Origin of the sequence: Hymenobacter cavernae (assembly GCF_014641455.1) — a bacterium.
Classification (GTDB): domain Bacteria; phylum Bacteroidota; class Bacteroidia; order Cytophagales; family Hymenobacteraceae; genus Hymenobacter; species Hymenobacter cavernae.
Window position 1 is genome coordinate 1 of sequence record NZ_BMHT01000009.1, and the last position, 57,671, is coordinate 57,671.

A 57,671-nucleotide genomic window follows, 5' to 3' on the forward strand; every position below is an offset into this window, starting at 1 on the left:
GTGTATTTTTTGCGGGTCAGCGGCGAGCCGCTTGGAATGATTTTGTCGGGCATGGGCAGTGGAAGATAAGACTTGCCACTGTCTGTTTTTACTCGACCACCTCATAGCGCCATCTTTCCGGTAGGCAATCGTTAAGGTATGGCGGCCGACACTGAGCACAGAGCTGGTCAGTTTCATCCACTGCCAGCCCACTCCTGTACCTGATATCGACGCCACAGGCAAATGAAAGTATCAAAATCGTTCCCGGTAACGATTTATACAATGATAAGACATCATTACGTTCGTTTCGTTATTGCTACCCTACTAGCTTGTTCCTTGTTCGTCCTTGTGAGCCTGAAACATTCTGCCAGAGAATTGATCCAACTATATAGCGGCTTAAGGAAGCAATAGCAGCAGAGTGGTAGACCTAGGTTATTCTAATTGGCTGACCAAGGACTATGCCTCTGTATAGTTCCTACGCTGCTTGCCAGTCTTAAGTCTTAATTAGGGTACCAGCGGCATTGATAGCTCAGCAACCAGACGGTTAAACCGCGCGGCTTACCTTTGCGGCTCTTATGCTCACCAACAGCGCCGTCTACGGTGGCAATGTTGAGCCTGCCGTTTGCCTATGCCGAAGCTAGTTTCTGTTTGCCTGTTTCTTCTTGCGTATTTTTTGCTGTCAGTCGTAGCTCACGCCCAAAATCAGCAACAACCCGATACTACCCTCATCGTCTACAACGGTCAGCTGACGGGCGCCTACAGCCGTGGCGGCGTTAATCGCACCCTGATTTCTACTACGCAAGCTGTCATGTTTACCCGCGGCAAGCACCTAGGTTTACCCCTGAATGGCAGCTTCATTTATGGCAAACAGGATAGGTTACTGAAGGAGCGGGAGCTGCTGCTGAACGCCACACCGTATTATTATAAAGGACGGTTTCGCGCCTACGCCATCGGCGGCTTCGAGCGTAGCAACCTGCGCGGCATCACCGATCGGGTGCAGCTAGGTGCCGGACCGGGCTGGGCGTTCTACTCCGATACGTTGGGGCGGGAAGTGTCGGTGAGTAACTTGTTTATTCGAGAAAAAACCGACTTTTTGGATGGCACCCAGCAGATAACAGCCCGTAATTCCGTGCGTCTGAAGGTGGCCTACTCTATTAAGATTCTAACGCTTAGCTCCATCACCTTCTACCAGCCGTCGCTGGAAGACTTCAACAACTACCGCTTCAGCAATCTGACGACCCTAGCCCTGAAAGTTACCAAAACGCTGGCCGTCAACTTTTCCTACAACTACACGCACGAGAGCCAGTACAGCGAAGGCAAAGTGCCTGATAATACCAACGTGACGTTGGGCGTGTCGTACGCAACGAAGCGGTAAACCTAGGTACTGCCTGCACAAAAAGAACGTCATGCTTCGACAGGCGGACGCCAGATGAAGCATGACTAGTCGTAGATTAAACCTTGTGCTTTATCCTGCGTCTAACCTCTACTTTTTCACCGCCCTCTACCCTACTCCTGCTTGGAAGACCAGGAAATCTTAGCCAAGTTCGCTGACCCCGCCTCCCGCAACCTAGCCTTCAACCAACTGGTGCGCAAGTACCAGCAGAAGGTGTATTGGCATGTGCGGAAGATGGTTGTAGACCACGACGATGCCGACGACCTCACCCAGGATACGTTCGTAAAAGTGTGGAATCACCTGGGAAATTTTCGGCAGGATGCGTCGCTTTACACCTGGATTTACCGCATTGCTACCAATGAATGCCTGAGCTTTCTGTCTTCCAAGCGGCGCAAGTTCTTCCTGCCGCTCAATGATGTAAGCGAAGAGCTGGCCGCCAAGATGGAAGCCGACCCCAGCCTCGCCGGCGACGAAGTGGAGCTGAAGCTGCAAAAAGCCATTCTGCGCCTGCCCGACAAGCAGCGGTTGGTCTTCAACCTCAAGTACTACGAAGACATGAAGTACGAGGACATGGCCGAGGTGACGGGCACTTCCGTGGGTGCGCTCAAGGCCTCGTATCACCACGCGGTGAAAAAGATTGAGCAATACATTAACGAACCGTCTTAAACCTAGCCGCTTGTGCGGCCTCTAAGGATTATGAATACTCCTTTTCGTTTGGATGATCATCCGCGCCGGCCGCAGCCGCTGGCCCCGCCCCCGGATGGCTACTTCGACCGGCTGCCCACCCAGATTATGGCGCGGGTGCAGCCCGGTGCCAGTCAGGAACCGGCTGCTTTCGGCTGGCTGAAGGCTCTTTCGCTTCCGTTGCGCACTGCGTTGGGTTCGGTGGTTGTGCTCGGTGGCTTCGCCGCTACTTTCCTGCTGAATCAGCCCACCAACACACCGCACCTAGTCCACGCCAACCTAGCCAGCGTGCCCCGCGCCGAGATGGTGCAGTACCTGCTGGCCAGTGATGAGCGAGTGTCCCTCTCCGACCTTTCCGAACTACCTGTTGCTGACCAGGATATGGTACATGAGTACCTGAATGTTTCACCCGCTGAGGTGCAAGCCGCCCTGGACGAGCAGCCCACCGAACCTAGCTATTTGTAGCGTCAGCGCCTGATCATGCTTTTTCCTTTACTACGATGAATTACTTCCTTCGAAATACGCTGATTTTACTGCTCCTGCTAACCGGCACACTCCGCGTGCAGGCGCAACAAAGCGCTGAGCGCCAAGAGCGTATGAACCGCATTGAAAACGCGAAAATTGCTTTCCTAACGGATAAACTGTCGCTCACCCAAGAGCAGGCTCAACGCTTCTGGCCCGTCTACAACGAATTCACCGACAAGCGCCGCGACCTAGGTCAGAAGCAGAAGCAGCTTCGCAGCACGAAGGTTGAGTCGTTGAATGACCAGCAAATCCGCGACTTGCTTAAGCAGAACACCACGTTGCGCCAAAACGAGGTGAACCTGGAAAAAGAGTACTACGACAAGTTCCAGAAGGTGCTTTCGGTGCGGCAAACCGGCCAGCTCTTGGTTGCCGAGCGCGAGTTTACCCGCGAGATTCTCCAGAAGCTAGGTGGTGGCCGGCGTGGAGGCTCGCCGGCTCCGGCTGGCACTGCCAATTAATTATAAAGGCATAATAAGTACGAAAAGAGAGGCTGCAATAGCAGCCTCTCTTTTTTAGTTAAGGCCACTAATACTAGCGTGGGTACAGCCTCAAACCTAAGGCAGACACGAACCTATGCAGCTACTCAGTTACTTAATTACTCTTCGGCATGCATACTTTTGCGGCTTGAATTTGTTTGCCTAGTAATATGCTTACGCCGCGCCAGCTTTTTCTTCGCCACCAGGCCCAAACTTCCGATTTTCCTTTGCTGCTCGAAATTGAGCGGGCCGAAGGTGTGTACATGTACGCGCCCGATGGCCGCCGCTACCTGGATTTGATTTCCGGCATTGGGGTCAGCAACGTGGGGCACCGTCATCCGCGAGTAATACAAGCCATTAAAGACCAGGTTGATAAATACCTGCACCTGATGGTGTACGGCGAATTGGTGCAAGCACCACCCGCCGAATTGGCCGAAGCCTTGCACCAAACGCTACCCGCCCACCTCGACAACGTGTACTTCACTAACTCCGGCGCTGAAGCCGTGGAAGGTGCCCTGAAGCTGGCCAAGCGTCACACCGGCCGCACCGAGCTGATTTCCTGCCACCGCGCTTACCATGGCTCCACCCAGGGCGCTTTGTCGGTCACGGGCTCCGAAAGCTTCAAGCGCAACTACCGCCCACTGCTGCCGGATGTGCGCCACATTGAGTACAACAACTTCGCAGACCTAGGTCTCATTACGGAGCGTACCGCCGCCGTTATCATCGAAACTATCCAGGGCGAAGCCGGCGTGCGGGTGCCCACCAATGGCTACCTGCAAGCCTTACGCAAGCGCTGCCTGCTCACCGGCACGCTCCTAATTCTAGATGAAATTCAGTGTGGCTTTGGGCGCACGGGCACGTTCTGGGCTTTCGAGCAATTCGGCATCTGGCCCGATATCCTGGTGTGTGCCAAGGGCATGGGCGGCGGCATGCCGATTGGGGCCTTCATTTCGTCCCAAGAAATTATGTCGGGCTTCAAGACCAACCCGGTGCTGGGGCATTGCACCACCTTTGGGGGCCATCCGGTGTCGTGCGCGGCGTCGCTGGCCACGCTGCGCGTGATTCAGGAGGAGCAGCTGCTGGCGGGCGTACACGAAAAAGCCGCCCGTTTTCGGCGGCTTCTGCGGCATCCGGCCATTCAGGCCGTGCGCGGGCACGGGCTCCTTATGGCGGTTGAGTTCGATTCGTATGACGTGCTTAAGCCGATCATCGACCGGGCGCTGGAGCACGAAGGCATCCTGACGGATTGGTTCTTGTTCTGCGACAACTCGTTGCGCCTAGCCCCGCCCCTCATCATCACCGATGCCGAGATTGACGAAGCCTGCGCGGCCTTGCTACGCGCCATCACGCACGTAACCGGCGTGGCGGCCTAGGTTTTATTCTGCGTGTTTGTTGTTCTGCTCGTTGCACTCAAACCGCAGAAAGTTCTGGGTTTCTTCTTTGATCTGTTCCCGTGGCAGCCCATCCTTCACGCCCAGCGAGATTTTACGCACCAGCACCCCCACAATTGCCTTGCGAAAACCTAGCCTCTCGGCCATGCCAATGCAGAAATCCATCTCACTGTCGTCGACGATGCCATCGGCCAGCATCATGTCCACCAAGTCAAAGATCTGGTCGAAGCGCTCGGAGTCGTTATCCGGAATGAGCATTTTGACACTGCCAGCATTTGCCACAATGTTGCGAACCTCGGTAGCGCGCATTCCGTTCTTCTTGCCAACGGCCACAATGAAGTTCATTTCCCGTTCGTCGATATGACCATCGGCTTTGGCCAGGGTTGCCAGATTCATCAGGTGACTCTTTACTTTCTTTGTCTGCTCATTTTCGAAAAAACCAAACATACAGGCTATTGCTTAAAGGGGTGGATGGGTGTAGGAAACAAACCTTCCGCCGAAGGCGCAAGACAGAACGGGGGGCGTGTAAGTTAGCGGCTAGGTTGCTCAATTCCAACAGCATCGCATACGTAATGAGCCAAAAAAAAGCCGTTTGTTTTCACCTTTTATGATTGCTTTGGATAATGCCTGCATTTTTTCGGAGGGGATTTCCCAACTTTGCCCCGTCCGCTTCGGGCATTTTCCGCTTATCACATTACCATGAAACGTATAGGAGTCTTTACCAGCGGGGGTGATTCGCCGGGCATGAATGCATGTATCCGGGCGGTGGTGCGTACAGCTGTGTATCACGGCATTGAGGTGTATGGCATCATGCGCGGCTACAGCGGCATGATCAAGGGCGAGTTTGTGAAGCTCGATTCGGCCTCCGTTGCCAACACCGTACAGCGCGGCGGCACGATTCTCAAATCGGCCCGCAGCCAGAAATTCATGACCAAAGAAGGCCGCCAGCAGGCGTTCGACCAATTGGTGAACCACGGCATTGAAGGCCTGGTTGCGATTGGCGGCAACGGCACCTTCACCGGCGCTACCATCTTCGAGCGGGAATTTGGCATTCCCACCGTCGGCGCGCCGGGTACCATCGACAACGACCTCTTCGGCACCGACTATACCATCGGCTACGATACGGCCGTGAACACGGCCTTGGAAGCCATCGACAAGATCCGCGACACAGCCGACTCGCACGACCGCTGCTTTTTCATCGAAGTAATGGGCCGCGACTCGGGCTACATCGCCATTCCGTGCGCCATCGGTGGCGGCGCCGAAATCGTGATGGTGCCGGAAACGCAGATGTCGGAAGAAGCTGTGATTGAGACACTTCGCAACAGCTGGCGCCGGTCCAAAACTTCGTTCATTGTGGTAGTAGCTGAGGGTGAGAAGGAAGGCAACGTGACCCACGTAGCGGCCCGCGTGAAAGAAGCCATTCCGGAGTTGGATGCTCGCGTGACCATCATCGGGCACGTACAGCGCGGCGGCGCCCCCACCGCCTCCGACCGCCTGCTGGCCTCCCAGATCGGCATTGCCGCCGTAGAAGGCCTGATGAACGGCATGCGTAACGTGATGGCCGGCATCATCGACCGCAAGCTTGTCTACACTCCTTTTGAGGATACTATTTATAAGAAGAAGATGCTGAGCCAGAGCTTTATGCGGATGGTGGAAATCTTGAGCGTATAGCTTTTTCAGGCTTTATCGATTTCTAGCTGATAAGCGCACCTCAACAGGTGCGCTTATTTTTTATAGTTTAAAATCGATACTTTGCCACTACTATAAAGCACCTTCATCCTACCACTATTCATGTTTAATTTCTACTGCACAATTAGTTTAGCCACGCTCCTAAGCGCGGCCTTGCCCGCCTTTTCCCAAGATGCCTTTCCTCAGCCACGGGCCGCCTGGCAGCTAGGTTTAGGATCAGCAGGCATGGGAACCGGCGATTATATAGGTTTCAAGGCGCATGTAGAGTACGCGCCGCTATTCGGTCGCTACCTAGGTACGGGCACTCGGCTGGCTTTCGTCGGCGGTAGCCGTGAGTCATACAACTGGCTAAAGAATCCCACTCCTACCAGCAACGGTATCACCGTTCCGTTTGTGATGAGCTACCAGGCTCTCAATGCGGAGCAGGAAGTGTATATCTATCCTTTTGGCAACAATAAGAGAGTGCTGTTTGCGCTGGGTGGCGGCGGTTACCTAGGGTACTCTAATCGGTACGGGGCACCTGAAACCCGCGGTGATTTCACCACAGGAACTCCTACTGTTGTCCTCGACCAGGAGCATGGTGTGCACGTCGGCTATATGTTCTCCCTCAACCTCGACGTAGCAGTTGATGAAAACCGAAACTGGCTGGTTGGCGGCAAAGCATCCTTTCAGAACGACACTTTCGGCAACTCGCTGGCAACGTTGCAGCTGAAGCTAGGTCGACGGTTTTAAGCGGAGGCAGCCCGTTCAGCCAGCAGCTTTGCAATCTGCGCTTCCGCCTCATCCGGGTGCAGCCAGGTATAAGCCGGGTCGCGCCGAAACCACGTAAACTGGCGCTTGGCGTAGTGCCGGGTATTGCGCTTGAGCAGGCGCACGGTTTCGGGCCAATCCTGGAGCCCATCGAGGTAGTCGAACACCTCTTTGTAGCCGACGGTTTGCAGAGCATTGTGGTGGCGGTACGGCACTAGGCTTTCCACTTCGGCCAGCAGCCCTGCCGCTATCATCTGATCGACCCGCTGATCAATGCGCTCATAAAGCTCTTCCCGCTCGCGGGTAAGCACCACTTTCACCACGTCGAATGGTCGGCTAGGTTTGTTCTGCGCAGTATGAAAGCTCGAAAAAGGCTGGCCCGTGCTGCGCGTAACCTCCAGCGCCCGCAGCACCCGTTGCGGATTTTGCCGGTCGATGCGGGCGTACGTCACCGGGTCGCGCTGCGCCAGCTCGGCCACCAACGGCTCCAGACCTAGGCCGGCCAGCTCGCGCTGCAACTCCTCCCGCACCTGTGGGTTAGCTAAGGGCATCTCATCAAGTCCTTCAGTAACGGCTTGCAGGTACAAGCCCGAGCCACCCGTCAGGATGACGACTTGCTGCCGCTGAAATAGCTCCGCCAGCAACGCAAGCGCATCGGCCTCAAAGCGTCCGGCGTTATATTCTTCCTGAATGCTGTGCGAGTCAATAAAATGATGCGGCACGCCCTGCATTTCTTCCGGCGTAGGTTTGGCCGTTCCGATGCTCAGCTCCCGAAAGAACTGCCGCGAATCAGCCGACACAATCTCGGTTTGGAGGTGCTGCGCCAGTCGCACGCACAGCGCTGTTTTGCCTACGGCCGTGGGGCCGGCCACCACCAGCAGCGTTGGCCTGATGCTAGGTACTAACGAATTCATGCGGATACGGGCTGTGCTTTGATAAGCGTGGCGTATAAGGCCAGCAGGTGCTGCTCTTCCTGCTCCCAGTTAAGGTCGAGGCGGGCACGACGGCAATTGACGGCCAGCTGGTGGTAGCGGGCAGGCTCATCGCGAAGCAGCCGGTTGAGGGCTGCCGCAATGGCGGCCGGCGTCAGCGCTACTACTTCGGCCACTTCGTATTGCTCATTGAGGTGGCGGTACTCCGGAAAATCAACGACTATTTGCGGCACACCCGCGTGCAGGTAATCAAAGAACTTGTTTGCCAACGAGTAATAGTAGCTTAACCCCTGATTCTCAAGTAGCATCACGCCCACGGCGGCGCCCCTCGTCACTTCCCGCAACGCATCGGGCATCACATACCCTTTAAATTCCACTTGCCCACTGGCCAGCAAACCTAGGTTTGCCGCCCGCTGGCGCAGCTCGGCCGACAAGTCGCCTTCCCCACAAATCACCAACCGCCCTGCTACTTGCGGCATGGCATCGAGCAGCGCTTCCAGCCCCCGTCCAGCATTCAGCACGCCTTGGTACAGAATGTAGCCGCCTACTGGCGCTGCCAGCGGCGCGGGCGGCAGCTCGCGCCCATTCAGCCGACTGATGTTTCGTATCACCTCAAACGGCCGACCGTAGCGCTGCTCAAACAACCGCGCCAGCGCCGGCCCTACGGTGTACGCCAGGTGAGTACGCGGCACGATAAACCGCTCAACCCTGCGCCACAACCGCTGCACCACGGGCCGATTGACGACCTCCGGCACTTCCGTAAATAGCTCGTGCGCATCGTACACGAAAGGCTGCCGCCCTAGCTTTGCCCGCAGCCACACAGGCAGGGCAGTATCTAGGTCAATGGCGCACCAAACCGCCGCCCGCTGGCCCAATAGAAAGAACAGCAGCCGTAGGTTAAACTCTAGGTAGAACAGCTTCCCTTTGCTGTACCAGCAGTGCAGCCGGTGCTGCCGATACGGCTGCGCAACCAGCGGCAACGAGTGCGGCCAGGCCCGACCGACCAGCAGCACATCGTAGCCATTTCGGGCCAGGCTCCCGCAAATGCGTTGCATCCGCTGGTCATAATTCAAGTCCGTTGTGACGGTGAATAGCAATAAACTCATAAAGAATATTCCTGCTCCATTTTTCTACCGTAAGCTGCCAATAACAAGGCAAGTTGTTTGGGATATTTTCGACAAATTTAGGGGTTAAATCCGGGCACCTGTTCACTTCAAGCAAGGGTTCGTCGCCGTCCTATTGACAATGCCTATTCGCTCTATCCCCTCTACTGCCACAGCCGCTCAGCCTGTGTCTACCTCGCCGGATGTCTTCTATCGGACCCTTTTTGAAGAGGCCTACGATGGCCTGCTCCTCTATGATGAGCATGGGGTACTACTAGATTGCAACCAGACGATCTTGCGCTTTTTGGGTACAACCCGCGCTATGCTGCTGGCCTCCGGCCTGATGGCGTACGCTACTCAGGCGCCCGAAGAGCGCGAGGACCGGTGGTTCTCGGCGCCCATGCTCCACGAAGCCGTTATTCGTACAGCCCGTACGGGTCAGACGTTTGCTAAAAGCTGGCAAGGGCAGCGGAACAAAGCCCAGCTCAGCAGCTGGGCGACGCTGCACCGCGTAACGCTACCAGGCGGCCTCGTCCGGGTGCAGCTCACGCTCCGCGAAACGCCGCCCGTCGTGCAGCAGCCCGAGCCCACGCAGGCGCTTGTGGTAGATCAGAGCCGCCACCAACTGCGCGACATGCTGAGTCATACAAACTTAAGCTATGTATTACTTGACCGCGAAGGCACGATTAAGGATGTAAATGATTATTTTCTCGATTTTACGGAGTACACGCGCCAAGAGGTAATTGATCATAATTACTATGACCTATTTACGCCGCCCGCAGAGCGTGAAATGCGCCACAAGGGCTTTCTGACCCTCATTCAGGAAGAGCAGCTTCAGGATTACTACGAGCGGGCGCTTCTCACCAAGTCGGGTCAGGTGCGCATGGTGTACTGGCACGGTGAATTTGCGCGTGATGCAGCCCAGAAAATTACCGGAGCCTTCATGGTTGGCCGCGACCTGACGGACCGCCATGTTACGGCACGGGCACTGTCGGATAACCGGCACCGCTTGCAAGATTTTTTCGACAATGCGCATGATCTTATTCAGAACCTGAGCATTGACAACCGGTTCCTGTTCGTCAATAAAGCCTGGAAGGAAAAGCTAGGTTACGACGACGATGACCTGCCGCACCTGACGCTTGGCGATGTGGTGCATCCTTATTATAAGGCGAAGCTGCTGTATCAGCTGCGCAACCTCTACAAAGGCGAAAAGGTCAACAAGCTCGAAACGGTTTTCCTGACCAAATCAGGCAAGCCCGTTCACCTGATCGGCAGTATTTCCTGCTCGTGGCAGGATGCCGAGCCGGTGGCAACGCGCGCCATTCTGCACGACATTACGGACCGCATCAAGGCGGAGCGCCTGCAAAAGGTCTACTATAGCATTGCAAACCTAGCTATCAGCTCCAAGGACCTGCACTCCCTGTACGGCGCCATTCACCGCGAGCTGAGCAAGATCATTGAGACGAACAACTTCTACATAGCCCTGTGCGATGAGGAGCGCACGCACTTGCAGTTTGCCTATTTCGTTGACCAAAATTCCCAGGGTGAGCAGAATACCCGGTCGCGACCGTTCTCGTCGGGGCTGTCGGAGTACATTATTCGCACGGGTCGGCCTCAGTTTCTGCTTAAGCCCGAGCTTCAGGAGCTGATTGCCAATGGCACCATCACTGCCTACGGTCTGATGCCGGAAGTGATGCTGTGTTCGCCCCTGAGCATTGGCGAGCGAATCATTGGCGTGATTGCCGTGCAGGATTACCACAAAGCCGACGCCTACGCGGCCGGCGATATTGAGATTCTGCACTTTATCTCCAACCAGGTTGCGTTGGCCATTGAGCGCAAGCGCAATGAGGTGCAGATCAATAAGCAGAACGCCAGGCTGAATGCGATTTTCGAGAGCGGTTCCCACTTAATGTGGTCCGTGGACACACATTCGCGCCTGACTTCGTTCAACCGCAACTACTCGGCTTACTTCCTGCGGCGCAACGGTGTATACCCGGCCCTCAACATCAACTTATGGCAGGCTGACCTAGCCATGATGGAAGAGGAAACGAGGGAGCTTTTTGCCCAGAACTACCGCAAAGCCTTTGAAGGGCACCCGCAGCGCTTTGAGGTGCGCCTGCGTGATGCAAAAGGCCAGGATACCTGGCGCGAAATCTACCTCAACCCTATTTACCTCGATGACGGCTCTTTCGAGGAAATATCGGGTATTGCGCACGACATCACCGAGAAGAAAAGCTCGCAGCTGGAGCTAGCCGCGCAGGAAGAGAAGTTCCGCGCCATTTTCGAGTCGTTCCAGGACGTGTACTACCGCACCGACGAGCAGGGTATCTTGGTGCTGGTCAGCCCGTCAGTTCAAGAGACCCTAGGTTATGCGCCCGAGGAAGTTATCGGCACTTGTATTGCCGACTACTACGTTTACCCGCCGGAGCGGGATGGCTTGTTGACAAGCATCCGCGACCAGGGGGAGGCGCGCAATTTCGAGATAGCCATGCGCCATAAGGACGGGCACGCTGTGAGCATGCTCGTGAATGCGCGTCGTGCTGCCAGTGGCATCGGCGGCACAGAAGGTATCGGTCGTGACATCACAGAGTTCAAAGAAATGCAGGATGCGCTACGGTCGGCCAAAGACGAGGCCGAAGCAGCGCTGGAAGCTAAAACGCAGTTCCTGGCGAATATGAGCCACGAACTGCGCACGCCCATGAACGGCATCATCGGCATGATCGACTTGCTGCACCAGACGGTAGCGTCGGAGGAGCAGGAAGAATACGTGGACACTCTACGCAAGTCGTCGGAAGCCCTACTAGCCATCCTGAACGATATTCTGGATTTGTCGAAAATCCAGGCGGGCAAGCTGCAAGTCAGCGAGTCGGGCATTGATCTGCACTACACGCTCGATAAGATTCACTCGCTGTTTGCCAACCGGGCCAGCCAAAAGAATCTTGACTTTACGTACCACATCACGCCGCATACACCGCGCTTCATCATCACGGATGAGACGCGCCTGCTGCAAATTCTCTCCAATCTTACTTCTAACGCTATCAAGTTCACGGCCCAGGGTTCGGTGAGCGTACAGGTATCGTCGGTGGTAACGGATGGCGAGGAGCACACGCTGCGCTTTGCGGTTCAGGATTCCGGCATCGGCATTTCGGAGGAAAACGAGAAGCTGCTGTTCAATAACTTCACCCAGCTTGATACTACCCCCACGAAGGCTTTTGGTGGCACAGGCCTAGGTCTGGCCATTAGTAAGCAGCTATCCGAGTTGCTTGGCGGTGAGATTGGCGTGTTCTCGCACGAAGGCGAAGGCAGTACGTTCTGGTTTACAATTCGCTGCCGTGTAGCTTCCAACGAGGCCGAAATCGTGCAGGAGCGCGTGGCCTCGCGTGAGCGGACGCCGGAAGTAGTGCGCTTCGAATCGGTTCCGCACGTGCTGCTCGTCGACGACAACCCCATCAACCAGAAAGTGGCGGTGCGGTTGCTCGACAAGCTAGGCTGCAAGAGCGATGTCGCCAACGACGGCTTCGAAGCCATCAGCCGGGCTACCGATCCAAAAATGCACTATGATGTCATCTTCATGGACATTCAGATGCCCGAAATGGATGGCGTGACGGCTATGCAGGAGATCCGACAGCGGCTAGGCGAGAACTGCCCACCGGTGGTAGCCATGACGGCTTACTCTATGAAAGAAGATGCCGAGCGCTTCGTGCAGCAAGGCATGGATGACTACGTGTCGAAGCCGGTTAAAACCCACGATCTGTACACCGTGCTGCGTCGGTGGGCGTTCGTGGATAAGACCATGACGCCCACAGAGATTACCCCGGAAGTGCTACCTGAAGAAGATGCATTACCCACAACCGGGCTAATTGATTTAGACGTGGTAGAGCAGCTGCGCCAGCTAGGTGGTCCTGAATTTGCGGCGCAGCTCTACAGCGACTTTGAAACCGAAGCCGGACAGCTGCTTGAAGAAGCTACTGCATTGGTCAACGCCGGCGACTATCAGCAAATCCTGCCACACTTGCACCAACTGAAAGGCACAGGCTTTACGCTTGGCATCAACTTAGTGGCTGAACAAGCTAAGAGTCTGGAACATGACTTAAAAAAAGGACAAACCCATCATGTTGAGCGGGATTTCCAACTCTTGCTGCGTTACTTTGCGCAGTTCGTTGCCTCTTATTCTTCGCTGATCCATGCTGCTTAGCTTGGCAACGTAACTTTTATTCATTCACTTTACCCAGAATTACAATTCTCTTTTCTATGGCCGATTCCAAGACGATTCTGATTGCGGAGGACAGCTCCGTTATCCTGAACTTGACCAAGAAAATCCTTGAACTTCAGCGCTACCGCATTGTGTCGGCCAAGAACGGCGGCGAAGTTATCAAGCAAGTTGAAAGCCAGCCTATTGACTGTGTTTTGATGGATATCAATATTCCCGTGAAGGATGGCATGGAATGCACGCGCGAGATCCGTCGGCACGCCGATCCTCGCATTGCTCAGTTGCCCATTATTGCCATCACCGGCAACGCCAACAACTACTCTATGGAGCAGTTTAAGGAGGCTGGCGTAACGGACTACCTACCCAAACCGCTCGACTTTGATGCCCTAGTGCGTGTCGTAAAGCAGTACGTGGGGTAACACTTAATTTTGAATGTTAAGTTGTGAATGTTGAATGTTGCAGCCTTAATCTATAATTAGCGTTATACTGTTTAATGCGCCAGTTCAACATTCACAACTCAACACTCAAAATTCCGAAGTGGAAATAACTTTCCTTGGTACCGGCACCTCCCAAGGCGTACCCGTTATTGGGTGTACGTGCGCCGTGTGCCGCTCCCTGGACTACCGTGATAAGCGTTTGCGCGTGTCGGTGCACTTGCAGGTGCAGGACAAGAGCCTCATCATCGATTCAGGCCCCGATTTTCGCCAGCAGGTATTACGTGAGCGAATCGACCATCTGGATGCGCTGCTATTCACGCACGAGCATAAAGACCATACGGCTGGCCTAGATGATATTCGGGCCTACAATTTCCGACAACGCCAGGACATGCCTGTGTATGCTGAGCCGCGTGTTCTGGCTCAGTTGAAGCAAGAATTCTCTTATATTTTCGCAGAAAAGAAATACCCCGGCGTCCCGCAAGTACAGCTCATGCCACTCGAAAGCGATACGGCTAGCTTCTTCGTGCAAGGTGTGGAAGTTCACCCAATTCGGGCGCTACACTACCGCTTGCCGGTGCTAGGCTTTCGTATTGGCGGCTTCACCTACGTGACGGATGCTAACTATCTGTCGCCAGAGGCAATAGAGCGGATGCGTGGCTCAGCAGTTATCGTGCTGAATGCACTCCGCCACGAGCCACACATTTCCCATTTTTCATTATCGGAAGCAGTAAGTATTCTGGAGGACCTAGCTCCGCAGCGTGCTTATCTCACGCATATTAGCCACATGCTAGGTCGCCATCGCGAAGTAGAAGCAACGCTGCCGGATTTCATCCGGCTTGCCTACGATGGGTTGCGCGTGAGGCTGTAAAAGCGTAGCAAGATGCTGCTTTACTTACTTTGTAAAGCCTCAAACACATCTATTCTGACAAATACTCGCTTGTAGAAGCTAATCGAGTGTACCAGTTTGTAGCCAGCTTTCAGAAGTTTGTTGGATGTTTGATTAATCCGGTTTATGGTAGCTAATACCTTTCCTTGCCGGTGATGGAACTCATCGAATTCCACTAAAATTACTTTAACATCTAACTTATCGCGCAGCAAATCTTCAATTACAACGTATTCGGAGCCTTCTATTTCTATTTTTAGCAGGTCGATATGTTGATGATTTAGGCTGCGCATAATATTTCCCAATTTATCTACTGGCGCTTCAATGTAATCGGAAGTATTTTGGAGGTTAGTAATTGAATGACCAGGGTAATTTTCTTTGGACGGAGAATAAAATCTAACTGTTTTCTTTTCATTCCAAACTCCAGTAGCTAGGAACTGGATTGTGTCAAACTGCTGCCGCTTCACTTTATAAATATATTTTCCGTCGCCTCCGCTGGCGTTGAATTCTTGCCCTTTCTCTGCCTTTTCTATCAAAGTATTGAAATGATCTAACGCATAAGGCATTGGATCAAAGATGAATACCTGAGAACCAAACCGAGTAGCTAGCTCAACATCCAGGGATATATCAACTCCGGCTCCTACGCAGTAGCAAATAGAACCAGCATGTAGATAATTATCGGGAACGTAATAACCTTGGAATGTTGAACCTAGGTAAATCAGGCCTTTCAGCGGCACTACATTTTCCTGAGACTTACGCGCAACCAGCTTCTTTACTAGATCTTTTAATACTTGCATGAGAATCGGCTTAATACAGTTTATATAAAATTGAAAGCTTGTGAAGCTGCTGGTGCATTGAAGAAACGAGCACAAGCAATATTAATATATAAATACTAATATACAAATTAAATTTTGTAACAATCAAGTTAGGTCAGCACTTCATGCATAACAACTATTACTTCCTGCGCCAGCTTGCTCCAGAGCTTACGCAAAAGCTAGCCGGCTATAACGTGGTGACGTGTTTTTCTCAGGAGAAGGATGAACTAGTCGTTGGTTTTACTAATGGCGCAGAGGAATTTTGGCTAAAGGCGCAACTTTCGGCTAGTTTTCCGGTGCTAGCAATGCCGGAAACGTTCAACCGGGCTCGGGCCAACTCCGTGGACTTATTACCTAATCTGCTAGGCCGGACGGTGGCTAGCTTTGGCGTTTTCCCCAACGATCGGGTGCTCACAGTTACCTTCACGGATGATGCTACGCTCCTATTTAAGCTCTTTGGACCGCGCCCTAATGCTATTTTCCGTTCGTCGCCCGATGCTCCGGCTGAGTTGTTTCATCAGCGCTATACGAGTGATGCCGAATTGGCTCCTGCTTCTGGCAGCGCCATAACTAACCCAGATCCGCTCAAACGCTACCCGGCCCTTGGCGACCTGCCGCCGCGCTACTTGCGTGCGCAGGGCTACAACCTAGCTTCTGAAGCCCAAAAGGAAGAAATGGTGAAGGCAGTAGTAGCCACGCTGGAAAACCCGGACCACTTCTACCTTATTGCGCTGGATGACCGTACGCGTCTGAGCTTGTTGGCTGCAGGGGAAGTAGAGCAGACTCTGCCGCCGGACCCAATTGCAGCATTGCGCTTGTTTGTGCCCTTGTACCTAGGTCGAAGGGCTTATGAGACAGAGCTGCGGCAGGTGCGCCAGATGCTGGAAAAACGCGCGGAAGAAGCTACCATCAGCGCCAGTCAGGCGCGCACGCGGCTGTACGCGCTGGAACACACGGCTGGTTACCGCCAAACCGCCGACCTGATTATGGCCAATCTGACGCAGATTCCGGCAGGTGCGACGCAGGTGGAAGTATTCGATTTTTACCAGGATCAACCGCGTGTTCTGAAGCTTAAGGCGAACGAGACTCCTCAACGCACCGCTCAAAACCTATATCGTAAAGCTAAAAACCAGAAGATCGAAACGCAGCAGCTTCAGGAACGCGTAGAGCGCCGGGAAGCGGAAGCCTTCTGGTGCCTGGAACGGCTGGAGGAGCTAGCTACGATAACCGACTTACGCGCCTTACGCACTTGGCGCAAAACGCATGATCTTCAGCCTGAAACCAAAGCTAAAGCCGCTACGGAGCTTCCCTTCAAGATTTTTGAAGACAGTGGCTTTACTATCCTGGTAGGCCGCAATGCGCAGAATAATGATCTGCTCACCCAGCGCTACGCCCATAAGGACGACCTGTGGCTGCACGCCAAAGACGTAACCGGCTCGCACGTTGTCATCCGGCACCAAGCGGGCAGGGCAGTGCCAGAACCCGTGGTAGAACGCGCGGCGCAGTTGGCAGCCTGGTATTCGCGCCGGAAAAACGATTCGCTATGCCCCGTGACGGTGACACCGAAGAAATTTGTGCGCAAACCTAAAGGAGCAGTACCCGGTGCTGTTGCAGTAGAGCGCGAGCGGGTGGTCCTGGTGGTGCCAGCAAACCCTTTTGAGCGAATAAGCTAGGTCTGTAGCAGTAGCCAGTAAAACAAAAAAGCCCAACCAGTCGGTTGGGCTTTTTGAAGTGCGCGCGGGGAGATTCGAACTCCCACACCCGGAGGGCACCACCCCCTCAAGATGGCGTGTCTACCAGTTTCACCACGTGCGCAGTTGGGTTTCGCTAGGTATTCTAATAGAAGCTTGTGAGCTTCTCCCTTCGCTGAGGCGGCGAAGTGGGGACAAAAGTAGGTATTGCTAAGTGTCAGTGCAAACTATGCATCTAGTTTTTTTCTGTTTTCTAAGCAAAAGAGGAATCTTGATGCTAGGTTATACCTTAAGGCTCAGGCACTAGCGCTTCATAAAATACTTACTCTGGAAGGAGAAGACTAATGTTTTCCGTTTGTCTTGACAGCTTTAGTGCGTTGAAAAGCTAGGTCTGCACCGAAACTACCTTAGCTGCTAACAACAAAAAGCCGCCTCTCACTTTCGTAAAAGGCGGCTTTTTGTTGTTAGCAGCTAAACTGATTACTCAGCTTGCGCCAGTGGCGAATCCACTACGTGCTCCGATATGAACCACACTTGCATTTCATTCGTGCGCATTACATTGCTCACGATCAGATCGTTGGTACCATCGTCGCCGCTTTCGTCTGCTCTCTTGGCGAAATCGTGACAGTTTTTCAGAATGATCTGGTGCGCTTCGAGCAGGCGCGACACCTGTACAGGCGCTTCTTCCCGGTCACGGGGTGGCCGGGGAATGCTGGTCGATTCGGCGATGTCAGCGGCCATTGCCACGGCAATACCACCTAGAATCTGAATACGTTCTGCAATCTGATCAATCAGCGCGTCTTGCTCTTCGTAGTGCTTGTCGTAGAGCAAATGCAGCTGATAGAACGTTGGGCCAACTACCTGCCAATGGTGCTTCTTGTACATATCGCGCAAAGAGCAGGTGTCAGCCAGCAATAGGTTGAGCATATCTACGCTTTCCTGCCGTACGTTCTCCTCAAGGCCGATTGGCAGACGCTGCGTAACGGTACCGAAACGCTGGAGCGGAGCCGGCGCGCCTTGTTGCTGATTTAGAATAGGTTGAACGCTAACAGCCGGATTGCTTTGTTCAGCGTCGGCGTTCGTTGCTGCTTTGGAAGTTGCTTTTTTCGCAGGTGCTTTGGTTGCGGTTGCCATGATGCCAGTATTATCTATCGATGAGAAGCCTGAGTGAAGCGAATGGTTCACCCAAGAACACACTTCTTTACGCATATGCTAGGTTCAGGTTGAGCCTGCTTTGTACATTTTACCGGCTATTCCAGGTTACCTTCTGCTACTTATCCGAATTCAAGAGAGCCATTGCCCTAGGTTGCTTTGCCAGTTCTCTTCCGCACGATCGAGGGCCTGGCAGCTCTGCTTTTGCTGGCTCTGCTTATTCCTCACTCCTGTTTTTAACACACCATGGCTTTCCCTTTTGCCGGCGACGATAAATCGACTATCGCCCACCTGCTGAGCACGTTGCCGCAGGTCGGGCACCTGGAATGGATTGGCATCCGGCCCGTACGCCGGGCGCCTTTAGTCGCAATGCGCGAAGCAACCGTTGAAACCGACCGCCACATTCAGGGCGACCACGCCAACCCAAAGCCCGGCGGCAAACGTCAAATTACGCTTATTCAGCACGAAGACCTAGCGGCAGTAGCCAGCTACCTAGGTTTGTCGGAGCCCATTGAGCCAGGTCGTTTGCGCCGCAACCTAGCCATTAGCGGCTTAAATCTGCTAGCCTTAAAGAATCGTAAAGTGCAGATTGGCAAAGATGTACAGCTGGAAATTACGGGCGAATGCCACCCCTGTTCGCGCATGGAAGAAGAGCTAGGTCCCGGCGGCTACAATGCCATGCGCGGCCACGGTGGACTTACTGCCCGCATTCTGCACGGCGGCGTGATAAAAGTTGGCGACCCGGTGCGGGTAATAGAATAGGAGTTATGAATGTTGAGTGTTAAGTAACTCAACATTCATAACTCAGCACTTCAAAGCCTATTTTCGGCCTTCCACAATCTCCTTCACGATGTCCGGATCGAGCAAGGTGGTGGTATCACCTAGGTTGTTGGTTTCGCCCTCAGCTACTTTGCGCAGGATGCGGCGCATGATTTTGCCCGAACGGGTTTTGGGCAGCCCCGACACGAACTGAATTTTATCGGGCTTGGCAATACGGCCAATTTCCGCCACAATGGTTTCGATGATGCTAGCTTCCACGCGCGGCGCTTCGGCCGGATCTACCGGGTCTTGGCAGATTACAAAGGCATAAATGCCTTGCCCTTTTACGTCGTGCGGGTAACCCACCACAGCCGATTCGACTACGTGCGAGTTCTGGTTGATGGCGTTTTCAATTTCAGCGGTACCGAAGCGGTGACCGGACACATTAATAACATCATCAACGCGGCCCATGATGCGGTAGAGGCCATTTTCTTCGCGGCGGGCGCCGTCGCCGGTGAAGTAGTAGCCCGGATATACTCCGAAGTAGGTCTGGCGGCAGCGCTCATGGTCGCCGTAGGTCGTGCGGATAATGCCGGGCCACGACTGCTTGATAGCCAGGTAGCCTTCGGCATCGTTGCCTTCAACCTCCTGGCCTTCTTGATTTAACAAGACGGGCTGCACGCCGGGCAGCGGCAAGCCGGCGCGCGCCGGTACGCTCGGTGTAATGCCCGCCAAGGCTGAAATCATGATGCCGGCAGTTTCCGTCTGCCACCACGTATCCACGATGGGGCAGCGGTCCTTGCCGATGTGCGTGTGGTACCAGTGCCAGGCTTCCTCGTTGATGGGCTCCCCTACCGAACCTAGCACGCGCAACGAATCCAGGGAGTACGCCAGCACGTGGTTGATATCGTGCGCCATCAGCGAGCGAATAGCCGTAGGCGACGAATAGAACACGTTCACCCCGTGCTTATCAATTACTTCCCAATAGCGACCGGGGCTCGGGAACGTTGGCACGCCTTCGAACATGAGCGTGGTAGCACCCGCCAGCAGCGGACCGTAGAGCAGGTAGCTGTGTCCTGTTACCCAGCCGATGTCGGCTGTGCACCAGTAGACATCGTTCTCATTGACCTGAAACACGTTACGGTACGTGTAATCCGTCCAGACCATGTAGCCGGCCTGGGTGTGTACTACGCCTTTCGGCTTGCCGGTGCTGCCGGAAGTGTAGAGGATGAAGAGCATATCTTCGGCCTCCATTTCCTCGGCGGGGCAGGTTTTCTCAACTTCCGCCACTTCGTCGTGGTACCACACGTCGCGGCCTTCCTGCATGTGCACGGGCCAGCCGACGTGCTCCACCACAATCACGCCGCGCACGGAAGGGCAGGTTTCAAGGGCTTCATCAACTACACGCTTTACCGGAATTTGCTTGGCGCCGCGGTCGAGGCCATCGGAGGTAATCACGACGGACGCCTGCGCGTCGTTGATGCGGTCGGCAATAGCATTGGCCGAAAAGCCGGCGAAGATGACGGAGTGAACAGCCCCGATGCGGGCGCAAGCTAGGGTGGCAATAGCTAGCTGCGGAATCATGGGCATGTAGAGGCAAACTCGGTCACCTTTCTCTACCCCATTGTTGTGCAGCACGTTAGCAAACTTGCACACCTCCTGGTATAGCTCCCGATACGTGTAGCGCAAGCCGCGGGTCTTGGGGTCGTTGGGCTCCCAGATGAGAGCTAGCTTATTGCCGCGCTGCTCCAAGTGGCGGTCGAGGCAATTCTCGGTGATGTTGAGTTTGGCCCCGCTAAACCACTTATTATGACCGCCTACTAAATCGGCTTGCATAACCGTATCCCACTTGCGGCGCCAGGTAAACGGTTCGGCTATTTCAGACCAAAATTGCTCGGGGTTTTCGACGCTGCGTTGGTAAGCGTCCTGGTATTCTTCAAACGTACGAATGCGAGGGTGTTCAGCGGGCATGACGGGAAAGATTTGATAATAACTTTGGGTTTTGGCGGAAGACGAGAGCAAGAAACAGCTTTTATGCGTGCATAATGGCAAATGTATCGGACTCAGCCAACCAATGTCCGCACTTGTTCCATCAACTGACGAGTGCTGAAGGGCTTCGCGATGTAGAGGTCGGCCCCTAGCTCGTAGCCTTTCCGAACGTCTGCTTCTTCACTTTTAGCACTCAGAAAAATGACTTTGGTAGCCTGCCGGTCGGAGCGCTGCCGCACGTAGTGGCACACTTGGTGGCCATCCACGTCGGGCATCGTTACATCGAGCAAAACGACAGCAAAAGGTGTCCGGTCAATGGCCTCTAACGCCTCCATCCCATTACGCGCAATACTAACGTGGTAGCCATTTTTGCGCAGCAAAAACTCCAATGACATGACGAGGTTCGGCTCATCGTCCACGAGTAGAATCTGGGGTGAATTCATAGCCGAACTAATTGTTGAAAAGAGAGTAACAGAGTACCTAGGTATTTGAGTAATGACTTACTTAGCTACTCTGACACTCACCTAGCTACTCCGTGGCTTTATCCTCCATTAGTTTCACATTGCGCACGTCCTTCATCATGGCCATGCCCACAAAGAAGCAGATGAGGGCGATGACGACCGGGTACACCAAACCGACCAAGCTGCTGTGCTCTCTAGCAAATGTTCCTTCGGGTTGCGCCGCCGCCCACACGCCAATGGAAGTAGCAATCAGCGGCACGAAGCCGCCAAACACGCCGTTGCCAATGTGGTAAGGCACTGACAGTGAGGTATACCGCACTTTGGTCGGAAACAGCTCTACCAGGTAAGCGGCAATGGGGCCGTACACCATCGTTACGAACAGCACCAAGCAGAACACCAGCGCAATCATAGCTGGTACGTTGGGCGTGAGGGCCTTCATAACTGCCGGTAAGGCCTGGCCCGCGGCATCAACGGTGGCGGGCGTTACTTCCGTGAGTGGCCCAGCGAAGGCCTTGATGCCATAGAACAGCGGAATGGTGAACAGCGCCCCGCAGATCATGCCGGTCATGATGATGCGCTTACGGCCTATACGGTCGGAGAGCGAGCCGAAATAGATAAACAGCGGCGTGGCTAATAGCATGGCTACCACCATGATAATGCTTGAATCAACGATATCCAGCTTCAGGGTGGCGTTCATGAAGGTGAAAGCCTGAAACTGGCTGGTGTAGAAAATAACTCCTTGTCCCATCGTTACGCCAAACAAGGCAATCAGGACCAGGCGGCGGTTTACGGGATTCATAAAGGAGTCGCGCAGAGGGCTTTTGCTCGTTGTGCCGGTCGCTTTGGCTTTGGCAAACAGCGGCGACTCATGCAGCTTCCGCCGGATGTAGTACGAGGCAATAACCAGGAAGCCCGAAAGCAGGAACGGAATGCGCCAGCCCCACTCCTTGAAGGCATCTTCGCCCATCAATTTGCGGGTGATCAGAATGACGGAGATGCTGAGAATCAGGCCGCCGGTGGCCGTAATCTGGATGAAGCTCGTGTAGTAGCCGCGCTTGGAGTCAGGCGCATATTCGGCGACATAGGTAGCCGCGCCGCCGTATTCGCCGCCCAAAGCTAGCCCTTGCAGCAGCCGTAATATTACCACGATAATCGGTGCGACAATGCCAATGGAATCGTAGCTAGGTATCAGGCCGGTGATGAACGTGGCGCCGCCCATAATCAGCAGCGTTACCAGGAACGTGTACTTGCGCCCGATCATGTCGCCTAAGCGCCCGAAGAACATGGCCCCGAACGGCCGCACCACGAACCCAGCCCCGAACACGGCCAGGGCACCTAGCAACGTATCCTCAATCTTGCCTGCGTGCCCAAATAGCACCGGCCCAATGATGGCGGCCAGCGAACCGAAAATGTAGAAATCGTACCACTCGATGACGGTGCCGACGGATGAGGCGGTAATGACCTGCCAGATCGTGCCGGTCGAGACGGCATTGTTGTCGTGCTCCACCGGAGCGTCGGGCACGGCTGCGTAGCCGCTTGTGCTAGGGGTACTCTGTTCCATACTCGTTTAGCGAGATAAAGTGAGGAGAAGTGGGAATTGGGAAGCTCAAGAGTACCTGCGAATTGGCTTACGACAGGTAGAGCAGCAGTTGCCGCGTGGTGATGGCGCATACGCCTACACCAAGTAGAAGAATTGACAAGCAGAAACCGCCTCGGCGCTATAGTTTCGTTAATACTATAGCCCTAGCCTTCTTTGAACCGTTCCCAACGGATCATCATGTACTTATCCCCTAGCTCTGTCACCATCAGCCCCGCGCCTTTCAGGTTCTGTGGGTTCTGAAAGAAGTCAGCTAGCTCTTTCTGAGTCAATATCTTGTGCGTTGGGTGATAATCCGTCTGACGGGGAGCCCGCACGCCGTACTTTTTCACCCAGTTCATCACGCTTACGTGGCTTACCCCTAGCACCCGCTCAATTTCGCGGTAGCTCACACCTTCCACGTACAGCTGTAGTGCTTTGATGACGTAATAAGAACTCACCTCACGCCCTACTTTATCGACGGAGAAGTGATAGCCGCAATTTTTGCACTTGTACCGTTGCCGGCCGCCTACAATTCCGCTTTTCGTAGCTTCTGTAGCATCACACTTAGGGCAAGCGGGCTTGGTCATGGCAGAGAAATAGAACGATAGATGAGTAGCTATAGCTAGTTAGTAAAGATATATCAGATTAGCTAAGTCATTTTTTGAAAGCGAAGAGCGTGTTAGGGAATCTCAAATCTGCCTACCTTGCTCTATGCTATCAGACTACTCCTCCAAAGCTCTCGCTCAGCTACTTGCTTCACTTCCTGACCTGCAAGGGTTGTTTACGGAGCGTGAGGATTACTTTGTAATAGATACGACGAGCCCTGCGGGCTGGCCCTTTTGGGTGGACTCGGACGACGAACAGATAACCGTTGGGTTTGCCGAATATCATTGTCACTGCGGCGGATTCGCGGGTAGCACCGTGGAAGCGGACGTCGCGGAAGCTGTAGATTTTATTCAGGCGTTGCGTACGGGGCAGTTGGTGCTTGCTGTTTCATTTCGTGGTGAGGAGTATGCAGGGTCTTACCCGCTTCCCCCTGATGAACAGCCTAGGAACTTTGCAACAGGAGCAAATACTTCCCTAAAGATTAGACGATGGTCAGAGTAGGATGTCTTAGTTGGGATAATGATTTTCAAAGCTCATTCAGGTTCCTAATTCCCCAACACGCTCTAAGCATATCCTCTATTTACTCCTGCCTTAGCAAGAAATACCTATACTGCACCGCAACCAACCTAGGTTCAACTGCCGGTGAAACGATCTGACTACCGCTCATTGCTGCTGTGGACCAGCGGACTCCTTGTGGCCCTGTTGTACCTGCATACAGAGTCAAGTGAGCCTCTTCTTATGATGCTACAACTAGCTGGTGCAATGGCATTGCTGCTGGTTTATGCTGTGCTCATGCTAGTCATCGGGATAGTAGCGAAGATTTTACGGCAATTTCTCAGGCCGTTACTGATAGCAGCATTCCTTAGCTTTCCGTTGATGATTCCAATATGGAACTGGCAAGGTAACCGCACGGAGCAGCGCGCTGCTGGCATAATAAATAAGCTGGAAGCTTATCATAAGCGACACGGACACTACCCAGATTCGTTAGCGCAACTCACGCCACGTTACCTAGCTACAATTCCTTTTACTGCGCAAGGTCTGTTATGGCCCCGACCTTTCCGCTACGAATCGGCTAGGACCGACTCAGCTGCTTACCCGCCTGATCGGTCGAATGAATTTTACTTACGATATTATGCCGGGACCATGGTTGAAGCGACGTACAGCAGTGATACGCAACAGTGGCATTATGACGATTAGTTATAGCAACATCTGCTGTTCTATCTTGCCCGCATGATTCCCTCCCTTCCCTCCTTCCGCACCATCACGCCCGGCAATATTCCCGCGCCTGACTGGTACCAGTTTATGGTTACCAGCGTAGCGCCGCGGCCGATTGCTTTCGTTAGTACCATTTCAGCGGCCGGCGAGGTGAACCTAGCTCCTTATAGTTTCTTCAACGTCTTCAGTCCCAATCCGCCCATTCTCATCTTCTCGGCTACGACGCGTGGCCACGACAACACGCCCAAAGACACGCTGCTCAACGTGCGCGAGGTAGCCGAGTGCGTAATTAACATCGCCAACTATCCGCTGGTAGAGCAGCTTTCACTAACGAGCACCGAGTACCCGAAAGGCGTAAACGAGTTTCAAAAAGCAGGCTTCACAGAAGTTACCTCTGATAAGGTCCGGCCGCCACGTGCCGCCGAATGCCCGGCCGCTTACGAGTGTGTGGTCGAGCAGATTATGCCCTTGGGAGACACAGCCGGCGCCGGTAACCTGGTTATCTGCCGGGTGGTGCAGGCCCATTTTCATGAGGCATTGCTGAATGATAATGGCATCGGCCTGAACCCGCACAAGCTGGAAGCCGTGGCCCGCCTGGGTGGCGACTACTACAGCCGCGTAGGCCCTGAAAGCCTGCTCCAAGTACCTAGGCCGAGCCGCCACCAGGGAATCGGCTTCGATCAGTTGCCGACGCACATCCGCCACAGCGACATTCTGACGGGCAACAACCTAGGTCGGTTGGCCAATGTGGAGGCTTCGGCCCTACCTTCTGCGGCGGAAGTGCAGACTTTTCATACGGAGCCGCTGGTTGCCTACACGCTCAATAAGCACTACGGCAACCCAAGCGAGCAGCGCCGCCAATTGATGTTGCTCGGCAAGCAGTTTCTGGAAGAAGGCAGGGTCCAGGAAGCCTGGAAGACGCTGCTGCTCGCCGGTAAGTAATCGAAAGCAAAGGTTGAATCTCAGGCACTTTGTCAGAAATCACGCTGGTTCTCGTTATTTAACGTTAGAGTCAGTCTTCAATCAGCCACCCGTAAACACCACCTAGCTATGAACAAACCCTATTTCCATCTAGGCGATTGGCGTCGCAACGTGCTGATGGTTGCCGCCGCTGCGAGCCTAGGTATTGGCCTGCCGGCGTGCTCCGGCAACTCCAGCTCCGACAAAACCACCGCCGAGGGCGACTGGAGCAACGGCAACAATGACTCTTACTCTGAGGGCGTTATCACCGAAATGACGGAGGTGCAGCCCGGCAGCTGGAAGATTACGGCCGAGCGCCCCGCTGGGAAAGAGCAAGTAGCCGCCATCCTCAAGCACTTCGACGGCACCGTGGATACGCTGCAAGGCCAGGCGCTGCAAAAACAGATGCAGGACTACAGCCGCACCTACCCCGAAAACCGCGTGGGCAGCACCGGCATGATGGACGTGCTGATGTGGGGCGGCATCGGCTACATGGCCGGTCGTTTTCTCACGCCCAACCTAGGTGCTTACGCCAACCCCGGCGTGGTACAGCAGAATAACGCCTGGCGAAGTCGGGTGGCGCAGGAACGCGGCCAGGGCCGCAGCTTTTTCGGGCGCGGTTTCGCGGGCAGCCGCACGTCGCCCACGGGCGGCATCCGACCTAGCCCTACTGTTACGCGCAACACGGGTTTTGGTCGAAGCCGCAGCAGCATTCGCAGCACCGCACCAACCGGCCGCAGCTCCGGCTTTGGTAGCCGCGGCGGACGAGGCTTTGGCGGATAATTTTCATTTAACATTTACCAATTAACATTTAACAGCTACGGTTATCATCTGCCAATTAACACTGTACCGACAACCTAGGTGTTGGTTAGGCAAGTATGGGTAACTGGTAGCCGACATTTGTTAACTGATACTTGGTAGCTGTTAAATGTTAATTGGTAAATGTTAAATGAAATATGATCAAGCTCTTACCGCTTTCGGGTGATGTGTCGCCGGCCGTGCGTGGCCTGGGTTGGGAGTGGGCTATTGAGGATGCCTGCCAGAACTACGTGGCCCGCGAGGCGGTGCAGCTGCCGGAGCGCTCGGCCGACGCGCTGCTCGAAGCCACCGATACGCTCTACGACTTGCTGGTGCAGTCTATCCCCGATCCGATTCCCGACGATCTGCTGCGGCTGCTTGCCATTCCGGAGAACCTGTGGGCTGCCGTACGTCACTCCTGGAACGATGACCGTCACTGGCACCTCTACGGCCGCTTCGACCTGGCCGAAACGCCCGACGGACCCAAGCTTCTGGAGTTCAACGCCGACACCGCTACCAGCCTCCCCGAAACGGCCGTGGTGCAGTGGGCTAGCCTAGTTGCGGCCGGTCAGGGCCAGGATGATCGGCAGGTGAACGGCCTCTTCGAAGGACTGCAAAACCAGCTGGCACAATGGCTGGAACTGAACAATGACCTGGAACCTAGCTTGCTACTGGTTCACCTGCCCGATAGCGACGAAGATGCCGCCAACTGTGCCGTAGTGGCCGAAGCAGCCGTAGAAGCAGGTTTCGAGCAAGTACACGTCTGCTCCGTTGATGCCATGCAGGTTGCCGTGCAGGGCGAAGACCGGGGAGCGTGGGCCGAAGTGGAGCCGGGTCAATGGCAACGATTTGCCTTTGTGTTCAAGCTCGTACCCTGGGAAATTCTGGCCGATGAAGAGCCGGAACTGACCGCCGACCTTACGCAGCTCCTGCAAAGCCGTGACCTCATTATTGCCAACCCCGCCTACACGCTGCTTTTCCAAAGCAAGGGCATCCTAGCCTGGCTGTGGCAAAACTTTCCGCATCACCCGTTGCTGCTCGAAGCATCACTGCAAGACCTGCCGGGCCATTACGTGCGCAAGCCGCTGCTAGGTCGCGAAGGGCAAAATGTGACGGAAATAAACAACGGTCAGGCTGGCGAAACCATCGAAGGCGACTTCGCCGATCAGCCCCAAGTGCGTCAGCGCTTTGCTGAGCTCCCGCAAGACGCCCAAGGCCGCCGCTACCAAGCGGGCGTATTCTGGGCCGGAGCAGCCTGCGCCATCGGCTTCCGCCGCGACGCAGGCTTCATCACCAACCTCTCGGAGTTTGTGCCGCACATTATCGAATGAAGCCAACCAACCTAGGTAGGTCTACTCAGGCGAGCACAAAGCTGCAGCAAAGCCGTCCACAAAATCCGTGGAATCCGAAAAATCCGGATGAATCCGTGGTTCAGATTAATTCCGCACCGCAATCATCAAACCTAGCTCCTTGTAGCGCATGTTGAATTTCTTCGCAATAGCCACGTTCGTGAGCGAGCCTTTGTAGATGTACACGCCGCTGCGGAAATGCTCGTTCGTGAACAACACCTCGTTAATGCCGCCGTGTTGGCTGATTTCCTGCAAAATCGGCGTAAAAATGTTGCTTAGCGCGTTGGTAGCCGTGCGCGGCACCCGCGACGGAATGTTGGGCACGCAGTAGTGAATGACGTCGTACTTGCGGAAAACCGGCTTGTTGTGGCTCGTCAGCTCCGACGTTTCGAAGCAGCCACCCTGGTCAATGCTCACATCGATGATGACCGAGCCGGGCGACATCTGCGACACGACATCTTCGGGCACCATAAACGGAATCCGGCCTTCCTCCACGTTCAGCGCGCCAATCACGACATCAGCGCGACGAATCTGCTGGTTGAGCACGAAGGTATCCAGGGTGCTCGTGTAGAGCTGCGTACCTAGGTTTTGCTTGAGGCGCCGCAGCTTATAGATGTGGTTATCAAACACTTTTACCTCGGCGCCTAGGCCCGTAGCGGCACGGGCGGCATATTCGGCTACCGTGCCTGCGCCCAGAATAACCACCTGCGAAGGCGGCACGCCCGTAATGCCGCCCAGAATAATGCCTTTGCCTTCGTTGGCGCGCGCCAGGTATTCGGCCGCGATAAGCATGACGGTGGAGCCGGCAATTTCGCTCATCGCCCGCACTACTGGCCTAGCCCCCGACGGGTCTTTGATCAGCTCAAAGGAAATAGCGTTAACCTTCTTCCGCGCCAGCGCCGCAATGTATTCGCCTGTGAGTGAGCCAAATTGCAGCGCCGAGATGAGCGTCTGATTAGGCCGCATGTGCTCGATTTCATCCTGCGTAGGCGGCGCTACTTTCAGGATGAGGTCGGCCGCGTACACCTCCTTTTGCGTGTACACGATAGAAGCACCCGCCTCGGAATAGTCGTGGTCGGAATACTTGCTCGGTTCGCCGGCCCCGCTTTCCAACACCACTTCGTGGCCTTCGTTCACGAGGTGTTTCACTGCCTCAGGCGTCAGGCCCAGGCGGTTTTCCTGCAACGAGGTTTCGCGCGGCAGCCCAATAAAGAGCTTACGTCGCCGCGTTTCCACTGCCAACATGGATTCTTGCGGGTAAAAAGCGCGGCTGGTAGCCAGCGACTCGAATCCTGGGGGTACTGCTTCGGGCATTGGGAGAGGTTAAAAATCAAAAATCAGGAATTACAAACTACCTCGTGCTGTACAGCTTCTGAAATCCAAGACATTCCGCAGCAGGCTTTAATTTTAATTCCCAACTTTTACTTGGAGGATTCTCGATTCTGGTCCGGTAACGGTGAGTGTAATGAGCAGATAATCTGGGGGCAGCAACGCTTCCACACGGCTTGGCCATTCTAGCAGGCAAAGATAGCCAGAATCGAAGTACTCTAGGGCACCCATTGCTACAGCTTCGCTGGGGTCATCGAGCCGATAGAAGTCGAAATGGTAGATCGGCTGGTTTTGCGCGTCGCGGTACTCATTGACGAGCGAAAACGTCGGGCTGCTCACTTCGCTTTCCGGCACACCTAGGTCTGCGCACAATGCTTTGATGAAGGTGGTCTTGCCAGCTCCCATCTCGCCTTCAAAAGCTACGATGCTGTGATCTACCAGCAGGTTCTTGAGCTGCGCGGCAGCGGCGGGCAAAGCAGCTAGGTCGGGAATCGAAATTTCAGTAGTAGGCATAGCGACAACTTTTTACAGGCGCAAGTTTAGCATTCTTCTGCCCAGCCGAAGCAGAACACGACCGAAAAGCAACCTAGCTGCCAACTGTGACGCCGGCTTTCGTGCAGAAATGGCATCATTTTAAGCGCTGTTGCTTTCCCCCCGCGACATGTGTTGGCAGCACTTTGCCCAACCTAGGTTTGTCCTATTTATCATCAGTATGTTTAAGTTACTCTCTTCTTTTTCGCTTGAAGAGTCCTATAAAACGCTACAGCAGCAGCTCCGACAAGAGTGCTTGCGGCGCGAGCAGGCCGAACAGCAGGTTGCGGAGCTTCAGCAGGCGCTGCTTGACGCGCAGGCGCAGGGGCAACTGCAGCTTGCCGCTGAGCAGCGCGCCGCCGAACAGCGCTTGGCCGAGCAGCATGATTTCTACCAAACCATTCTGGAAGAGCTGCCCATTGGCCTTACTGTCTTCGATAGCCAAGAGCGCTACTTGATAGCCAACAAGAACATATCAGCCGATAAAGAAACACGGAAATGGATGATAGGCAAAACCATCCTGGAAGCCTGTCTTCACCGGCAACGGCCTATTAGTATAGCGTTGCGGCGCCAGGCACTCTTCCAAGAAGCTATCCTGGAGCGGCGGGAGGTTACGTGGGAAGACACATTGATGCATCCTGAAAGAGGGCCTCAACAGGTAAAGCTAGCTTTCCGGCCGGTGTTCCATGCCGATGGCACGGTGCGTATGCTGATCAGTACCGGCACCGACATCACGGAGCAACGCCAAGCTGAACAGCAGCTAACAGAACAACGCGAGTTCTACGAAAACATCCTCGACCAGCTTCCCACAGATGTTGCGGTAGTCGATGGGCAGCACCGCTTTCTGTACGTTAATCCGGGTGCCATCAAAGATCCGAATATCCGGGCCTGGGTTATCGGCAAAACAAACCTAGAGTACATGGCATATCGCCAACATCCAGCCGATGTTGCGCACCAGCGGGAGGCCATGTTTGAGCAAATGCTGGCCGAGCGCCGGCAGGTAAACTTCGAGGAAACGCTCATCGCTCCCGAAGGACCACGCCGGCTGTTGCGCTGCCTGTATCCGGTGTTTGGCCCCTACGGTGAGGTGCGTATGGTCATCATCTACGGCGTCAATATCACGGAGCGCTACCTGGCCGAACAACGACTGGCTGAGCAGCGCGAGTTCTACGAAACCATTCTCAACCAATTGCCTACCGATATAGCAGTGTTCGACAATCAGCACCGCTATCTGTTCGTGAACCCGGTGGCTATCAAAAATCCGGAAATCAGGCACTGGATAATTGGCAAAACCAATTTCGAATACTTTGCTCATCGACAGCGCCCCATGGAAATGGCCGAGCGGCGCAGCGCCATTTTCAGTCAGGTGCTAGGCGAGCGGCAGCAGCTAGCTTACGAGGAAACGATTGACACCTCCGACGGCGAGCGGCGGCTCTTGCGGCGGCTGCACCCGGTGCTAGGTCCCGATGGCGAGGTGCGCATGGTCATTGCCTACGGCCTCGACATCACCGACCGCTACCTAGCCGAGCAGCAGCTAGCCGAGCAGCGCGAGTTCTATGAAAGTATCTTAAACAATCTGCCGGCCGATATTGGGGTGTTCGACGATCAGCATCGCTACCTGTTCGTCAATCCTGCGGGCATCAAAAATCCGGAAATCAGGCACTGGATAATTGGCAAAACCAACTTCGAATACTTTGCTTACCGACAGCGCCCTATGGAAATGGCGCATGAGCGGCAAGTCAGGTTTGAGCAGGTAATGACTGAGCGGCAGCAGGTGAAGTTTGAAGAAACCATCATGTCGCCCGACGGACCGCGCCAGTTGCTGCGCATCTTTCACCCAGTTCTGGCGTCGGAAGGTAATGTTCGCATGATTATCGCCTACGGCCTCGATATTACCGACCGCTACCTGGCCGAGCAGCAGCTGGCCGAGCAGCGTACCTTCTACGAAAAGATTCTCAACCAGCTATCGGCTGCCGTTGCTGTTTTCGACCCCGAAAAGCGCTACCTATTTGTAAACCCCGGCAGCATTCAAAACCCGGAGATCCGGCAGTGGGTTATCGGCAAAACCAATATGGAATACTGTGAGTACCGCCACTTCCCCATTGATCTTGCTATCCAGCGCGACCAGCTGTTTGACCAGGCCATCCAGGAGCGACAAGAAATCAGCTGGGAAGAAACAATTAACAGCCTCACTGGCCCGCGTCACTGGCTCCGGCGGGTGCTTCCTATCTTCAACACCGATGGTTCGCTTCAGGTACTCCTAGGTTCCGGCATGGACCTCACCGAGCGCTACCTGGCCGAGGAACGCCAGCGGCGTGCGGAGGCGGTCGTGCAGGAGCAGCAAGCCTTTATCCGGCAAGTAGTGGACACTATCCCCAACTTCCTGTATGTGAGCAACAAAGCCGGCAATGTAATCTTCGCCAATGCCGCCTACGAGAACCTTATTCAGCGTAGCAATGACTTACCCACTCTCCCACCAGCTCCCCCCGAAACAGCGGAGCTGCAACAGCTTAATACCTGGAGCGAACTAGTGCTGCACACTGGCGAAGAGCTTAACGCCGAGCTGCCTTTCACGCTTGCCAACCAGGATGTACTTCAGTTCCAAGTAGTGAAGCGCCCGCTGGTACGGCCCCAGGGCGAGGTGGAAGTTCTTACCGTTGGCACTGATATCACGGAAATCAAACGCATCCGGCAGGATCTGGAGCACAACGCCAAGCAGTACCAGGATTTGATGCAGAATACGCAAATCCTTATCTGTACCCACGATATGCAGGGTATTATGCTCTCGGCAAATCCGGCGCTGGCTACCCTCCTAGGTATCCCGGCCGAGCAGTTGGTAGGCCAGCACCTAGCCGAAGTGTTGACTGGTACCATTCCTGACGATTTTGTGCGCTACTTGGAGACCTTCGCGCACCAGAATGAGTTATCTGGTCTGATGCCGATTCTGCTGCCAATCCGTGCCGAGAAGCGCTACTTATTGTATCACAGCTGCTTAGTAACAGAGCCTGGCAGCCCCGCGTACGTCATTTCTTATAGTCAGGACATTACCAACCGGGTGCTGGCTGAGAAAGAAATGAAGCGAGCTAAGTTGGAAGCCGAAGCCGCCGTGGCAGCCCGCGAAAACTTCCTGGCCAATATGAGCCACGAGATTCGCACGCCTATGAATGGTGTACTGGGCATGGCCAGCCTGCTGGCCCGCACCGACCTTAACCCGCAGCAGCTCGACTATCTGAACATTATTCGTAACTCAGGTGCTCACCTGCTCAGCGTATTAAATGATGTGCTCGACGTAGCCAAGATCACCTCGGGCAAACTGGAACTGGAACAAACGCCTTTCGACCTAGGTACCATCATCAAAACCGCAGCCCAGACCCTAGCTTTCCGGGCGACGGAGAAAGGCATCGAGTTCAAAGTAGAGCCACTGGTGCTGCCGCCCTTTATGGTGCTCAGCGACCCACATCGTCTCAAACAGGTGCTGCTCAACTTGTTCGGCAATGCCATCAAGTTTACGGAACGTGGCAGCGTGACGATGGCGGCCTCGTTGCGGGCCGAAACTGAGACAACCCTAACCATCAGCTTTCTGGTGCGCGATACCGGTATCGGGGTGCCCGTCGACAAGCAGGAAAAAATCTTCGAGAGCTTTTCCCAGGCTTACACCGACACCACGCGGCGCTTTGGCGGCACCGGCCTAGGTCTGACGATCAGCAGCAGCCTGGTTGAACAACTCGGTGGGCGCTTATTTATCTATAGTGAGCCAGAGCACGGCAGCACATTCAGTTTTACGCTCACGTTCCCCAAGGCTTCACCTGTCAGCAACGCCAGCATCAACCAAGCCCAAGAGCAACTTTTTATTACCACGGAGGCAGTGAAGGGATTACGGGTGCTCCTGGTAGAAGACCACGAGGTAAACCGACAGCTAGCGCAACTGGTGTTAGAGAATTACGACGTGCAGGTAGATTCGGCGGCGGATGGAGCCGCCGCGCTGGTGCTGTTCGAGCAAGCTTCGTACGATGTTATTCTGATGGATATTCAGATGCCCGGTATGAGCGGCCTCGAAGTGACGGCCAGAATCCGTTGTCACCCGAACACCGTACTTGCCCAAACGCCCATCATCGCACTGACTGCCAATGCCTTCCGAGCTGATAACGAGCGCTACCTAGCCGCAGGACTAAACGATTGCATTGCCAAGCCCTTCGACGAGATAGAACTTCTGCACAAGATTACCGCCGCGCATCAGGCTGCCGCCGAGCAGCCGGCCCCCTTGTTCAATCTGGCGGAAGTGCATCGGATGGCGCATGGTAAACCTAGCTTCGTGCTACGCATCCTCGACTCTTTCCTGACTCATACGCCTACGGAGCTTACTAACATACAGCAAGCCGTCGCAGCCGAAGACTGGACGCTGGTCGCGCAGATTGCGCATCGGCTTAAGCCATCCCTGAAAATGCTTCAGGTTCATGGGCTTACCGGCCCCACGCAAACGTTGGAAGACGCGACGGCAACAATAACTTCTCGTCTTGAAGCTGCTGCGCATTTCACTCAGTTACTTCCTGAGCTACTTCGGAAGCTACATGAGTGGCGTGCGGCAACTACTTCTATCTCCTAAGCATAACTATAATACAAAGCCGGCTTTCTACTTTGCAACAGGTGCAGGGTAGAAAGCCGGCTTTCTTTTTACTAAACTCAACTGTTGCGAAGTATATTTACCGCTACTGATCAGCTTAGAAATATTATATACAATCAATAATTTATTTTACCTGCTCACACTTGTTGCCATTATCTGTTTCCGGAGAATGGCAACTTAGAGGTTAGCGGTGCGGGCTCGCCGCGAGGTGTACGATGTTAGTGCCCGAGTTAAGACGCTCGAACACTCGCTCTACAGCGCGGCAGAAGCAAGTATAGTCGAAGGGCTTAACGAGGTAGTCTGTCACACGTAACTCAAAAGCATCGCTCCCGAAGTTTTCGTGCGCGGTAGTCAGGACAACCTGCGGAGCTTCCGGAAGTAAACGAAGCATGTCAAGCCCGTTTAAATCAGGCATTTCCACATCCAAAAACAGCAAGTCGACGCGGCGCCCCATGCTGAAAAAGTCCAGTCCCTCAACGCTGCCAGCCAAAGAAGCCACGAGTTGCAGGGAGCTATTCATTTCGATATAGTGCTCCAGCGTCAGCCGGTTTATCTCATTATCATCCAGGATAGCACAGGTTAGAATTTGTGAGGGTGTACCGATTTCGGGATACATAGAAAAGAATATAATGAAGGTTTCTTACTCAAAAGATTTACGATCCAACTAAGCTTATCGGATTGATCATAGAAATCGACCAAAGAGGCCTACGTTGGTATTGTGCAAATCTAGTTTAAAACATATTAAATTCTAAATACTATTCTATGAATTAAGTTAAATCCTCGTTCAATCACCTAAAAACTACGAGCGATTATTAGATAGATACAATACATGAAAATAGTTGTTGCATAAGCGTACAAGTGCTTAGCCTAGTATTAATAAAAAAGGCCGATCATAGGACCGGCCTTTTTCACTAACCTAGCGTAGGCTAGGCGCCTTTCGGAGTGAGCGTAATAAATGGGATGATACATTCCTCCAGCGAGATACCGCCGTGCTGGAATGTGTCCTTGTAGTAGTTCACGTAGTAGTTGTAGTTGTTGGGGTAGGCGAAGAAGTAGTCGCCGATGGTGAAGACGTAGGCAGTGCTCACATTTTCACGGGGCAGAAAGATGCGCTCGGGCTTGCGCACGGTGTACACGTCGCGCGAGTCATCGAAACCCAGGTTCTTGCCGTGCTTGTAGCGCAGGTTCGTATTGGTGTTCCGGTCGCCCACGATTTTGTAGGGCCGCTTCACGCGGATGGTGCCGTGGTCGGTCGTGATGATGAGCTTGCCTTTTTTCTCGGCAATCTGCTGCAGCATCTCATACAAGGGCGAGTGCAGGAACCACGAGCGGGTAAGCGAACGGTAAGCCGATTCGTCGGCGGCCAGCTCCCGAATCATGGCCATGTCGGTGCGGGCATGCGAGAGCATGTCCACAAAGTTGTAGACGATGACGTTGAGCTTGTAGTTGTTGTGCAGGTTGCTCATCTTGCCCAGCAAATCCTTGCCCGCCTGCAAGTTAGTCACCTTGTTGTAGCTGTATTTCTGCTTCTGGCTAGCCTTCTGGAACATGATTTCGAGAAACTCCTGCTCGTGCAGGTTTTTGCCCTCGTCGTCGTCGTCGTTCACCCACAGGTTCGGGTACTTCTTCTGAATCTCGCCGGGCATCATGCCCGAAAAGATAGCATTACGCGCGTACGCCGTGGTAGTAGGCAGGATTGAGTAGTACATCTCCTCCTGATCTACGGTAAACAGCTCAGCGATAATTGGTTCTAGAATCTTCCACTGGTCGTAGCGCAGGTTGTCGATGAGCACGAAGTACACGGGCGTATCGCCGGTGGCTTTCAGCAGCGGGAACACGCGCTCTTTGAAGAGCTGGTGCGACATGAGTGGCGCATCTTTGTCGTCGCCGTTCACCCAGTCTTCGTAGTTCTCGGTGATGAAGCGCCCGAAGTAGGTATTGGCCTCGTCCTTCTGCATGTTGAAGACGTCGGCCATACTTTTGCCTTCGGTCTCATCAATTTCCAACTCCCAAAATACCAGTTTCTTATACACATCAGCCCACTCACTCGGGCTGAGCCGGTCGCCGAGCTGCATACCTAGCTGCCGGAAGTCGCGCTGGTAGCCGCTGTTGGTTTTCTCACTTACTAAGCGCTTGTTATCCAACACCTTCTTCACCGAAAGCAGAATCTGGTTCGGATTAACGGGCTTGATGAGGTAGTCAGCAATCTTGGAGCCGATGGCTTCTTCCATGATGTGCTCTTCCTCGCTCTTGGTAATCATGATCACCGGCGTGGTCGGGCGGGCCGCTTTGATTTCCGTGAGCGTTTCCAGGCCAGTCAGGCCGGGCATATTCTCGTCCAAAAATACGAGGTCATAGTTCTGTTCGCCGACTTGCTCGATGGCGTCGGCTCCGGAATTTACGCCGGTTACGTCGTAGCCTTTTTCTTTCAGGAACAGAATATGGGGTTTGAGCAGATCGATTTCATCATCGGCCCAAAGGATGCTGTAGCGTTGCATAATGGAGGTTGGGGTCTTAGGGTCTTGGGGTCTTGGTTTTATCGACTGGCCCAAGCCTATCTGAACAATGTAATGCAGCCGTAAAGCCACTAGCTTTACCGCAAAACGAGCAAATAAGATACAATCTTGTGCTCAGCTATAGCTAGCATACATCATTTAGGAACTTTATGTTTGATTTTCGTAAACTGCGAATTTGGCAAGAAGGGCAGGAACTGACGTTTGCGATTTACCGAATCACGCGTGACTTTCCGAAAGACGAACTATTTGGTTTAACCAGTCAGATGCGCCGGTCGGCGTCTTCGGTGCCGCATAATATTGCGGAAGGCTGCGGCCGCCAGTCGGCCCGCGATTTATTGCGATTCCTTACTATTGTGATGGGTTCAGCCAGCGAACTAGCTTCTCAGCTACTCTTAGCACAAGGATTGAACTATCTGACAGCCGATGCAGCTGCATAGTTGATAACTGACGTTGAACGGCTTCGCCGAATGCTCACGGCCTACTATCAAAAGGTAAAAGCTAATTTGCCCGACAATCGCGCTATGTAAGCTGGTTTTATTATAGCCAAGTTATAGTCAACGACTTTCCTGGGATATTCGGGCTACCGGTCTGCTCATCCAAGACCCCAAGACCCTAGGTTCCCAAGACCCTACGAATGAACAAAAAGAAAATATTTAACGATCCAGTCTACGGCTTCGTCACCATCCCGACCGAGTTGCTCTTCGACCTGATCGAGCATCCTTACTTTCAGCGGCTGCGGCGCATTCAGCAGCTAGGTCTGACGGGGTTTGTGTATCCGGGGGCGCTGCACACGCGCTTCCATCATGCGCTTGGCGCTATGCACCTGATGAGCACGGCGTTGCGCACGCTCAAAGACAAACACGTCAAGATTTCGGCGGCCGAAGGCCAGGCGGCACTGGCGGCCATTTTGCTTCATGATGTTGGGCACGGGCCGCTTTCGCACGCGCTGGAAACCGCCATTTTTCACGAAGTGCCGCACGAGCGGCTGTCGTTGCAGCTCATGCAACGGCTTAACCAGCAGCATCATGGCGCGCTCGACCTAGCTATTGAAATCTTTCAGGGCAGCTACCAACGCCCATTTTTTCACCAGCTTGTGAGCAGCCAGCTCGATATGGACCGGCTCGATTACCTGAACCGTGACTCTTTCTATACTGGCGTGCAGGAAGGTCGACCCGGCGCCGACCGCCTGATTAAGATGCTGACAGTGGTGAATGAGCGACTGGTGCTGGAAGAAAAAGCCATTTACAGTGTTGAGAATTTTCTGGTGAGTCGGCGCCTGATGTACTGGCAAGTGTATCTGCATAAGACTGTTACGAGCGCCGAGCAGATGATTATCCGCATCGTGCAGCGTGCCCGCGACCTGACCCGCGCCGGCCACAAAGTCCCGGCCTCTCCCGATCTGCACTTCTTTTTATCTAAGCCTGTCAGCATCAAAGATTTCGAGCAAGACGAGAGTATTCTGCAACGCTTCGTGCAGCTCGACGACTACGACATCTGGGGCGCCGTAAAAATGTGGGCTGGTCACCCGGATAGAGTGCTCAGCTATATGTCGCGCTGCATCCTGGATCGGCACCTATTCAAAATCACGCTACAAAGTGAACCCGTAGACGAGGACCTGAAGCTAGGAGTCGTGGAACTGATCAGCGAGAAGTTTGGCCTGCCTCTGGAAGAAGCCAAACTCCTGATGCTCAGCGGCCGCATCAGCAACAACGCCTACGATACGCACGACGAAACCATCGACGTGCTGACCAAGCGCGGCCACGTCGTGAACGTTGCGGAAGCTTCGGACTTGCCCAACATCCGCGCCCTCAGCAAGCGCGTCGAAAAGTACTACATCTGCTATCCCAAAGAGATTATTCAGTAGTTTCTTAGGGCTGGCACCTAGGTTTTGGCCGTTAGCGTTTAGCACATGATTTTGAGGGCTGAGACCTAGGTAGCACGTCTGGTTCTGCTCGTGCAGAATGCTTGAAAACCTTAGTCCTCAGCAATTACCATCCAAGCACTAGGCACCAAGCGCCAGTCACTAAAATCAAAGCACCAAATTTCTCTACTTTTGCCCGATGGAATTTACGGTAGGTCAGATTGCGGAAGTGCTCCGCGGTGAGGTCGAAGGCGACGCGACACAGCGGGTCGATCGACTGGCAAAGATTGAAGAAGCGCGGGCCGGTTCGCTTACTTTTCTGGCCAACCTGAAGTACGAGCCGCATCTTTATGATACGGGCGCTACGGCCGTCATTGTAAGCCGCAGCCTAGTACTCCGCCAGCCCGTGCAAGCGGCGCTCATCCGCGTCGATGATCCTTACTCCAGCTTTACTACGCTGCTGGAGTTCTATCAACAGAGCAGCCGCACGGGGCGGCGCGGCGTAGAGGAGCCGGCGCACCTAGGTCCCGGCACCCAAATAGGTGATAATCACTACCGTGGCGCTTTCTCCTACATCGGCGAAAACTGCCGTATCGGCCAAAACGTGCTCATCTTTCCGCACGCCTACATCGGCGACCGGTGCACCATCGGCGACGACACCATCATCTACGCCGGGGCCAAGCTCTACGCCGATACAGTGGTTGGCGCACGCTGCACCATTCACGCCGGCGCCGTGCTAGGCTCCGAAGGCTTTGGCTTTGCGCCGCAGCCCGATGGCTCCTATCGGGCTATTCCGCAGACCGGCAACGTGGTGCTCGAAGATAATGTGCGCATTGGCGCTAATACGACCATCGACTGCGCTACAATGGGCTCCACTATCATCCGCGAAGGCGCTAAAATTGACAACTTGGTTCAGATTGCGCACAACGTAGAAATAGGTCGTCACACCGTCGTTGCCGCGCAAACCGGCATCTCGGGCTCCACCAAAATCGGCGACTTCTGCGTGCTGGCCGGACAAACCGGGCTAGCCGGACACCTGACCCTAGCTAATCGCACGACCGTAACGGCGCAGTCGGGTGTGGGCAAATCCATCAAGGAAGAAGGCGTGTTCTTACAAGGCTCTCCTGCCTTCAATCTGCGCGACAGTCTGCGGGCAAATGCCATCTTCCGGCACTTGCCTGATCTGGAGCGGCGCCTCAGTCAATTAGAGCGCAGCCGGACCGAACCGGAAAAGCCCTAGCTTTGCGCTGGTAAAAAGCTGTTGGCTGTTAGCGCTTCGCTGCTAGCCTCCTGTTTTTGTTCTTCACTTTCGCTCCGATTTAGATTTAGAGTTTAACCGTCAGCTACTAGCAAGCAGCTAAGAGCTAACAGCTTCTAATGAACGATAAGCAACACACGATTAAGGCCCCGGTGACCGTCAGCGGCATTGGCCTGCACACCGGCGCTCAGGCCACGATGACTTTTTGCCCGGCCCCTATTAATCACGGCTATAAGTTTCAGCGCATCGATTTGCCCGGTCAGCCCTTGGTTGATGCCGACGTGGACAACGTAGTAGACCTCTCGCGCGGTACTACCATCGAGCAAAACGGCGCCCGCATCAATACGGTGGAGCACACGCTGGCGGCGCTGGTCGGCTTGCAGATTGATAATGTGCTGATTCAGCTGGATGGCCCGGAGCCGCCCATCATGGATGGCTCCTCCTACGAGTTTATTAAGCCGTTGCAGGAAGTAGGTCTGGAGGAACAGAACGCGCTCCGCAACTACTTCGAGATTCCCGACGAAATTCGCTTTGTGGATAATGCGCGCGCCGTGGAACTTGCGGCGTTGCCGCTCAACGATTACCGGCTCACGGTGATGGTTGACTACAACTCGCCGGTGCTAGGTTCACAACACGCGTCTCTGACTGATATATCGCAGTTTGCGAATGAAATAGCATCATCCCGTACATTTTGCTTTCTGCATGAGCTGGAAATGCTCTACAAGCAAAACCTCATCAAGGGCGGCGACTTGAGCAATGCTATCGTAGTCGTTGACCGCGTGGTGACCGACGAGGAACTGACGGACTTGGCGAACATGCTCGGCAAGCCCAAAGTAGCCGTCAAGAAGGAAGGCATTCTGAACAACGTGGACCTGCGCCACAAAAACGAGCCGGCGCGCCATAAACTACTCGATCTGGTAGGCGACCTAGCCCTGGTAGGTCGGCCGCTGAAAGGCCAGATTCTGGCGGCCCGCCCTGGGCACGCGGCCAACGTTGCCTTCGCCAAGCGCATCAAGAAGAAGATGATGGAGGCAAATGCCAGCGCCGTGCCGACCTACGATCCGTCGCGCACGCCGGTGATGGACATCAACCAGATTGCCGCCACACTGCCGCACCGCTACCCGTTTCTGCTCATCGACAAAATCATTCACCTCGATGCCAACACGGTGACGGGCGTGAAAAACGTGACGATGAACGAGCAATTTTTCCTGGGTCACTTCCCCGGCAACCCCGTAATGCCAGGCGTGATTCAGATTGAAGCAATGGCACAAACCGGTGGTATTCTGGTGCTTAACTCTGTCCCCGACCCCGAAAACTACTGGACCTACTTCATGGGCATCGAAAGCTGCCGCTTTCGTCGCATGGTCAAGCCGGGCGACACCATTATCTTCCGCTGCCAATTGCTGGCACCCATCAAGCGAGGCATCGCCAAAATGAGCGGCAAAGCCTACGTGAATGGCAAAGTGGTAATGGAGGCGGAAATGTCGGCCAGCATCGTTCGGAAAAATGCCTAGCTTTTCAGTTAACAATTAACATTTATCATCTAACAATGCCGCAACTACCTTTGACGTTGAATTGCGACTATTTAGATGGGGTTGATAATTGTTAAATGGTAATTGATAATTAAAAATAATGAACCAGCCGCTCGCCTATATTCACCCCGAAGCCAAAATCGCCCAAAACGTAGTGGTGGAGCCCTTTACCACGATCGATAAGGACGTAGAAATCGGGGAAGGCACCTGGATTGGGCCTAACGTGACCATCATGTCAGGCGCCCGCATCGGCAAGAATTGTAAGATATTCCCCGGCGCTGTGATTTCGGCCATTCCGCAGGATTTGAAGTTCGCGGGTGAAGTTACGACGGCACACATCGGGGATAATACCGTTGTCCGTGAGTGTGTTACCATCAATCGCGGCACGGTAGATCGGCAGCGAACCATTATCGGCGCGAATTGTCTGCTCATGGCCTACGTGCACGTCGCCCACGACTGCATCATTGGCAACAACTGCATTTTGGCAAACGCTGTGCAGGTAGCCGGTCACGTTGAAATCGGCGATTGGGCCATTGTGTCGGGTACTTCGGCCGTACATCAGTTCGTGAAAATCGGGGCGCACGCCATGGTTTCGGGCGGGTCGCTGGTGCGCAAGGATGTACCGCCTTTCGTGAAGGCCGGGCGCGAGCCGCTAGCATACGCTGGCATCAACTCCATCGGGCTGCGTCGCCGTACCTTCTCCGACCAGAAGATCGCCGAGATTCAGCAGCTCTACCGTCTGTTGTTTATGAGCGGCCTGAACACCAACGATGCGCTGGAGAAAATCGAGCTTGATCTACTCCCCTCTCCCGAGCGCGATGAGGTAGTAAACTTCATCCGCAACTCGGGTCGCGGCATCATCAAGGGCTACTCGCGCAATAGCACTAGTCTGGACTAATGCAGATTACGGCGGCCGGTTTGAGCAAGCGCTTTCACCGCGACTGGATTTTTCGGGACCTGACGCACACGTTCGAGCCCGGCACTGCTACGGCTATCTTAGGTCCTAACGGCTCCGGCAAGAGTACGCTCCTGAATACACTCTCCGGGCAGCTGCTGGCCACTGAGGGCACTCTTACCTACACGTATCAGGGCCAGCTGGTGGCGGTGGAAGAAGTACCGCAGCTGCTGGCTTACTGCGCCCCGTATTTGGAACTGATTGAGGAGCTTACGCTAACGGAGTTATTGCAATTTCATACCCGCTTCAAGCCGCTACGTGCAGGCCTCACCAACGAAGGTCTGATTGAGCGCATGTACCTAGAGAAGTCACGCCACAAGCTGGTGCGCGACTTCTCCTCCGGCATGAAGCAGCGCCTGAAGCTAGGTCTGGCGCTTTATGCCGCGGCTCCGCTCCTGCTGCTGGATGAGCCCACCACCAACCTCGACCGCACCGGCGTAGAATGGTACCGGGAGCATGTGCGCGCCACGGCACTAGGCCGCCTTGTGCTTATTAGTTCCAACGTAGCCGAAGAATACGACTTCTGTTCGACGCACCTGGACGTGACTAGCTTTGGAGTTAAGCCGACGCGCTAAGCTAGCTGACCGGCACACATTGGTAGCTCAATCTGCGAAATCTCAGCCGTAAGCTTCTTACTGAACCAACGACTACCTAGGTCGCAACAAACACCTTCCAGAGCTAAACAGTAGGCTTTTTCGCCGTAAAAATCCGGTTTCGAGCCGAACGCAGAACCTGTTCCTGCCGTATCTTCGCTCCGGTAACCACACCTGATTCTTCACTATTACCCGCCCTCACCCGGCCATGAGACAATACGACGACCTCGACGACGATTTCCTCGATGACGATGACGACCTGGACACCTTCGCCAAGAAAGGCGGCGGCAAGGCCATTGGAAGCCCCGAAGATCGGCTAAGCGCCAAATACGCGGACTACCTGATGTGGCGCGATACCGGCTCCTCCCACGATGAAGCCCTGGACCTAGCTAGCATGACCGAAGAGGAATACACGGCCGCTGAGGCTGCGGAAGACCCGGATGGCAGCGGTTTCGCCAGCCTTGATGACGATGAAGACGATGATTTCGGCGACGATGAAGACGATGACAGCTACGGCAGCCACCGAACCGGTCGGGGCCGCAGCACGCGCTACAACGAAGACGACGATTTTTAATTTGCTGATTCTTGATGTGCTGGTGTGCTGATCATTCTGACAGCATCTAATGCAAAGGCCCCGCTCGACTACGTCGAGCGGGGCCTTTTTTGCACCTAGGTTCACCGTTTAACTATCAGCATACCAGCACATCAAGAAATCAGCACATCAGCAAACCTAGCTTTTGCCAAACACGCGCTTGAGCAGATCGGTGGTGCGGGCTACGGGATTTTCGCGGATGTTCGCTTCTTCCTGGGCCACCAGTGTAAATAGCCCATCGATGGCTTTGCCGGTGGCATAGTCGTTCAGGTCAGTGTTGACGGGCGTCACGAGCGGAATCTTGTTGTAGCGCGTGGTCAGGTCGGTGTAGTAGCGCGTGGCGCTTACTTTATCCAACGACTGCTGAATGATCGGTTTAAAAGCCGTCGTGAGTTGCGTGGTGGTGGTGCGCTTCAGGTAGCTGGTAGCGGCGTCCTTTTCGCCGGTCAGAATACCCCACACATCTTTGAAGGTCAGGCTCTTGATAGCGGCCAGAAAGATCGGCTTGGCGCTCTTAGCCGCATCTTCCGCGCCGCGGTTCAGCGATAGCTCAAACTTATCGACCTGGGCACCTAGGCCTAGGGTACGCAGCGTAGTAGCGACGCGCTGCGCGTCGGACGGAAAAGGAATGCGGATGAGCTTATTCAGGTAAAAGCCATCCGTTTTGGAGGCTTGGTCAGTGCCTTTGCTAATCCCCTGAATCAGTGCTTCTTTCAGGCCGTTAGCAGCGTCTGTCTGGCTGACGCCGTTGGCCGTTGTTCTGGTGGAAGTAGTGGTGGTTTTAGGAAGTTGGGTTTTCAGGATTTCTCCAAGCTTACCCAACTTAATCTGTGCAGAAGCCGTGAAACTCAGCCCCATGAGAGCAACCAGCAACACGGAATAGCGAGTCTTTTTCATAATACAAAATGGGAATATCCGAAGGTTGAAAAGGCCTTTATGGAGTTGTAAAGACATAAATCGGACCAAACCAGCCGGCTTAGTACTGCCCCAACTCAACGGTCGTAAATGCGGGTTCGTGCCTTTTGCTATTTCCATTCCTCAAGAAATTTCTCCTAGTTGGAATGTCGCTTCGCGGATCTTCACCTTCATCCCAACGCATGTTTAGACATCTTACAGTTCTGGTAGCGTTTACCGCTCTGTGCGTTACGAACCTAGCCTTCGCCCAGAAACCTGACCCGGTGATGTGGGTGAACCCGCTCATGGGCACCGATTCCAAACCTAGCTTGTCCAATGGCAACACCTACCCGGCTATTGCACTGCCCTGGGGCATGAACTTCTGGATGCCTCAAACCGGCAAGATGGGCAGCGGCTGGGCTTACACCTACAGTGCCGATAAAATTCGGGGTTTCAAGCAAACGCACCAGCCTTCGCCCTGGATGAACGACTACGGCCAGTTTGCGCTTATGCCCATCACAGGCAAGCTGCGGTTCGAGGAAGATGAGCGGGCCAGTTGGTTTTCGCACAAAGCTGAAACAGCCACGCCCTATTACTACAGTGTGTACCTGGCCGACCACGACGTAGTAACGGAAATTACGCCAACTGAGCGAGCCGCCCGTTTTCGCTTCACCTTCCCCCAGACCGATAGCGCCTACGTGGTGCTCGACGCCCTCGATAAAGGCTCGTATGTGAAGCTGCTGCCACAGGAAAACAAAATTATAGGCTACACCACCAAGAACCGGGGCGGCGTTCCGCAGAATTTTAAAAACTACTTCGTCATTCAGTTCGACCGGCCGTTTACGAGCACCACGATTTACCACGATAGCACGCTTACGAGCAGCATTATGGAGTTCAAAGCGGATCATGTAGGCGTGCTCGTTGGCTTCCAGACGCGCAAGGGTGAGCAGGTGAATGCGCGCGTGGCATCGTCCTTTATCAGCCCCGAGCAGGCGGAGCTAAACCTAGGAGAGATTGGCAACGATGACTTCGAGGCGGTGAAGCAAAAGGCCAAAGCTGCCTGGAACCAGCAACTCAGCCGTATTCAGGTGGAGGGCGGCTCCGAGGACCAGATGCGAACGTTTTATTCGTGCTTATACCGCTCACTCTTGTTTCCGCGCAAGTTTTATGAGCTGGATGCGCAAGGGCAGGCAGTGCACTACAGCCCGTATAATGGCCAAGTGCTGCCGGGCTACCTCTACACCGATACTGGTTTTTGGGATACGTTTCGGGCGTTGTTTCCTTTTCTGAACCTGATGTATCCGAGCGTAAACGCCCAGATTCAGGCGGGTTTGGTGAATGCTTATAAAGAAGGCGGCTGGCTGCCCGAGTGGGCTAGCCCCGGCTACCGCGACGTGATGGTGGGCAACAACTCCGCCTCGGTAGTGGCTGACGCTTACCTGAAAGGCGGCCGTGGCTACGACATCAATACGCTGTACGAAGCCTTGGTCCACGGCGCTAACAACGCCGGCCCGCTGGAAGCAGTGGGTCGCGCCGGGGTGCAGTACTACAACAAGCTAGGTTACGTGCCTTATGATGTGAAGCTCAACGAAAACGCGGCTCGCACCCTGGAATACGCCTACGATGACTTCACCATTTATCAGTTGGCGAAAGCGCTGAACCGGCCCAAGAAGGAGATTGATCTATACGCCAAGCGCAGCCAGAACTACCGCAACCTGTTCGACAAGCAAACCGGCTTGATGCGCGGCAAAAACCAGAACGGGCAGTTTCAGTCACCTTTCAACCCGTTCAAATGGGGCGACGCCTTCACCGAGGGTAATAATTGGCATTACACCTGGTCGGTGTTTCATGATGTGCAAGGTTTGATGGATTTGATGGGCGGTCCGAAGCCGTTTGTGGCGGCCTTGGACACGGTATTTACCCTAGCTCCCGTGTTTGATGCTTCCTACTACGGCTCCGTCATTCACGAAATCCGGGAGATGCAGATTGCGCACATGGGCAACTATGCGCACGGCAACCAGCCCATTCAGCACATGATCTATCTCTACAACTACGCCGGCCAGCCGTGGAAAGCGCAATATTGGGTGCGCGAAGCCATGAAACGTCTCTACCTGCCCACCCCCGACGGCTACTGCGGCGACGAAGACAACGGCCAAACCTCAGCGTGGTACGTCTTCTCCGCCCTAGGTTTCTACCCGGTTTGCCCCGGCACGGATCAGTATGTGCTGGGGGCTCCACTGTTTAAAAAGGCGACTCTGCACTTAGAAAATGGCAAAGAAATAATTCTGCAAGCGGCGAATAATAGTGATGAGAATCGCTACATCCGCCGCGCTACTTTTAACGGCCAGCCCTACGACCAGAACTGGCTAAGCCACAAAGCCCTGATGCAAGGTGCTACACTGGATTTTGATATGGCCGCTACCCCAAATACAGGCCGCGGTATGCAAGCCGAGGCAGCACCTTACTCCTTCTCGAAACCGCGCAAGCGCTAGCTAGCACTAATCTGCATAACGAGCTAGCGTTTTGAATGAAGGTTAAAGCAAAGAAGCCTCAACTGTAGAGTTGAGGCTTCTTTGCTTTAACCTAGCTTTTAATTTAAGATAGCTTTATTTACCAAATACACGCTTGAGTATGTCGCTGCCGGCAGCGGCTGGATTGGCCCGGATGCTGCCTTCTTTGGCGGCAATCAGGGTAAACAGGCCGTCTACTGTCTTCTCCGTGGCATAGGGTTCCAGCTGTTTGTTGAGCGGCGTCACCATCGGAATCTTGTTGTACTTGGCGGCCATTTCGGCGTATAGCTTGGTAGCGCCGGTTTGCTGCAACGACTGCTGAATAATGGGCTGCAAGGCCGTTTTCAGCTGCTCGGCCGTCTTATCGTACAGATATGTGGTGGCGGCATCATCGTCTTTGCTCGTTATAATACCCATAGCGTCGGCAAAGCTCAGGTTTTGCACCGCGTTCAGAAAGATGGGCTTGGCCTGCACCGAGGCAGCCTCAGCACTGCGGTTCAGAGCTACTTCAAAATTGTCAACCAGCGCGCCCATCTTGAGCTTGCGCAGCGTAGCTGCTACCATCTCGGCTTCAGGTGGAAATGGAATGCGGATATCAGCGTTACCATTGAAACCATCGGCCTGGCTGGCCTGCTCGACGCTGCTCGTCACGCTTTGCACGAGTGTTTCCTTCATGCCGCTGGAGGCTTCCGCATCGGTGAGGGGCGCTTTCACGACGGGAGCCGGGGCAGGTGCGGGCGTAGCGGCTTTGGTGGTTGTTTTGGCCGTAGTAGTCGTTTTAGCAGTCGTTTTGGCGGCTGGCTTAGCGGTCGTTTTCGCCTTCGTGGTGGTCGTTTTTGCCTTTGTAGTCGTGGCTTTTTTGGTGGTCGTTTTCGCCTGTGCGGAGGCGACGTGGCTACCGGCCAACCCAATGACGATGGCTACTGTAAGGGTACGAAATACGTTCATAAGCGAAAAGACAAAAACCTGACGGCCCCTGTGGCGGTCTTACGAGTCGTGCCCACAAATTGCGCCAATTCTCCCAGCCTTCCTAACCTCAACTATATGCCCCTGCTTCCTGATGTTGAAATCATGACTATTGGCGACGAGCTGCTCTATGGGCAGGTCATCGACACCAACTCTGCCTTTATGGGGCAGGAGTTGGCTAAAATTGGACTGCGCGTGCGGCAGATCAGCAGCGTTTCTGATCGTGCCGATGAAATCGTGACGGCCCTCGACCTAGCCCGGCAGCGCGCCCAGGTAGTGCTTATCACCGGTGGCCTAGGTCCGACCAAAGACGACCTGACCAAGCATGTGCTAGCCCGATACTTCCGCAGTGAGCTGGTGATGCACGAGCCTACATTGCGCCACGTTGAGGGCATTTTTGCGCGCTTCAACCGGCCGATGCTCGACGTGAACCGCCAGCAGGCGCTGGTTCCGTCTAACTGCGAAGTGGTATTCAACGCGGTAGGCACGGCGCCGGGGATGTGGTTTGAGGATCAGGGTACCGTGTTTGTATCGATGCCGGGCGTGCCGTTCGAGATGAAGCGCATGATGACGGATATCGTGCTGCCGAAGCTTCAGGCTCACTTCCATACTCCCGCCATCGAGCACCTGGTAGTACAGACGGCCGGCATTGGCGAATCATTTCTGGCTGAGCAGATTGCGGATTGGGAAAATGCTTTGCCGCCAAATGTGAAGCTAGCTTACCTTCCCTCCCTGGGCAACGTGCGCCTGCGCCTGACCGGCACCGATGATGGCCAACCCAATCTGCGTGGCCGCATGGAGGCGTTGCTCCCCGAACTCCGCGCACGTGTTGGCGAGTACATTTTTGCCGAAGAAGATATTCCGCTGGAAGCCGCCGTGGGCCGCCTGCTTGCCGCCCGCAACCTGACCATCGGCACGGCCGAAAGCTGCACGGGTGGCTTTCTGGCCCACAAGCTTACGAGCGTGGCGGGCAGCTCGCGTTATTTTATGGGCAGCGTAGTAGCATATTCCAACGACATAAAAATTAAGGAGCTAGGTGTGAAGCCCGAAACCCTAGCTGCTTATGGCGCCGTGAGCGAAGCCACGGTACGCGAAATGGCCGAAGGTGCCCGCCAGCGCCTAGGTGTGGACGTAGCCTTAGCAACCAGCGGCATTGCCGGCCCCGATGGCGGCACGCCCGATAAACCGGTGGGCACCATCTGCATTGCCTACGCCGACCAGCACCAGACCGTCAGCCGGCAGTTTTTATTTAACCGCGGCCGGCAAATAAACGTCGAATACACCACCACCGCCGTACTGAACCTGCTGCGCCTGAGTTTGCCGCCGCTCAAGGAAAGCTAGGTTTTGTTTTACTGCTTCCCGGCGGCAGCGCTCTTCAGGAGGACGGCCAAAACAACGAACGGCAACAACGGGCGCTTTCCTATTACCTTTGCCCGAAATCCTCGACCCCCACCCAATTAACAATTCAACCCAACCCCCAATAACTGCATGGCACGAGTGGAAATGGTGATGCCCAAAATGGGCGAAAGCATTATGGAAGGCACCATTCTGAAATGGCTCAAACAAGTAGGTGATGCTATTGAGCAAGATGAATCGGTGCTGGAAGTAGCTACTGACAAGGTAGATACCGAAGTACCCGCCATTCATGCCGGTGTTTTGCAGGAGATTCTGGCGCAGGAAGGCCAGGTAGTGGCCGTAGGCGCCCCCATCGCCATTGTAGAAACCGAAGTGGCTGCGGCGCAGGCCTCAACGTCGCAGGCGCCGGCAGCACCGGAATCTGCTGAGCCCGAAGCAGAAGAAGTGGCTGCTGTGCCTTACCTCCCGGCTGCAAGCAATGCCCAGCCAGCCGTAGCGTCATCGACCCACTCCGCTCAGCCTGGCCGCTTTTACTCACCGCTCGTTCTGAATATTGCGCGCCAAGAAGGCATCTCGCTGGCGGAGTTAGAGCAGATTCCGGGCACTGGTCAGGACAATCGCGTAACCAAGAAGGACATTCTGACCTACGTAACGGACGGCAGGAAACCCGTGAATCAAGCAGTAGCGCCTGCAGCAGCTACGCCACCAACCGCGCCTGAACCGGTAGCGCCTAAGCCTGCTGCGCAGCCGAGCACTCCCGAGCCGAAAGCTGCTCCGGCACCCGAATCTACCCCTGCTCCGGCTACCGAAGTACCTGCTTCAGCCTCAAAACCCGCTAGCGCTCCGGCACCTGGCAAGCCTGCTCCATCAGTAAGCGGCAACGATGAGCTGATCGAGATGGATCGGATGCGCAAGCTGATTGCGCAGCGCATGGTCGATTCCAAGCGCATTTCGCCACACGTTACTTCGTTCGTGGAAGCCGATGTGACGGAGATTGTAAACTGGCGCAACAAGCACAAAGACGCCTACAAGAAGCGCGAGGGTGAAAACCTGACCTTCACGCCGATTCTGGTACAAGCTATTGCACGCGCCATCAAGGATTTCCCCAACATCAACGTGTCGATCGAGGGCGACTACATCATTAAGAAGCGCGACATCAACATTGGCCTGGCTGTAGCGCTGCCTTCCGGCAACCTCATTGTGCCTGTCATTCACAAAGCGGATGAACTGAATCTCAACGGCTTGAGCAAGCGCGTGAACGACTTGGCTAACCGGGCCCGCCTGAATAAGCTGAAGCCCGAAGACCTGGAAGGCGGCACCTACACGGTGTCCAATGTCGGCTCATTTGGCAACGTAATGGGTACGCCCATCATCATGCAGCCGCAAGTAGCCATCATGGCCCTAGGTGCCATCAAGAAAAAGCCCGCCGTGATTGAGACGCCACAGGGCGATTTGATTGGCATTCGGCACTTTATGTTCCTGTCGCACTCTTATGACCACCGGGTGGTTGATGGTTCGCTGGGCGGCATGTTCGTACGCAAAGTAGCCGACTACCTGGAGCAGTTCGATCCGAATACCACGATTTAAGCAATGGTGCAGACTAGTCTCTGCGCCTGCTATTACCGCATGAAAAACCTTCTTTTTCTCCTAGCACTGCTGATTTCGCTGGGCACCATTCTCTACCTGTACCGTCAGCTCTCGACTACGGAGAAAGCCTTAGAGCTAGCCGAAAAGCGTTTTGCCGATTGTGAGCAGGTAACATTTCAGTTGCAAATGCAGAACCGTGGCAATACGCCCCGCGGCCGCCGGAGCGTAGCTACTGATACGCTATCTGGTGAGTAACGACCTAGGTCAGATAGGCAAAGAAAAAGCCCCGTCAAACGACGGGGCTTTTTCTTTGCCTATGGCTGTGTACGCAGCACAGCTAGCTTACGAGTTCAAACCGAGTAGCATCAGCATAAAGGCGTACTGCCGGGCCGTGTCATTGATGGATTTGAAGCGGCCGGAGGCACCACCGTGGCCAGCAGCCATATCCGTGTGTAGCAACAATAGGTTGTTGTCCGTCTTCATCGTACGCAGCTTGGCCACCCACTTGGCTGGCTCGAAGTACTGCACCTGCGAGTCGTGCAGGCCAGTGGTAACGAGCATGTTGGGATACGCTTGCTTTTTCACGTTGTCGTAGGGCGAGTACGAGAGCATGTAGTCGTAGTACTGCTTCTGATTGGGGTTGCCCCACTGATCGTACTCGCTGGTAGTCAACGGAATGCTTTCGTCGAGCATGGTCGTTACCACGTCCACGAACGGCACAGCGGCAATAACGCCTTTGTAGAGGTCAGGGCGCATGTTTACCACGGCGCCCATCAGCAGGCCACCGGCGCTACCGCCCATGGCGAACAACTTAGCGGGCGAAGTATACTTCTCCTTGATCAGGTATTCCGAACAATCAATGAAGTCGGTGAAGCTGTTGATTTTGTGCAGCATACGACCGTCCTCGAACCACTGCCGGCCCATTTCCTGCCCGCCACGGATGTGGCAGAGCACGTAGGCGAAGCCCCGGTCGAGCAGGCTCAGGCGCGCGGCGCTGAAGGTCGGGTCTTGCGAGTAGCCGTAGGAGCCGTACGCGTACTGCAACACCGGCGCGTTGCCGTCCTTCTTGAAGCCTTTCTTGTAAACAATGGCAATCGGCACCATGGCGCCGTCGCGGGCTTTCACGAAGGTGCGCTCCGTTACGTAATCTTCTTTCTTGAAGCCACCTAGCACCTCCTGCTGCTTGCGCAAGGTACTCTTGTGGGTGTTCATGTCGTAGTCGTAGGTGGAGGGCGGCGTGGTGAACGAGGTGTACACGTAACGTAGCACCGGCGTGTCAAATTCAGCATTAGCCCCGAACGTGGCCATGTAAGCCGGCTCGTCGAACTTGAGGTAATGCTCCTGTTTGCTCTTCCAGTTGATAACGCGCATTTGGAACAAGCCATTCTTGCGCTCATTCACCACCAGGAAATCGCGGAACAAGTCACAATCGTTGATGAACGCATCTTTGCGAGCCGGAATAACATCTTTCCAGGCAGCTTTGGCTGTGTTGCTCACTGGGACCGACATCAGGCGATAGTTTGGCGCCTGCCAGTTGGTACGCACGTAGAAGTTGTCGCCCATGTGCTCGACGTAATAAAGATGCTCCTTCTCGCGGGGTAGGAACGTCTTGAACTCACCCGCTGGGTTAGCGGCATCGAGGTACCGCGTCTCATTAGAAAGGGAGCTGGTCAGCACCACGTAGATGTACTTCTTGGATTTCGAGCGCGCTACATTCAGGTTAAAGGTGTTATCCTTCTCCTCGTAAATGAGCTTGTCTTGCTTCGGGTCGGTACCTAGGGTGTGGCGATAAAGCTGGTACGGCAGCAGCGTCGTTACGTCCTTTTTGGCGTAGAACACCGTCTTGTTGTCGGCGGCCCACACGGCGTTGCCACTGGTATTCGGAATGGCTTCGGGGTAAACCTTGCCGGCCTTCAAATCCTTGAAACGCAGCGTGTACAGGCGACGGCTCACGGTATCAGCACCATAGGCCATAACCTGGTTGTTGTCGCTTACGTCGTAGCTGGCAATCTGGAAGTAGGTCTTGCCTTTGCCCATTACGTTGGCGTTGAGCAGCACTTCTTCCGGTGCTTTCAGGTCGCCTTTCTTGCGGCAATAAATCGGGTATTCGCCGCCCGTCTCGTAGCGGGTGTAGTAGAAGTAGCCGTTGTCGCGGTACGGCACCGACTCGTCCTGCTCCTTAATGCGGCCTTTGATTTCGTTGAAAACCTTGCCTTCAATAGCTTTTGCAGGCGCCATTTTCTGGTCGAAATAGGCGTTTTCAGCGTCCAGATACTTGATTACTTCCGGGTTTTCACGCTCGTTGAGCCAGTAGTAGTTGTCGGTGCGCGTATGACCTAGGGTGGTCAGTTGCTTAGGTTTGATGGTAGCCACGGGCGGGTTGCCCTGCTGTGCCTGCGCTGAGCCAAGGGCTAGTACGCTGGCGCTTACCAACAAAGGGTTGAGTTTCTTCATGTGTGTTTGGAATGCGAAAAAGGAAGACGGTAAATCAGCACTGGTTTTCTACAGCTTCAAAGAAACAAGGGAATGCTGTTTGGCTGCATATTTCGTAGCGAAATGTTCTCGCTTACTCTTAATCTCGTGAGTTTATCTCTCTTCTTTAGTAACTCCCTATCATGAGAAAAGTAGCCGTAATGACCTGTGTAGTATTACTTATACTAGCTCTGTCTACGGCGTTAGAACGCTATTTTCAGCGTCAAGCCAGCTTCACATTAGCCTACATATTCGCTTACCTTATACTTCTATGCTATTGCATGCTAATAGGAACAGTTCTGTTTGGACTGTCTGTAGATATCAGAGAGGGAATTCGAAATAGAAAAAAGCGGTAATGCTTCATCAGAGCCTTTTAACCTCCTCCTTACTTAGAAGAGCCACTGCTTAATAAAACAAGAAGGCCACCTAGGGTAAGGTGGCCTTCTTGCTTAGTGTTAATTTGTTACCAGCTTACAGCAAAGCTAGGCTTTGCTCCAGCGCCGCAATCTTCGCTTCGGCGTCGGCTTGCTTCTGCCGCTCGCGCTCAATCACGTCGGGCTTGGCGTTCTGCACAAACTTCTCGTTGCTGAGCTTTTTCATCACCGATTCCAGGAAGCCGCGGTTGTACTCGATTTCCTTTTCAATGCGAGCCCGCTCGGCCGCCAAGTCGATGTGGCCTTCAAGCGGAATAAAGAACTCGCTGGCGCCTTGCACGAAGCTCACCGCGCCAGTCAGTCCTTCGTGCACGAAACTGAGCTCACTCACGTTAGCTAGCTTCTTAATGATAGGCGCGTAAGCAGCTAGCAGTTCCTGCTCGTCCGTTTTGGCGGCTACCGCCAGCGGCTTGCTCGGGCCGATGTTCTTCTGGTTGCGCACGTTGCGAATGCCGGCTACTACGTCCAGCACCGTGGTCATGCGGCTGAGCACGTCGGCATTGCCCGCAACTGGCGTCAGCTTGGGCCAGGGCGCCACGCACACGTATTCCTTGGCACCGCGGGAAGCTAGCTCGTGCCACAGCTCTTCGGTGATGAAGGGCATGAACGGATGCAGCAGCTTCAGCAGCGTTTCGAAGTAGCCAATGGTGTGCTTGAGTGTCTCAGCGTCGATGGGCTGCTGGTAGGCGGGCTTCACCATCTCCAGGTACACCGAGCAGAAATCGTCCCACACAAGCTTGTACACCGTCAGCAGCGCATCGTTCATGCGGAACTTGTCGAAGTGCTCGTCGAGCTGCACCACCGTTTCCTGCAACCTAGCCCCGAACCATTCCACCGCTTTTTCACTGGCGAACGGCAGGTCCTGGCTTACCTCCCAGCCTTGCGTGAGGCGGAAGGCGTTCCAGAGCTTGTTGGTGAAGTTGCGGCCCTGCTCTACGAGTTTGATGTCGAAGAGCAAGTCGTTGCCGGCCGGCGCCGAGAACAGCATGCCGGTGCGCACACCATCGGCACCGTATTGCGCAATGAGGTCGAGCGGATCGGGCGAGTTGCCGAGCTGCTTGCTCATCTTGCGACCTAGGTCGTCGCGCACGATGCCGGTGAGATACACGTTTTTAAACGGCACTTCCTTGCGGTATTCCAGCCCCGCCATGATCATGCGTGCCACCCAGAAAAACAGGATTTCGGGCGCCGTTACGAGGTCATTGGTTGGGTAGAAATAGTTGACGTCGGCGTTGTCGGGGTCCTTGAACCCGTCGAACACCGAAATCGGCCACAGCCACGACGAAAACCACGTATCCAGCACGTCTTCGTCCTGGTGGATGTCGGCTAGACCTAGGTTTTCGTTGCCGGATTTCTGCTGAGCTAGCTTTAGTGCCTCGTCTTCGTTCAAAGCTACTACAAACGAGCCATCGGGCAGGTACCAGGCCGGAATGCGCTGACCCCACCACAGCTGGCGCGAAATGCACCAGTCGCGCACGTTCTCCATCCACACCCGGTACATGTTCTTGAACTTGGGCGGGTGCAGCTTGATTTCGTCAGTTTCGACAGCAGCTAGGGCAGGCTTTGCCATCTGGTCCATTTTGCAGAACCATTGCAGCGACAAGCGCGGCTCAATCACAGCGCCAGTACGCTCCGAGGTTTGCAGCACGCTGGCGTACTCCTCGATTTTGTCGAGCAGACCCGCTTCCTGCAAATCCTTGGCAATCTGCTTGCGGGCGGAAAAGCGGTCCTGGCCCACGTAGAGCACGGCTTTCTCGTTGAGCGTACCGTCGTCGTTCAGGATGTCGATAACGGCCAAGTTGTGCTTCAGTCCTAGCTCGTAGTCGTTCAGATCGTGGGCCGGCGTCACTTTCAGCGCACCCGTTCCGAAGTCAATGGCCACGTACTCATCCAGAATAATCGGGATTTCGCGACCGAGCAGCGGAATGCGGACCTTCTGGCCGTGCAGATGATTGTAGCGCTCATCGTTAGGATTCACCGCTACGGCTACGTCGGCCATGATGGTCTCGGGGCGCGACGTGGCAACGGTCAAGTATTGTCCTTCCTGCCCTACTACCTCATAGCGCAGGTGGTACATCTTGCCGGTTACGTCTTTGGCAATAACCTCCTCGTCGCTGATGGCGGTGCGGCCCTGCGGGTCCCAGTTTACCATGCGTACGCCGCGGTAGATCTGGCCTTTACGGTGCAGATCCACGAACACGCGCAGCACGGCTTCGGTCATTTCGGGCTCCATCGTGAAGCGCGTCCGGTCCCAGTCGCAGCTGGCACCTAGCTTTTTGAGCTGCTCCAGAATGATGCCGCCGTACTTTTCTTTCCAGTCCCAGGCATGCTTCAGGAACTCCTCGCGGGTGAGGTCGCGCTTGTTGATGCCTTGCTCTTTGAGCAACGCAACTACTTTAGCCTCAGTAGCAATAGAGGCATGGTCGGTACCGGGCACCCAGCACGCTTCTTTGCCTTGCATGCGGGCACGGCGCACCAGTACGTCCTGAATCGTATTGTTCAGCATGTGGCCCATGTGCAGCACGCCCGTCACGTTGGGCGGCGGAATGACCACAGAATAAGCAGGTTTGCGGGGGTTCGGTTTGGCTTTAAAAAAGCCTTGCTCCTGCCAGCGCTGGTACCATTTGGCTTCAACGTCGGCGGGCGTGTAGGTTTTGGCGAGGGCCATCGGCGGGTAAAATCGGTTCAGAATCACTACAAAAGTAGGCAATTCGGGGCGGGGTGGGAAACGCTAGCTGTTGAGGCCACTTAGCGAGAATCTCCAGGAGCCACTCCTGCCCTTTTCACTAATTGGGTAATATGTTTGTAGTATGCGAAAATGAACGCATGGTTTTTACTGCTGATTTCAGTATAATTATATCATTTCGTGATATTTTTGCATTGAGCCTTTTCTCCCCTCGTCTCTAAATTGCTTATGGCTCCACTTTTCTCGCTTCTCCGGAAAAAGTCTGTCGACGCTGCACCTAGCTCCACGGTCGCCCCGGCGCCGAGTGCCAGTACGTCGGTTGAAACTTCTACCGAAATACTGCGCATCGGCATGGGCCAGCTGCTGGTGGAAGGCGGCGAGCCCCAGCGCAACCTCGAACGGGCCGCCCGCATGATTGCCGAAGCCGCCGAACGGGGCTGCGACCTGGTGCTGCTACCCGAAACCCTCGACTTCGCCTGGACGCACCCGAGTGCTCTTACCGAGGCTCAACCCATTCCAGGTGCCTTCAGCAACCGGCTTTGCGAGGAAGCCATCAAGCACAACATCTACATCTGCGCGGGCCTGACGGAAAAGCTCAACGGCCGCAACTACAATACGGCGCTGCTCATCAACCCAGAAGGGGAAATTCTTGTTAAGTACCATAAGATCAACCTACTGTCAGTTGAGCAACCCTTCTATAGTGTTGGGCAAACGCTAAACGTAGTAGATACGCCGCTCGGCAAAATCGGCGTGAACGTGTGCGCCGATAACTACATCGACGGCTTGGCTATCGGGCACACGCTGGCCCGCATGGGCGCCGAGTTTATCCTGGCTCCCGCATCCTGGACGGTCGATTACTCCATCACCGAGGAGCACGACCCCTACCAGGAAAAGTGGGTTCGCCCGTTCAGCATTCTGGCCCAGCTCTATAACGTGGCGGTGGTAAGCACAACCTCCGTGGGTTACATTGTGGGCGGCCCCTACGAAGGCAAGAAAAGCATCGGCTGCTCGCTCGCCATCGACGCGAGCGGCATTCGGGCGCAGGGCACCTTCAATGAATTTGCCGGCGAGTTGGTAATCGCCGAAGTACCACGGCCTATCCGCAAGGAGCAGGGCACGGCTATTGGGGAAATGCTGAAGCGCAAAGGCTAC

Annotated in this window: 47 protein-coding genes and 1 tRNA gene (1 of these 48 running past the window's edge); 29 read left to right on the plus strand and 19 right to left on the minus strand. The window is 54.5% G+C overall.

Annotation, left to right across the window (positions count from 1 at the left end; translation table 11 throughout):
* The first annotated feature begins 652 nt into the window (after window positions 1–652).
* The 5 genes from IEX74_RS20550 to IEX74_RS20570 all read left to right on the plus strand — a co-directional run bounded on the left by IEX74_RS20550 (window position 653) and on the right by IEX74_RS20570 (window position 4,430).
* Entirely contained in the window at window positions 653–1,354 is a 702-nt protein-coding gene (locus IEX74_RS20550) for a DUF481 domain-containing protein (protein ID WP_188815922.1), read from the plus strand.
* Window positions 1,355–1,495: 141 nt separating this feature from the next.
* Entirely contained in the window at window positions 1,496–2,038 is a 543-nt protein-coding gene (locus IEX74_RS20555; protein ID WP_188815923.1) for an RNA polymerase sigma factor, read from the plus strand.
* A 30-nt stretch (window positions 2,039–2,068) separates the two neighbouring features.
* Window positions 2,069–2,521, plus strand: a complete 453-nt coding sequence (locus IEX74_RS20560; protein WP_188815924.1) for a hypothetical protein — start codon at window positions 2,069–2,071, stop codon at window positions 2,519–2,521.
* Window positions 2,522–2,556: 35 nt separating this feature from the next.
* Window positions 2,557–3,039: a hypothetical protein gene (locus IEX74_RS20565; protein ID WP_188815925.1), complete on the plus strand. Its 483-nt coding sequence runs from the start codon at window positions 2,557–2,559 to the stop codon at window positions 3,037–3,039.
* Window positions 3,040–3,227: 188 nt separating this feature from the next.
* Window positions 3,228–4,430 carry an aspartate aminotransferase family protein gene (locus IEX74_RS20570; protein ID WP_188815926.1) on the plus strand — a complete coding sequence of 401 codons (1,203 nt, stop codon included), beginning with the start codon at window positions 3,228–3,230 and terminating at the stop codon, window positions 4,428–4,430.
* Between the two features lie 3 nt (window positions 4,431–4,433).
* Here IEX74_RS20570 and IEX74_RS20575 read toward each other — a convergent pair whose 3' ends face one another.
* A complete protein-coding gene (locus IEX74_RS20575) occupies window positions 4,434–4,844 on the minus strand; it encodes a tellurite resistance TerB family protein (RefSeq protein WP_229755399.1) in 411 nt (136 codons plus the stop codon).
* A gap of 303 nt (window positions 4,845–5,147) precedes the next feature.
* Between IEX74_RS20575 and pfkA the strand changes: the two genes are divergently transcribed.
* Together pfkA and IEX74_RS20585 are read left to right on the plus strand one after the other, a co-directional pair.
* A complete protein-coding gene (gene pfkA, locus IEX74_RS20580; protein ID WP_188815928.1) occupies window positions 5,148–6,119 on the plus strand; it encodes a 6-phosphofructokinase in 972 nt (323 codons plus the stop codon).
* Window positions 6,120–6,290: 171 nt separating this feature from the next.
* Window positions 6,291–6,869, plus strand: coding sequence for a hypothetical protein (locus IEX74_RS20585; RefSeq protein ID WP_188815929.1), 579 nt, complete (start codon window positions 6,291–6,293; stop codon window positions 6,867–6,869).
* On the opposite strand, the gene miaA is transcribed toward IEX74_RS20585, so the two are convergent.
* Together miaA and IEX74_RS20595 are read right to left on the minus strand one after the other, a co-directional pair.
* Entirely contained in the window at window positions 6,866–7,801 is a 936-nt protein-coding gene (miaA, locus tag IEX74_RS20590) for a tRNA (adenosine(37)-N6)-dimethylallyltransferase MiaA (RefSeq protein WP_188815930.1), read from the minus strand. The two genes, IEX74_RS20585 and miaA, sit on opposite strands and share 4 nt — an antisense overlap.
* The gene (locus tag IEX74_RS20595) at window positions 7,798–8,925 is read right to left on the minus strand and encodes a glycosyltransferase (protein ID WP_188815931.1); all 1,128 of its coding nucleotides are present in this window, start codon (window positions 8,923–8,925) and stop codon (window positions 7,798–7,800) included. The genes miaA and IEX74_RS20595 overlap by 4 nt, the downstream gene beginning before the upstream one ends.
* 139 nt (window positions 8,926–9,064) lie before the next feature.
* Here IEX74_RS20595 and IEX74_RS20600 point away from each other — a divergent pair, with 139 nt between their 5' ends.
* The 3 genes from IEX74_RS20600 (at window position 9,065) to IEX74_RS20610 (ending at window position 14,437) form a co-directional block, all read left to right on the plus strand.
* Complete coding sequence (locus IEX74_RS20600; RefSeq protein ID WP_188815932.1) at window positions 9,065–13,117, plus strand: PAS domain S-box protein; 4,053 nt, start codon at window positions 9,065–9,067, stop codon at window positions 13,115–13,117.
* A 56-nt stretch (window positions 13,118–13,173) separates the two neighbouring features.
* A complete protein-coding gene (locus IEX74_RS20605) occupies window positions 13,174–13,551 on the plus strand; it encodes a response regulator (protein ID WP_188815933.1) in 378 nt (125 codons plus the stop codon).
* Window positions 13,552–13,669: 118 nt separating this feature from the next.
* Window positions 13,670–14,437 carry an MBL fold metallo-hydrolase gene (locus IEX74_RS20610; RefSeq protein WP_188815934.1) on the plus strand — a complete coding sequence of 256 codons (768 nt, stop codon included), beginning with the start codon at window positions 13,670–13,672 and terminating at the stop codon, window positions 14,435–14,437.
* A gap of 20 nt (window positions 14,438–14,457) precedes the next feature.
* Here the strand turns inward: IEX74_RS20610 and IEX74_RS20615 are convergent, their stop codons facing one another.
* A complete protein-coding gene (locus IEX74_RS20615; RefSeq protein WP_188815935.1) occupies window positions 14,458–15,249 on the minus strand; it encodes an FkbM family methyltransferase in 792 nt (263 codons plus the stop codon).
* Window positions 15,250–15,392: 143 nt separating this feature from the next.
* Here IEX74_RS20615 and IEX74_RS20620 point away from each other — a divergent pair, with 143 nt between their 5' ends.
* Window positions 15,393–16,940, plus strand: a complete 1,548-nt coding sequence (locus IEX74_RS20620) for an NFACT RNA binding domain-containing protein (protein WP_188815936.1) — start codon at window positions 15,393–15,395, stop codon at window positions 16,938–16,940.
* 59 nt (window positions 16,941–16,999) lie between these two features.
* Here the strand turns inward: IEX74_RS20620 and IEX74_RS20625 are convergent.
* Window positions 17,000–17,082, minus strand: a tRNA-Leu gene (locus IEX74_RS20625).
* Between the two features lie 356 nt (window positions 17,083–17,438).
* Complete coding sequence (locus IEX74_RS20630) at window positions 17,439–18,092, minus strand: Dps family protein (protein WP_188815937.1); 654 nt, start codon at window positions 18,090–18,092, stop codon at window positions 17,439–17,441.
* A 264-nt stretch (window positions 18,093–18,356) separates the two neighbouring features.
* Here IEX74_RS20630 and IEX74_RS20635 point away from each other — a divergent pair, with 264 nt between their 5' ends.
* The gene (locus tag IEX74_RS20635; RefSeq protein ID WP_188815938.1) at window positions 18,357–18,872 is read left to right on the plus strand and encodes an MOSC domain-containing protein; all 516 of its coding nucleotides are present in this window, start codon (window positions 18,357–18,359) and stop codon (window positions 18,870–18,872) included.
* Between the two features lie 57 nt (window positions 18,873–18,929).
* On the opposite strand, the gene acs is transcribed toward IEX74_RS20635, so the two are convergent.
* The 4 genes from acs to IEX74_RS20655 form a co-directional block, all read right to left on the minus strand.
* On the minus strand, window positions 18,930–20,840 hold the full coding sequence (acs, locus tag IEX74_RS20640) for an acetate--CoA ligase (RefSeq protein ID WP_188815939.1): 1,911 nt from the start codon (window positions 20,838–20,840) through the stop codon (window positions 18,930–18,932).
* 92 nt (window positions 20,841–20,932) lie between these two features.
* Window positions 20,933–21,301: a response regulator transcription factor gene (locus tag IEX74_RS20645; protein WP_188815940.1), complete on the minus strand. Its 369-nt coding sequence runs from the start codon at window positions 21,299–21,301 to the stop codon at window positions 20,933–20,935.
* A gap of 85 nt (window positions 21,302–21,386) precedes the next feature.
* Window positions 21,387–22,880 carry an MFS transporter gene (locus IEX74_RS20650; RefSeq protein WP_188815941.1) on the minus strand — a complete coding sequence of 498 codons (1,494 nt, stop codon included), beginning with the start codon at window positions 22,878–22,880 and terminating at the stop codon, window positions 21,387–21,389.
* A gap of 182 nt (window positions 22,881–23,062) precedes the next feature.
* Complete coding sequence (locus IEX74_RS20655) at window positions 23,063–23,485, minus strand: IS1/IS1595 family N-terminal zinc-binding domain-containing protein (RefSeq protein ID WP_188815942.1); 423 nt, start codon at window positions 23,483–23,485, stop codon at window positions 23,063–23,065.
* A gap of 124 nt (window positions 23,486–23,609) precedes the next feature.
* Between IEX74_RS20655 and IEX74_RS20660 the strand changes: the two genes are divergently transcribed.
* From IEX74_RS20660 to IEX74_RS20675, 4 genes are all read left to right on the plus strand, one after another.
* Entirely contained in the window at window positions 23,610–24,005 is a 396-nt protein-coding gene (locus tag IEX74_RS20660; RefSeq protein WP_188815943.1) for a hypothetical protein, read from the plus strand.
* A 729-nt stretch (window positions 24,006–24,734) separates the two neighbouring features.
* A complete protein-coding gene (locus tag IEX74_RS20665) occupies window positions 24,735–25,661 on the plus strand; it encodes a flavin reductase family protein (protein WP_188815944.1) in 927 nt (308 codons plus the stop codon).
* Window positions 25,662–25,769: 108 nt separating this feature from the next.
* Entirely contained in the window at window positions 25,770–26,462 is a 693-nt protein-coding gene (locus tag IEX74_RS20670) for a Cj0371 family chemotaxis-regulating polar lipoprotein (RefSeq protein WP_188815945.1), read from the plus strand.
* Window positions 26,463–26,635: 173 nt separating this feature from the next.
* Window positions 26,636–27,808, plus strand: coding sequence for a glutathionylspermidine synthase family protein (locus tag IEX74_RS20675; RefSeq protein ID WP_188815946.1), 1,173 nt, complete (start codon window positions 26,636–26,638; stop codon window positions 27,806–27,808).
* A gap of 105 nt (window positions 27,809–27,913) precedes the next feature.
* Here IEX74_RS20675 and IEX74_RS20680 read toward each other — a convergent pair whose 3' ends face one another.
* The 3 genes from IEX74_RS20680 to IEX74_RS23305 all read right to left on the minus strand — a co-directional run bounded on the left by IEX74_RS20680 (window position 27,914) and on the right by IEX74_RS23305 (window position 30,131).
* On the minus strand, window positions 27,914–29,140 hold the full coding sequence (locus tag IEX74_RS20680) for an alanine dehydrogenase (protein ID WP_188815947.1): 1,227 nt from the start codon (window positions 29,138–29,140) through the stop codon (window positions 27,914–27,916).
* Between the two features lie 93 nt (window positions 29,141–29,233).
* The gene (tsaE, locus tag IEX74_RS20685) at window positions 29,234–29,668 is read right to left on the minus strand and encodes a tRNA (adenosine(37)-N6)-threonylcarbamoyltransferase complex ATPase subunit type 1 TsaE (RefSeq protein ID WP_188815948.1); all 435 of its coding nucleotides are present in this window, start codon (window positions 29,666–29,668) and stop codon (window positions 29,234–29,236) included.
* A gap of 247 nt (window positions 29,669–29,915) precedes the next feature.
* Window positions 29,916–30,131: a hypothetical protein gene (locus tag IEX74_RS23305; RefSeq protein WP_229755406.1), complete on the minus strand. Its 216-nt coding sequence runs from the start codon at window positions 30,129–30,131 to the stop codon at window positions 29,916–29,918.
* Between the two features lie 9 nt (window positions 30,132–30,140).
* Here IEX74_RS23305 and IEX74_RS20690 point away from each other — a divergent pair, with 9 nt between their 5' ends.
* Window positions 30,141–34,289 (plus strand): PAS domain-containing protein, encoded by a 4,149-nt coding sequence (locus tag IEX74_RS20690; RefSeq protein ID WP_229755404.1) that lies wholly within the window; start codon window positions 30,141–30,143, stop codon window positions 34,287–34,289.
* 202 nt (window positions 34,290–34,491) lie between these two features.
* Here IEX74_RS20690 and IEX74_RS20695 read toward each other — a convergent pair whose 3' ends face one another.
* Together IEX74_RS20695 and porX are read right to left on the minus strand one after the other, a co-directional pair.
* Window positions 34,492–34,923: a LytR/AlgR family response regulator transcription factor gene (locus tag IEX74_RS20695; RefSeq protein ID WP_188815950.1), complete on the minus strand. Its 432-nt coding sequence runs from the start codon at window positions 34,921–34,923 to the stop codon at window positions 34,492–34,494.
* Window positions 34,924–35,233: 310 nt separating this feature from the next.
* Window positions 35,234–36,805, minus strand: a complete 1,572-nt coding sequence (gene porX / locus IEX74_RS20700) for a T9SS response regulator signal transducer PorX (protein WP_188815951.1) — start codon at window positions 36,803–36,805, stop codon at window positions 35,234–35,236.
* A gap of 167 nt (window positions 36,806–36,972) precedes the next feature.
* On the opposite strand from porX, the gene IEX74_RS20705 reads away from it, so the two are divergent.
* The 7 genes from IEX74_RS20705 (at window position 36,973) to IEX74_RS20735 (ending at window position 43,596) form a co-directional block, all read left to right on the plus strand.
* The gene (locus IEX74_RS20705; RefSeq protein ID WP_188815952.1) at window positions 36,973–37,260 is read left to right on the plus strand and encodes a four helix bundle protein; all 288 of its coding nucleotides are present in this window, start codon (window positions 36,973–36,975) and stop codon (window positions 37,258–37,260) included.
* Window positions 37,261–37,457: 197 nt separating this feature from the next.
* Entirely contained in the window at window positions 37,458–38,687 is a 1,230-nt protein-coding gene (locus IEX74_RS20710; protein WP_188815953.1) for an HD domain-containing protein, read from the plus strand.
* Between the two features lie 196 nt (window positions 38,688–38,883).
* A complete protein-coding gene (gene lpxD / locus IEX74_RS20715; protein ID WP_188815954.1) occupies window positions 38,884–39,924 on the plus strand; it encodes a UDP-3-O-(3-hydroxymyristoyl)glucosamine N-acyltransferase in 1,041 nt (346 codons plus the stop codon).
* A gap of 137 nt (window positions 39,925–40,061) precedes the next feature.
* A complete protein-coding gene (locus IEX74_RS20720) occupies window positions 40,062–41,456 on the plus strand; it encodes a bifunctional UDP-3-O-[3-hydroxymyristoyl] N-acetylglucosamine deacetylase/3-hydroxyacyl-ACP dehydratase (protein ID WP_188815955.1) in 1,395 nt (464 codons plus the stop codon).
* 118 nt (window positions 41,457–41,574) lie between these two features.
* Window positions 41,575–42,372, plus strand: a complete 798-nt coding sequence (lpxA, locus tag IEX74_RS20725) for an acyl-ACP--UDP-N-acetylglucosamine O-acyltransferase (RefSeq protein ID WP_188815956.1) — start codon at window positions 41,575–41,577, stop codon at window positions 42,370–42,372.
* Entirely contained in the window at window positions 42,372–43,004 is a 633-nt protein-coding gene (locus IEX74_RS20730) for an ABC transporter ATP-binding protein (RefSeq protein WP_188815957.1), read from the plus strand. The genes lpxA and IEX74_RS20730 overlap by 1 nt, the downstream gene beginning before the upstream one ends.
* 226 nt (window positions 43,005–43,230) lie before the next feature.
* The gene (locus IEX74_RS20735) at window positions 43,231–43,596 is read left to right on the plus strand and encodes a hypothetical protein (protein ID WP_188815958.1); all 366 of its coding nucleotides are present in this window, start codon (window positions 43,231–43,233) and stop codon (window positions 43,594–43,596) included.
* Window positions 43,597–43,752: 156 nt separating this feature from the next.
* Here the strand turns inward: IEX74_RS20735 and IEX74_RS20740 are convergent, their stop codons facing one another.
* Window positions 43,753–44,511, minus strand: a complete 759-nt coding sequence (locus IEX74_RS20740) for a DUF4197 domain-containing protein (RefSeq protein WP_188815959.1) — start codon at window positions 44,509–44,511, stop codon at window positions 43,753–43,755.
* Between the two features lie 200 nt (window positions 44,512–44,711).
* Between IEX74_RS20740 and IEX74_RS20745 the strand changes: the two genes are divergently transcribed.
* A complete protein-coding gene (locus IEX74_RS20745) occupies window positions 44,712–47,000 on the plus strand; it encodes a GH92 family glycosyl hydrolase (protein ID WP_188815960.1) in 2,289 nt (762 codons plus the stop codon).
* 114 nt (window positions 47,001–47,114) lie between these two features.
* On the opposite strand, the gene IEX74_RS20750 is transcribed toward IEX74_RS20745, so the two are convergent.
* Window positions 47,115–47,966: a DUF4197 domain-containing protein gene (locus IEX74_RS20750; RefSeq protein ID WP_188815961.1), complete on the minus strand. Its 852-nt coding sequence runs from the start codon at window positions 47,964–47,966 to the stop codon at window positions 47,115–47,117.
* Window positions 47,967–48,062: 96 nt separating this feature from the next.
* Here IEX74_RS20750 and IEX74_RS20755 point away from each other — a divergent pair, with 96 nt between their 5' ends.
* The 3 genes from IEX74_RS20755 (at window position 48,063) to IEX74_RS20765 (ending at window position 51,182) form a co-directional block, all read left to right on the plus strand.
* Complete coding sequence (locus IEX74_RS20755; protein WP_188815962.1) at window positions 48,063–49,325, plus strand: competence/damage-inducible protein A; 1,263 nt, start codon at window positions 48,063–48,065, stop codon at window positions 49,323–49,325.
* A 147-nt stretch (window positions 49,326–49,472) separates the two neighbouring features.
* A complete protein-coding gene (locus IEX74_RS20760; protein ID WP_188815963.1) occupies window positions 49,473–50,927 on the plus strand; it encodes a dihydrolipoamide acetyltransferase family protein in 1,455 nt (484 codons plus the stop codon).
* A gap of 39 nt (window positions 50,928–50,966) precedes the next feature.
* Complete coding sequence (locus IEX74_RS20765) at window positions 50,967–51,182, plus strand: hypothetical protein (RefSeq protein ID WP_188815964.1); 216 nt, start codon at window positions 50,967–50,969, stop codon at window positions 51,180–51,182.
* Between the two features lie 87 nt (window positions 51,183–51,269).
* Here the strand turns inward: IEX74_RS20765 and IEX74_RS20770 are convergent, their stop codons facing one another.
* Window positions 51,270–53,381, minus strand: a complete 2,112-nt coding sequence (locus IEX74_RS20770) for a S9 family peptidase (RefSeq protein WP_188815965.1) — start codon at window positions 53,379–53,381, stop codon at window positions 51,270–51,272.
* 489 nt (window positions 53,382–53,870) lie between these two features.
* Window positions 53,871–56,501, minus strand: a complete 2,631-nt coding sequence (locus IEX74_RS20775) for a valine--tRNA ligase (RefSeq protein ID WP_188816079.1) — start codon at window positions 56,499–56,501, stop codon at window positions 53,871–53,873.
* 246 nt (window positions 56,502–56,747) lie between these two features.
* Between IEX74_RS20775 and IEX74_RS20780 the strand changes: the two genes are divergently transcribed.
* Window positions 56,748–57,671 carry the 5' portion of a carbon-nitrogen hydrolase family protein gene (locus IEX74_RS20780; protein WP_188815966.1) on the plus strand. Its footprint extends 33 nt past the window's final position, so the window shows 924 of its 957 coding nt (coding positions 1–924); it begins with the start codon at window positions 56,748–56,750; its stop codon lies off the right edge, out of view.

What these genes read in the sequence shown, in the direction of transcription:
- IEX74_RS20680 (WP_188815947.1), bottom strand. Translation starts at nt 29,140, where the DNA reads ATGCCCGAAGCAGTACCCCCAGGATTCGAGTCGCTGGCTACCAGCCGC.
- IEX74_RS20570 (WP_188815926.1), top strand. Translation starts at nt 3,228, where the DNA reads ATGCTTACGCCGCGCCAGCTTTTTCTTCGCCACCAGGCCCAAACTTCC.
- porX (WP_188815951.1), bottom strand. Translation starts at nt 36,805, where the DNA reads ATGCAACGCTACAGCATCCTTTGGGCCGATGATGAAATCGATCTGCTC.
- IEX74_RS20630 (WP_188815937.1), bottom strand. Translation starts at nt 18,092, where the DNA reads ATGGCAACCGCAACCAAAGCACCTGCGAAAAAAGCAACTTCCAAAGCA.
- IEX74_RS20565 (WP_188815925.1), top strand. Translation starts at nt 2,557, where the DNA reads ATGAATTACTTCCTTCGAAATACGCTGATTTTACTGCTCCTGCTAACC.
- IEX74_RS20645 (WP_188815940.1), bottom strand. Translation starts at nt 21,301, where the DNA reads ATGAATTCACCCCAGATTCTACTCGTGGACGATGAGCCGAACCTCGTC.
- IEX74_RS20770 (WP_188815965.1), bottom strand. Translation starts at nt 53,381, where the DNA reads ATGAAGAAACTCAACCCTTTGTTGGTAAGCGCCAGCGTACTAGCCCTT.
- pfkA (WP_188815928.1), top strand. Translation starts at nt 5,148, where the DNA reads ATGAAACGTATAGGAGTCTTTACCAGCGGGGGTGATTCGCCGGGCATG.
- IEX74_RS20660 (WP_188815943.1), top strand. Translation starts at nt 23,610, where the DNA reads ATGCTATCAGACTACTCCTCCAAAGCTCTCGCTCAGCTACTTGCTTCA.
- IEX74_RS20665 (WP_188815944.1), top strand. Translation starts at nt 24,735, where the DNA reads ATGATTCCCTCCCTTCCCTCCTTCCGCACCATCACGCCCGGCAATATT.
- IEX74_RS20675 (WP_188815946.1), top strand. Translation starts at nt 26,636, where the DNA reads ATGATCAAGCTCTTACCGCTTTCGGGTGATGTGTCGCCGGCCGTGCGT.
- IEX74_RS20730 (WP_188815957.1), top strand. Translation starts at nt 42,372, where the DNA reads ATGCAGATTACGGCGGCCGGTTTGAGCAAGCGCTTTCACCGCGACTGG.
- lpxD (WP_188815954.1), top strand. Translation starts at nt 38,884, where the DNA reads ATGGAATTTACGGTAGGTCAGATTGCGGAAGTGCTCCGCGGTGAGGTC.
- IEX74_RS20720 (WP_188815955.1), top strand. Translation starts at nt 40,062, where the DNA reads ATGAACGATAAGCAACACACGATTAAGGCCCCGGTGACCGTCAGCGGC.
- IEX74_RS20620 (WP_188815936.1), top strand. Translation starts at nt 15,393, where the DNA reads ATGCATAACAACTATTACTTCCTGCGCCAGCTTGCTCCAGAGCTTACG.
- IEX74_RS20600 (WP_188815932.1), top strand. Translation starts at nt 9,065, where the DNA reads ATGCCTATTCGCTCTATCCCCTCTACTGCCACAGCCGCTCAGCCTGTG.
- IEX74_RS20740 (WP_188815959.1), bottom strand. Translation starts at nt 44,511, where the DNA reads ATGAAAAAGACTCGCTATTCCGTGTTGCTGGTTGCTCTCATGGGGCTG.
- IEX74_RS20605 (WP_188815933.1), top strand. Translation starts at nt 13,174, where the DNA reads ATGGCCGATTCCAAGACGATTCTGATTGCGGAGGACAGCTCCGTTATC.
- IEX74_RS20655 (WP_188815942.1), bottom strand. Translation starts at nt 23,485, where the DNA reads ATGACCAAGCCCGCTTGCCCTAAGTGTGATGCTACAGAAGCTACGAAA.
- IEX74_RS20735 (WP_188815958.1), top strand. Translation starts at nt 43,231, where the DNA reads ATGAGACAATACGACGACCTCGACGACGATTTCCTCGATGACGATGAC.
- IEX74_RS20595 (WP_188815931.1), bottom strand. Translation starts at nt 8,925, where the DNA reads ATGAGTTTATTGCTATTCACCGTCACAACGGACTTGAATTATGACCAG.
- IEX74_RS20650 (WP_188815941.1), bottom strand. Translation starts at nt 22,880, where the DNA reads ATGGAACAGAGTACCCCTAGCACAAGCGGCTACGCAGCCGTGCCCGAC.
- IEX74_RS20765 (WP_188815964.1), top strand. Translation starts at nt 50,967, where the DNA reads ATGAAAAACCTTCTTTTTCTCCTAGCACTGCTGATTTCGCTGGGCACC.
- IEX74_RS20615 (WP_188815935.1), bottom strand. Translation starts at nt 15,249, where the DNA reads ATGCAAGTATTAAAAGATCTAGTAAAGAAGCTGGTTGCGCGTAAGTCT.
- IEX74_RS20755 (WP_188815962.1), top strand. Translation starts at nt 48,063, where the DNA reads ATGCCCCTGCTTCCTGATGTTGAAATCATGACTATTGGCGACGAGCTG.
- miaA (WP_188815930.1), bottom strand. Translation starts at nt 7,801, where the DNA reads ATGAATTCGTTAGTACCTAGCATCAGGCCAACGCTGCTGGTGGTGGCC.
- IEX74_RS20670 (WP_188815945.1), top strand. Translation starts at nt 25,770, where the DNA reads ATGAACAAACCCTATTTCCATCTAGGCGATTGGCGTCGCAACGTGCTG.
- IEX74_RS20760 (WP_188815963.1), top strand. Translation starts at nt 49,473, where the DNA reads ATGGCACGAGTGGAAATGGTGATGCCCAAAATGGGCGAAAGCATTATG.
- IEX74_RS20705 (WP_188815952.1), top strand. Translation starts at nt 36,973, where the DNA reads ATGTTTGATTTTCGTAAACTGCGAATTTGGCAAGAAGGGCAGGAACTG.
- acs (WP_188815939.1), bottom strand. Translation starts at nt 20,840, where the DNA reads ATGCCCGCTGAACACCCTCGCATTCGTACGTTTGAAGAATACCAGGAC.
- tsaE (WP_188815948.1), bottom strand. Translation starts at nt 29,668, where the DNA reads ATGCCTACTACTGAAATTTCGATTCCCGACCTAGCTGCTTTGCCCGCC.
- IEX74_RS20575 (WP_229755399.1), bottom strand. Translation starts at nt 4,844, where the DNA reads ATGAATCTGGCAACCCTGGCCAAAGCCGATGGTCATATCGACGAACGG.
- IEX74_RS20560 (WP_188815924.1), top strand. Translation starts at nt 2,069, where the DNA reads ATGAATACTCCTTTTCGTTTGGATGATCATCCGCGCCGGCCGCAGCCG.
- IEX74_RS20695 (WP_188815950.1), bottom strand. Translation starts at nt 34,923, where the DNA reads ATGTATCCCGAAATCGGTACACCCTCACAAATTCTAACCTGTGCTATC.
- IEX74_RS20710 (WP_188815953.1), top strand. Translation starts at nt 37,458, where the DNA reads ATGAACAAAAAGAAAATATTTAACGATCCAGTCTACGGCTTCGTCACC.
- IEX74_RS20745 (WP_188815960.1), top strand. Translation starts at nt 44,712, where the DNA reads ATGTTTAGACATCTTACAGTTCTGGTAGCGTTTACCGCTCTGTGCGTT.
- IEX74_RS20775 (WP_188816079.1), bottom strand. Translation starts at nt 56,501, where the DNA reads ATGGCCCTCGCCAAAACCTACACGCCCGCCGACGTTGAAGCCAAATGG.
- IEX74_RS20635 (WP_188815938.1), top strand. Translation starts at nt 18,357, where the DNA reads ATGGCTTTCCCTTTTGCCGGCGACGATAAATCGACTATCGCCCACCTG.
- lpxA (WP_188815956.1), top strand. Translation starts at nt 41,575, where the DNA reads ATGAACCAGCCGCTCGCCTATATTCACCCCGAAGCCAAAATCGCCCAA.
- IEX74_RS20750 (WP_188815961.1), bottom strand. Translation starts at nt 47,966, where the DNA reads ATGAACGTATTTCGTACCCTTACAGTAGCCATCGTCATTGGGTTGGCC.